Below are 55968 nucleotides of genomic sequence, written 5' to 3'. Positions count from 1 at the left end.
TGTCTCCGGTGCTCTGGTGGAATCCGAGCAGTCGGCTGATGACGACGGGGGGCAGCTCCGAGGCGATGTCCATCCGCGATGCGTGGCGCGCGAGTTGAGGTGGGACGCCAATCGCCTTCAGGCGCCGGCCGAGGGTGTGCGGGTCGATCGGCTGTGCAGGGCAGATGCTGTGGAACAGCCACTTGGGTTCCTCGATCGGGACAGTGGCCGTGCGACCGTCGCGGCGCTCGGCGAGCTGGCGGATCAGGTCGTCCAGGGGCGCGGGAATCTCCACGGGGACTCGCCCGAGCTTGAGAGCGAGCGTGTCGCCACGGTCGGCGATGTGCTCGGTGGTGAGGCGGCTGATGCGGCCGACGGGCTGGGCGAACAGGCACCTGGCACTGCGCGAGCCGCAACACCACCGGCCAGGAACTCCATGACGACGACTGGTTCGAGCTGACGCACGAGATCCTCGACGTCATCGGCATCGAGCCGGACGACGACCCGGCGGCCTGCCTGTGGGCGGCCCTGCGTCACACGAGCGACGGACTCGACATCGTCGCCACCGTCATCCGCCAGGACAGCCGCTGGGCCCGGTTGCACAACGACGCGTACTTCGCGCACTTCGCCTGCGCGGACTTCGCCTACTACCAGGGCCTCGACGAGCCGCGGTGACCTCAGGCGTCTATCACCCATCTCCGGCCGGGCCAAATCGCGGATTCCGCGGATCCTCTCGCCCTGACGGCCCGGCCACCCGGGCCCCCGTTCGCCACCCCCTTCGAGGTAGACGTCGTGATCGCCCACCTGCAGCGCGCCAGCCACACCGCCAGCCTGCTTGAGTATCTGTACGGGCCGGGCGAGCGCGGCAACCACACCAACCCCCGCCTGATCGCGGGGGACGGCCACGGTGCCCCGATCGAGATGCTTGCCCAGCCCGACGCGCTGGCGTACCTGGCCCACGCCCTGGACGCACCCGTCGAGCGCCTCGCGGCCCGGGCGCCCGAGCGGCCGGTGTGGGTCTGCTCGGTCCGCTCCGATCCCCGGCACCCCGACCTGACGGACTCGCAGTGGGCCGAGGTGGCCCGCCGGGTGGTGGCGGCCACCGGCATCGCCCCGGAGAGCGATCCGGACGCCTGCCGGTGGATCGCCGTGCGCAACCAGGCCCGCCTGGTGCACGTCGTGGCCACCCTCGCCCGCGAGGACGGCGGCGTCCACCACGCCTACCGCGACGCCTTCCACCTCCAGACCGAGTGCCACCGCATCGCGACCGAACTCGGCCACCTGCCCCCGGCCCCACGCCCAACACCCCGCGCCCAGGAGACCCACGTGCCTGCCCCCTACGTCACCATCAGCACAGAGCCCAGCGGCAGCGTCTCGGCGAAGGGCGCCAGCGACGACCTGTCCGCCACGCTCCTCAAGCACGCCGGTTTCCAGCAGATCGAGGACTGGTACGGCCGACGCCACCGCCTGGCGACCACCACCCCGCAGGCTCAGCGCGTCGCCATCGCCTCCCACGCAGCCGAGATGCTCCGCGCCGCCCGGTACAGCGTCGACCTGGACCCCGACCTCGACACGAGCCGGTTGACCACCCCGGCCAACCCTCTCGGGCTCTACACCGCCGGAGCCGAAGTCCTGCGGCTGACCGACCAGATCAGGGCCGCCGAGAACGGTGCCGGCCTTGCGCAGGCGGTCGATCACCTCCTTCATCCCGAGCACGGCGTCCTGGAACGCCTCCGGGAAGCCCTGGAGACGGCAGGCGAACAGATCACCGACCTCGACGAATAGGCGTATGCGCTCGCCGACCGGTTCGGCTTCGCTGCGGAGTTCGTCAGCGCAGCGCAGTCCGAACTCATCGGAGCAGGACGCGAATTGCACCGTGTCGGCTACTCGCGGCAGGACAACGCCGAGGCGCAGACGCAGTTCCCCGCTCCGCCCGACGCCCGAAACGCGGCTCTCGCCACGTCGCCCGCATCGGACATGGCCAAGGCGTCTCCGGTACTCGGAACTCCGTCGCAGGAAGTCGGTACAGCCGTACCTCCGCCGCAGGTACCTGCCCTACAGGCCAGGGAACTGCTCAGCGACGTTCTCGGCGACGACGCGGTCGCGGATACCCAACCGTCCGCCGTCCAGAACCCGGAAGCGGACCGGCAGCAAGCCGCCCGCGCCTTCTCCCCGCACGCCGCCATCCAGCGGGCCGCGCCCTCCGCTGGCGCGACGTCCGAACCACCTGCCAGCGCCCCACCGCCCCGGTCGCCGCGCACCCGATGACCTCGACCACCGCCCCCTTCCCGGAGCAGGAGCTGCCCCGATGACCAGCAGAAGAGCGCCGCGCGCCCCGCCCCGCCTTGTCCGCTCTCCCTCCCTGGATCCGCCATGCCCGCCCCGCGTACCAGCCCGCCCTCGACCACCACCGGCTCCGACGCGCTTCTCTACCTCCTGTTCGGCGTCCTCGGCGCCGCCATCGCCTTCGGCTCCCTCGCCTGGCTGACCGGCAACCTCACCAACGCTCTCGTCGGCACCGGCCCCTGGGCGCCGTTCAAGGCCACCGACGCGCTGCTGCACCCCGACGCGCTGTGGCCACACCTGAGCTCCACTGCCCTGCTGGTCGGCGCGCGACTCGTCCCAGGCCTGCTCTCCACCTGCTTCACCGTCACCGGCCTGGTCCTGTGGCTGCGGCTGCGCGGCGGCGCGAAGAACGGCCTCGCCCGCAAGCAAGATCTCGCCCCACTGATGGACAAGGAGATCACCGCAAAGGCCAAGAGCCTGCGGCCGAGCCTGTCCGATCTCAAACAGAAAGAGGTCACTCCCGCCGACCGCGGGATCCTCCTCGGCACGCACTCCCCGGGCCGAGCCGAGGTCCGCGCCTCCTGGGAGGACGTGATCGTCGCGATCATGGCCCCCCGCTCCGGCAAGACGTCCGGGCTGGCGATCCCCGCGATCCTCGCCGCTCCCGGCCCGGTGCTGCTGACCTCGAACAAGGCGGCGAACGACGCCTTCACCGCGACAGTGGACGCCCGCGCCAAGGTCGGCACGATCTGGACGCTCGACCCGCAGCAGATCGCCCACCACCCGCGCGAGATGTGGTGGGACATCCTGGCCGACGCCCGCGACCTGGCCGGGGCGAAACGTCTGGCCGGGCACTTCGTGGCCGCCAGCGTGGACGAATCCAGCGGCTCCGACTTCTGGTCCACCGCCGCGAGCAACACGCTGGGCGCGCTGTTCCTGGCCGCCGCCAGCCACCGGCGCCCGATCACCGATGTTCTGGCCTGGCTCGCCTCCCCCGCTGACCGCACGCCGGTGGACCTGCTCACCGATGCCGGCCACGACGCGGTCGCCGCCCAGCTCCAGGGCACCGTCAGCGGAGCCACGGAAACCCGTGACGGCATCTACGAGACCGCGCGGCAGTACGCGAGCTGCCTGCTCGACCCGGACGTCGCCGCCTGGGTCACCCCCAACAAGCACCTTCCCGAGTTCAAGCCCTCCGTGTTCGCCACCTCCCGCGACACGTTGTACCTGCTCAGCAAGGACGGCGGCGGCTCGGCGTCCGCGATCATCGCCGCAGCGGCCGACGCGGTGATGCGCGCGGCCGTCGTCGTCGCCGAGCGCTCCGGCGGGCGGCTCGACCCGCCTGCCCTGTGCGTCCTCGACGAGGCCGCCAACGTGTGCAAGATCTCCGATCTCCCGGACCTGTACAGCCACCTGGGCTCACGGGGCGTGATCCCGATGACGATCCTGCAGTCCTACCGACAGGGCCAGCGGTGCTGGGGCGAGGCCGGCATGGACGCCCTCTGGTCCGCCGCCACCATCAAGATCATCGGAAGTGGCATCGACGACGCCGACTTCGCCGACCGTCTCAGCAGGCAGGTCGGTGACCACGACGTGCAGACCACATCCGTGTCGACCAGCGACGGCGGCAAGTCCACCTCAGTGAGCATGCGCACCGAGCGGATCCTGCCCCCCGACGCAATCCGCGCGCTCCCCAAAGGGAAGGCGCTGCTGCTCGCCACCGGCATCCGGGTGGCGATGCTCGACCTACGGCCCTGGTACAAGGAGCCCGCCGCCAAGGCGGTCGGTCCAGCCTCGGCCCGCGCGACGAAGGCCATCACGGAGCGGGCCATCGCCAAGTCACTGGGCCGCAACGATTTCGGGCTGTCGGCATGAGCACCCCGACACTCAAGATGCTCTCGCTCGGCGCCGGGGTCGTGTCCTCTCGCACTCCATCCTGCCCTCTGGCGCGGTCCGAACGCCTCGCCCTGTCACCGGTCGTCCGGCGCGGCGGCCAGTGGTGGCTGGTCACCGGTTCCGGCTCGATCCTCGCCACCGATCCGACGTTCACCGGCGAGCTGGACCGCTTCGCCGCCGCGATGGCCGCCGCCGACCAGGCCGTCGCCGATCTCCGCTCGCAGCAGGACGTTCTGCCGGCTCCCCGCCGCGGGCGGCAGCGATGAACCCGCTGCTGAGTGCCGAGCAGGCGGTGCTCGGTTCGGTGCTGCTCGACCCCGGTCAGCTCGCGCACCTGGATTGGCTCGCGCCGGATCATTTCTACCGGCCGGTCCACCAGGCGCTGTTCGCCGCCTTGCGCAAGCTCCGGACCGAGGGCCACCCCGCTGTGGCGGCCAAGGAAGCGGTGCCGCTGTCCTGGGTGACCGACGCGGTCGACGAGGCCAGCAACAACGTCCGGGGGCTGACCGCGGCATACGCCCACATCCTGATTTCGGCCTGTCCGCGCCCCGAGCACGCCCCGGTGTACGGCCGGATGGTGCTGGAGGGAGCGATCCACCGCACCGTGACGGAGCACGCGATCCGTCTCCACCAGGCAGCCCGCGCTGACGCCCTCCAAGGCGAGGTGGAGGGAGCGCTGCACTATGCGGATGTCCTGGCCGGGGTGCTCGGGGACCTCGCGCGTCGCTGGGGGTCCGAACCGCGCCCGGTCGCCCCGGCCCCGCCGCTCTCCACTGCTCCCGTCGCGCCGCCGCCGGTACGGGCGGATCAGGTCCCCGAGGACGAGCAGTTCCTGCTGGCGGTCCTGGTCGAGCGGCCGAAGGCGATGGACGAGGTCGTCGGCTGGCTGCGACCGGGCGACTTCACCGGCCCCGCGCACGGCCAGATCTACCGCTGCCTGGGCGCACTGCACCACCGCGGCGAGCCCATCGACCGGATCACAGTGCTGTGGGAAGCCCAGCGGCGCGGTCTGCTCGCCGACGGCACGCTGACCAGCGAACGGCTCACCGCCATCTGCGACGGCGTCGGCCCCGGCAGCGCCGAGTGGCTCGGCGAACAGGTCATGCGCTCCTCCGTTACCCGCACGGCCGCTGCCTCCGCCCGTGCCATCCGCGCGCTGGCCGAGAACGAGTCCTTGGCCCCGGGTCGACTCATCAGCCATGCCCTGCACGCGCTCGGCCCGCTCAATGACGTGCGTACTCGCTGGCAAGCAGCGAATGGCCATCCCTCGCCTACGCCCCCAGCCCCCGCGCCGCCGACCGAGGAAGCGCCGACGGCGCGAGTCCATGCCGCCCTCGCCCGCAGCACTCCGCGACCGGCCGCACGGCCATCGGAACGGCCAGGCGCTGCGGTCAAGCCGTCAGCAGCACGATCCTCCTCGCGCACCCACGGCTGACTCGCCCTCACCACAGCCCCAGACCAACCGTCCCACCTCACCTCTGGAATGCCACGTGGACAAGACCGCCATCTCCGACGCCTTGGCCCTGCGCGCCATGGCCTCTACCTTCGACGCCCAGCGCGAGCGCGGCAAGCTGCCGGTGCCGCGAAGCCCCCACCGCTCACCTGATGTCGTCGCCGTCGCACGCCAGGTCTCCGAACTCGGAAAGCCGCTCACCGATCTGGGCGGCGAGGTCCTCTTCCGTGCCGCCGACCAGCGCCAGGCGTCCCACACCGCTCGAGTGATCATCAACTTCGCCGCCGCCATCGAGCCCGCGGGCGAAGCGGCTTCCGCCCTGGGAGTGGTGGCCCACCAACTCGCCTTCCTGAACCAGACCGAGAGTCTGCGCGACCAGCCCGACGCCAGCGCTGCCCGGGAGGCAGCCGCACTGGTGATAAAGGAAGCACTCGCCACTGACGACGCAGCCCTGCACGACGGGTCCAACTCCCTACACTCCGCATCGGCAATGATCTATTCCCCGTCCGATCGGCTCCAGACTGCCCCCAGCCGGTCCGCGACCACCGCGCCCGCTCTGGGGTCGCCGCCTCCCGGCGTCACCACGGCGGTGGCATCCTCCTCCGACCGATTCGCACGTGGCCGGTGACATGGAGACCACCACCGCGCGAATGCCGTTGATCGGCTCGCTCTGCTCGGGTTACGGCGGTCTGGACCTCGGGGTCCAGGGCGCGCTCGGCGGCACCGTGGCCTGGCACGCCGAGATCAACCCCGACGCCGCGCACATCCTGGCCCGGCACTGGCCCGGCGTGCCCAATCTGGGGGACATCACCGCCGTCAACTGGGCCGATGTGCCTCGGGTGTGTGTCCTGACGGCCGGTTTCCCTTGTCAAAGACGTCTCCGTCGCCGGCCGTCGGGCCGGACTCAACCCCCACACCCGCTCGGGGCTGTGGCTGCACGTCGCCCGTGCGGTCGAAGCCCTCCGCCCCTGCTTGGTGGTGATCGAGAATGTCCGAGGTCTCCTCACCTCGCCCGCCGGTTCCCCTGGCGACGTGGAATTCTGCCCGTGGTGTCTGGGAGACGACCCAACCCAGCCTTCTGTGCGGGCACTTGGTGCCGTACTCGGCTCCCTGGCCGATCTCCGGTACGACGCGAGGTGGCTCGTGCTTCGTGCCTCCGACGTCGGAGCCCCCCATCGTCGCGAGCGCACCTTTCTCACCGCCTGGCCCGCCGAGCACCCTGCTCAAGACCCCGACGAGCAACATCGGCAAGAACGGCGGCTCCCAGCACCCGTCGAAGAGGAAGAGCGGCGGCCACGGCCCGAACCTGGCCGACGAGGTGGAGTGGCTGCTGCCCACGCCGAAGGCATCGGACGGGATCAAGGGCTCGCCGAACCAGCGGCACGGCAACGGGGACATGACGCTGCCGAGTGCGGCAGCGTCGCTGCTGCCCACCCCGAGGGCGAGCGACCCCGGCACCCCGGGCCGCCGTCCGGGCAAGCCGTCGATGTGCTGCAGCACTCGGCGCACCGTTGCCTCGCTGGGTGCCCGGCAGGGCCGGTCCGGATCACGCAGCACGGCCCCGCAGCAGAACAGCAGCCGGTCATAGGCATCGGTAGCCCACTCGGCGATCGCGGCGAGGGACTTCGCTCCTGCCAGGACCGCGCAGGCGGCGACCGCCAGGACATACGGCAGCGGGTGACGGCAGCCCCGGCGGCGGCGCGGGTCGGGCACGCGGGACAGCCGGGCCAGAAGGTCAGGCAGTCCATCGGGGCAGGCCGGATCACAGCCCGCGAGTTGGCCCAGCCCGACGGGGATGGGTGATGATGGCGCAGCAGGGACGGTCTTCCGTTGTGGTGATCAGTGAACTCGACACTCCATGATCACCGGAAACCGTGCCTGCAGGCGTACCCGCCACCCGTAACGAGCCGCCCACCACCGCCGACTTCGGAGTCGGGCCCATCCCCCCGACTCCGGGACCAACCGCGAGAACAGCGGAGCCCTGCGCGTCCTCCACCGGGGTCACGGGTTCCACGGCGCGGAGTCCCAAGGGACCCGTCCACTGTCGACGACCCTGGCTTCCTTCCGTTCGTCACGACCTGCTCGGGGAGGACGAAGGACCACCGGATGACCAGAAGTCGGAGTGGACATTCGGGTCCGGAATCTGCTTTCCTGCATAATTCGGTCCAACTGTCTTTGAGGTGGGTGGTGACACCGATGACTTTTCCACACACGGCGTTGCCACTTCGAAGAATGCCTGCCCGTTGTCGCCAATCAAGAGACGGACGTTAAATTCATCTGGCGTCTGAAAATACATGGCCGGACTTTTAACGTTCCGGTTCACGCCGATCTGGTTGTATCCTTGCGATTTCCAGTAGCGCTCCACCACACCCAGGAAGCTTCCTCTCCGCGCCTCCGAAATTACAGTCATTACTGCCCGCCGCCTCGATACGTCACAACTACCCTGAGTTGACTCGCCATGGGTCCAATGAACTGTCGGCTTGATCGCGGCGAACGTGCCGTCAAGGATCTTGTCGGCACGCTCTGCAGCCTCTTGCATGTTCATTTTTTTCGAGTCACCTACAGACGTTCCGTCCGAAGAGCTGCATCCAGTCAACAGCAAAGCACCAAGTAGAATTCCAGGGTATACAGTTCTCACCGCGGCTGCTCCCGAACGATCTCGTCAGATTTGCCGACAACAATCCTTGCAATATTGTCCGCTGACATCTGATCTTTTGCAGGGTTGAAGTAGTTGGAGTGGGCTTTCATCTTCCCTTGATCCTCGAAAACCGTAGGCCCGTCACTCACCTCGAACCGCGTAGCACCGAAAGCCTTGCTGGCAGGATCCTTGCCGAACCAGAGATCGTCGCCGTTCGGATCACTCGCGCTCGCACCAGCTGCAGCACCGACTTCCGGCGCGCCTGCGAAAGCCCCCAGCACACCCCCGACGACCCCGCCAGCGACCTGCCCCTTGGAAGGAAGTCCAGTGACGATATCGTGTTCGGCTGCGCCCACGAACACGTGGCCCTTACCCACATTCAGCTGGTCCGCAGAATTTGCCCCTGTGCCCGGGCTTCCCACGAGAATGATGTCATCGGCTCCTGGGATGCCGCCCTTCTCCTGGGCCGCAAGGCCGACGGTGAGTGATCCGTACGAATGGCCGATGGCTGTGATGTGAGGATCGCCGTTTTCGTGTGTCGCCGAAATCCCAGCCATGAATTGGTTGTAAGCGGGTGCTCCCGCCTCAGCATCGTCTCTGAACATGACGCTCCTGCTGCTCAGGAAGTCGCCCGCACTGAGCTGGGGTGCGTCATAACCAAGCCAGACGATCGACGAAGTAGAGCTGTGCGGGGAAACTTCCCTGGCTGTCAGGGCCGTGTCCTGGGCGCGCTTCATTGTCCCGCCGGCGAAATCTCCGTCAAGCCTCGCGGTGAGCCCTGGAACATAGGCAGACACATTCTTCGCTGTGTCCGGATTACCGTAGGCAACAATTGCCCTGCCGTTACCTTCATCGCCGATGCCAAGGAGATACATAGGTGGGTCGCTGCCCGCGAGAAGCTTCTCTTGGATGCCTTTCAAGCCGTCCAGTTTCGTCTGGGATGCGTCGTCGTGCTGACCTTCCAGCTTCGCGATCAGCGTCTGGATATTCTCGCGATTCGCCTCGTCACGCACCACCGCGGGTATGCCATCTAGGTTACCGATGACCTCAGGAAAAGCCCTCTTGTACTCATCCCGCTCCTCATCGCTGAGGCTGTTCCACCACCTGGTGATGTCGGCCGGCGACTTGTCCATCGGGATGTGGTCCAGAAGGTATTGAGTTGCCGCCGAGCTGACGGCGTCAACGTCGGACGCCACGTCGGCCCACGTCTTGGTGTCGACGGTCAGACCCGGTGCGGCCTTCAGCTTGTCCAGCGCCTTGCTGTAGCGGTCGTCGATCTCCGTGGCCTCCTGAATGGCATGGGCAATCCGGTTGGCCACGTCCTGTGCCTTCGCACGGTTCGGGTTGGGGCTGCGCAGGCCGGTCATGTCCGGGCCGGGTCCGCGGCTGTAGATGCCGTTGAACCCGGTGACCGTTCCGCCGGCGATCTCCTCTCCGGTCAGTCCGTTCTGGCCGCCTGCGGGATACGTGACCCGCCCATCCGAGCCGACGGTGTATCCCAGAGAGTTCGCGTCATCCAGCGCTTCGAGCAGGCGTCGCCTGGGGGCTGTGATTTCGGATGAGAAGCCGGTGAGTGCTCCGCTGATCAGACCACATTCGGCTTCTGTGTAGTGAAAATTCTGCGACAGCTCGTTGAGCTTTTTGAGTGCTGCGGTCGCGGCCTCTCCCTCGTTGGCCTCCCGCATGTTCTTGGTGATGTGCTTGTCGACGCGATCTCTGGCCGCTCCAGCCGCGTCGCTCATCGAGCGATACCCGTCCGCCGCGTCTGCGTATTCCGACGGGTTGATGGCCTTGAGTGTCTTGAGGTCCATGTTCTACGTCACCGGCCCTTACCCGGGCCGCCGGCGGCGGACGCCTCCTCGGAATGCACCTTCAGCTTGTCGATCTCCGCCTTGATGGCCTCGTCTGTCCTCAGCTGGTCGTGGCCCGTCTTCTCCAGCACGCCCGCGAGCCCGCCGCACAGGTCGCTGATGTCCTTCACGCGGCGCTCCCAGGAGTCGTACACACTCTTGTGCGCCACCGCGGTCAGGCATCCCGTCGTCTTACCGAGGCCGGTCTGGCCGTGTTCAAGCTTTGTCATCGCCTTTCCGATGCTGTCCCGCACGTCCGCGACACCTTCGCTTGTGTGGGACCAGGCGGCCTTGTCGGACCTCAACTTGCCGGAGGCGCCGCTGCCGCCCGAACCGCCACCTCCCGGGCCATCTGGCAGGTGGTTGAGCTGCATCCGTGTCCCGTGACGCTCGGCCGCTGCGGCCTTGAGCTGCTCCCACTCCTCCCACGCCATGCGTGGTCCCCTCCCCAGGTGTCGCTCTGCCAGATGAGTTGTTGTGAACGTGCGACCGCAACACTTCGGTGATCGATAAGAACGCTAATGGCTGTCCGTCACGCACCCATCCGTATCGGTCACCAAGGCGTCTGAGTATCCGTACTCAGACAGAACCTGGACCTCGATCCGGTGGAGGCACGCTGCCCGGCCCACCGGTGGGTGCAGGCGGGTACGGTGTGGAGCCCGCTACCGAGCCCGGGTAGTGGCCTCGAGGCGCCGCATGCGCGGACGGCGAGACGGGGGAAACGCGGCGCTTGCGAGCGACGGTGACCACTGCGCCCGCTGCTCCAAGAATTACGACAGCGCCGACGCCCAGCACGATCCCGAAGGTACTGCTGTCCTCGGACGCTGACCCCGTTGCTGACGTGTTGCCATCCTTTGCCCCAGCATCGGAGCCTGCGGGTCCTGAGGCTCCCGGTGAAGCCGACTTGGAGACCGCCGTTTTGAAGTCCGGGAGCGGATACACGTCGGCGGGGCCTGGGTCACCGGGGTCTTGGAGGGCGATTCGCGGACGGACGATGCCGTAGCCGATGGAGTCGTTGCGCTTGGCGCCGTCCCTGGGGGCGCCGATGGTATTGAGCATCACGCGGAGGACCTGGTTGTTGGTCCAGTCAGGGTGCTTGGACCAGATCAGGGCGGCGCTGGCGGAGGCGATAGCGGTGGCATCGCTGGTGCCGTCGGTCTTGCAGAAGCCCGTAGCGCTGGTGCAGGCGGCGACCATGTCAGTACCTGGAGCGGACATGTCCACCTGAGGACCGTACTCGGACCACGAGGTACGCCGGAGATCCTTACCCACCGCGGCCACGCCGACGACACCGGGCGTCGCTGCGGGGTACTCGACCGGATTTCCCTTATCACCGCTGTTGCCGACGCCCGCGAAGACCAACGCTCCCTTCCCCAACGCGTACTTGACTGCGGCGGTTACGTCGGGCGAGCCCCCCTCGGCTGCCATCGAGATGTTGATGACCTTTGCACCCGCGTCCGCCGCGTAGCGGATCGCCTTCGGGAGCACCTGGTTGAACTGCTCGATGGACGCGGCCTCGTTGGCCACTGTTGTGGACTTCGGCATGCGTACCGGGAGGATCTTGGTCCCCGGGGCGAGCCCGAAGGCGCCGTTTCCGCCGTCAGCGGCTCCGGTCCCGGCGATGAGACCAGCCATGCCCGTTCCGTGACCGTCGTAGTCGGTGTGCTCGTCTCCTGGCTGGCCCTCTGCGAAGTCCATTCCCCGCAGGACGCGCCCCTTCAGGTCAGCGTTGGCCGCGTTCACTCCTGTGTCGATCACGGCGACCGTGATGCCCTTGCCGGTGCTCGTGCGCCACATCTGCTCCGCCTTCATGGCGTCGAGGAACCACTGCTGCGCACGCATCCCCTCGGCACACGCCGGCTGGCCAGCGGCGCCTACCAGCAGCAGGCCCAGCACGGCTGATGCTGCGGCCTTACAGCGCCCCAGTCGGGTCCTCTTGAAGAGCATGGCTTTCCTTCGCTGTTCGCGGGCGGTCACTCGGAGGTCGGACGAGCGGAACGGCGGTCGTCCTTCCGAGTCCGCTGCTCCTTGGCCTGGCGGCCGCCAGGGGTGGCTGCGGTGCTGCGCAGTCGGTCTGAAGATCCTGAAGACGTCTCGCGCGGAGCCGCACTGGCGCGGCTGTTGCCTGACCGCTTGGAAGTGGGCGCACCACCAGAGATGCCCCCTCGCACTGGAGCTCCCGAGTTCAGGGACCCATTTGCGTTTCCCAGCGCTGGCGGGCGACCCGTGCGAGACGACTCCTGCGTGCTGCCACCGACGACTCCTCTGTTGGGAGACACGGTGCGACCACCGGGGGTCCCAGCAGCGCGACCGACTGGCTGGGGCGCAGGGCCACCGCTGCCTGTCGTAGGACGCCCCACCGGACCGCGGGCAGTCGCAGTCGGGCCCTCCGTACCCACCACCGTTCCCCGGGGGATGGCCCCTGTCGACCGGCCCGTAGGAGGCACGGTCGGACGGCCCCCGACAATGCCGTTGCCGCCGCCGCTCGGCACTCGTCCGGGATTCGGCGTCGGGACTTCCTCGCCTGGCGCCAAGGGCGTCCGTCCGGGAATCGCCCCCCGCCCCGGACCTGCCGGGCCGGCTGGCACTCCTCCTCGCTGCAGCGGACCAGTGACGTCTCTACCCGGCGTCACCGAGCCGGTTACCGGCCTGACCGGCCCCACCGGCCCCGCAGGTGTTCTGGTGCCGCCCCCGAACGCAGGAGGGATGATCGCAGGCTGCGCTGGAGCCGGGGCGTCGGCCCGACCGACGTCAGGGAGACCACCAGCCGGGCCCACCGGCGTGCGCGGCGCATGAGGCAGCGTGCCCACGGAGTCGATGCCCATCCTGGAAGGTGGCTCGGCCTCGCTCAGCCGAGGATGCTGCCACAAGCTCGCGTGATCGGGCGAAGTCGCCGACCGCGATACGGAGCCGGAGCTCGAGTGCGTTGCCGGTCCCTGATCGGCTACATGCGAGGGCACGCCAGTCACCGCGGGAACATGACCGCCGCCGCTTCTCGCCGGGCCGACGACGCTGCTGTCCCGGCCCACGGTGAGGGATCCCGACGGCGGCACGATCGCTTTCGGCGGCGGCGGAAACTTGGGCCGCTCCAGCCCGTTCATCTGCGTGGCCGACCACTCGTAGGTCTGCCCCAGCTTCCGCATCTGCGCCGCCGCCTCCAGGCGGACCTTCTCCTTGTGCGCCGCCAGCGCAGCCAGCTCGCTCTTGGCCTTGGCGCTGACCGCCGCCGCGTCCGGGTCGTTGTGCGCCGCATTCGCCGCGTCCAGGTTCGCCTGCGCGCCCTTGGTGTCGCGCGGAATGGATGCCTGCGCCTGTGCGATCGCCCCGGAAGCCTCCCTCAGCCACTTCCCAGCGCCTTCGCTGAAGTCCCCAAGTCGGAGAGTGGAGTTGGCCAGGTCAGCAGACCAGGTGCGAAACGCGTGTGCGCCCTCACCCTTCCATTCCACCCACTGCGGACGGACCTTGAGCTCCTCGGCGATCTTGCGGATCTCCTCGGCGGCCGCGGTGAGTCGGTCCGCGGCGGCCTGCACCGTGCCGGCGTCGGCCTGGTCAAGCCACGCCAGCATCTGCTCGTGACTCATGTCCTCGAAGGACGTACCGCCGCCGGATCCCTTGCCAGGCATCAGAACTCCCCCGTCCCCGTCCGCTCCACCAGATCCATCAGATCGAACCGCCCGCGTCGCCACCCGCCGGCGCCGACGGCTGCCCCGTCTGCGTCCCGTTCCCGTCGCCGTGGCCCTTGTTCGACCCCTCAGGGTCGTAACTGCCGCCGTAGTACTTCGTCGTCTCTGTGCTGATCGCCGCCATACGGTCGCGGACGTCCAGGTCGACGTTCTGGTAGCCCTTGTGCGAGGCCATGACCGCGATGCCCATGCCTTCCATGGAGTCCGACAGCAGCTTCGACAGCGTCTCCAGCTCGCTGATCACCGCTTCGTACGCGCTGAACAGCCCGGCCGCCTCCGACCACGCACCGGCTCCGCCCCCGAACTGATGGCGGGCGAGCTGCTCCTGCCCGATCTTGCCCGCACCTGCCTGCGAGCCCTTCAGGTCATGGATCAGGGCGTCGACGCGAGTCTGGAAGGTGGTGAAGGACGACAGTTCCGTGGCCACATCGGCGACGGCCTCACGTGCCACGTCGAACAGACCGGAAACCCACGACGACGTGCCCGACGCCGACCCGCCATCGCTCGGCAACACAACGTCCTCCCCGCACCGTCGAAACAACTGAACACCCGAAGCCGTACAAGCAACTCTAGCTACCACCAGTGACAGTCCACGGCCGCCCCGTAGCGGGGAGCGACCGAGAACAGGCCACCCACGTAGCGCCGCTCCGCCCGCAGCCAGGAGGCCGACGACTCGTCAGGCATGCCACCACCCAACACCCAGGAATGATGAAGCGCCTGAGCACTTGTACTCAGACGCGGGCGCTAGGCCGGGTGTGTCAACTTAACGGCTGATCTTGGTTGTTGAGGTGTCAGTTGTTGCTGGGGGTGAGACGGCCCTCGAAGGCGATCTGGAAGGCGTTCAGGGGTGCCTTCCAGCGCATGGTCCACCGCTTGCGGCCCGTGCCCGTTGGGTCCAGGCTCATGAGCGCCATGTAGATGCACTTCAACGCGGCGGCCTCGTTGGGGAAGTGTCCGCGGGCGCGGACGGCTCTGCGGATGCGGGCGTTGACGCTCTCGATGGCGTTCGTGCTGCAGATGACCTTGCGGATCTCGACGTCGAAGGAGAGGAAGGGAACGAACTCGGCCCAGGCGTCGGACCACAGCTTCACGATCGCCGGATACTTCCGGCCCCAGGACTCCTGGAACTCCAGGAACCGCTCGGTGGCCGCATCCTCGCTGGGTGCGGAGTAGACGGGCTTGAGGGCCTTGGCGACCTTGTCCCAGTCCTGGCGGGCCGCGTAGCGGAACGAGTTCCGCAGCAGGTGAACCACGCACGTTTGGACGATCGTGCGAGGCCAGACGGTCTCCACGGCCTCGGGCAGGCCCTTGAGCCCGATGCCCCTATGGTTCGTCAAGCCGCCAGGCGGCCGGGAACCGGCAGTGGGGCAGACGCGATGGCTCGGTGGATCTCGCGGGCGATGTACCTCTTCAGGCACCGGATGACCTCCCGCTTCGTCTTGCCCTCCGCTGTGCGCCGCTGGAGATAGGTTCGGGATCGTTCCTCCCAGCGCAGCCGGGAGAGCACGATGCGGTAGAGGGCTGCGTTGGCCTGCCGGTTCCCGCCGCGGTTTAGACGGCGGCGTTGGCTCTTGCCCGAGGAGCGTTCGACTGGGCTGACTCCGCACAGAGCAGCGAAGGATGCCTCGTCGCGGAGGCGGTCGTGGTTGTCACCTGCCGCTATGAGCAAGATGGCGGCGCTGTCCGGGCCGACCCCGGTGAGTTCCAGCAGCTGCGGGTTGTGCACCTGGATGATGGCAGTGATCTTCCGGGTGAGCGTGGTGGCCTCAGCGGAGAGTTGTTTGATGCGGTGGGCCAGCAGGTGCAGGGCCTGGTGCACCGCGCCGACCTGTGGATCCAGGGCGGCGCACGCCTTGAATAGTGTCGGGTTCGAGAGCCCGGCGAGGGACTCGCGCAGCTGTGGCGGCGCGCTGACCAGGAGGGCCTTGAGCTGGTTGATGGCCTGGGTGCGGTTGCGGACCGCTGAGTCCTTGACAACCTTCAGCACGCGGAGCTCTTCAACCGGACCGTCCTTGCTCTTCGGGCTGCCGGTGGCTCGGCCTCCCAGCACGGCCCGGGCGGCCGCCTCGGCGTCGACTGCGTCGGTCTTGCCCGAACGGCGCCGGGCTGCCCGGTCTGGCCGGTTGACCTCGATGACCTCAATACCCTCGGCGGCCAGGTGTCGGGCCAGCCCGGCGCCGTAGGAGCCAGTCCCCTCCACGCCGGCCTGCCGGATGAAGCCCAACGACCTGGCCCAGCACAACAGTTCGCGGTATCCGGCCACCGTGGCAGGGAATGCCTGCGTACCCAGCAGAGCGCCAAGAACGCTCACGACGGCCGCGACGTGCATGTCTTTGTGGGTATCGACGCCGAGCACCACCGTGGCGGATTCGGCGGGTGGCTGCGTCATGCCGCCGCTGTGCGGCATGCTGAGGATGGTCATGTGTCTCCTCGACCAGTGCGGGACGGATGGCCGTCGCCGGACCGGTCGGGCGGTCAGGACTGTGAGGGTGCCTGTCGCGAAGGCCCCTATCGGGACACGCCCACCGGGCCGGCGGCAGCAAGCCCCGCACGAGACCATGACCGACAGATCGGAGCTCAGGACACCTTGGTCAGTCGCAGACCGGGTCAGGCCACGGTCCCGTGCGGAACACACTCATCCTCACAGTCGCAGACCAGCATCAGCACGTCGTCCAGGCCGCGGTTCTTCAGCTCGGTGAACACGTGCAGCCAGTATTTGGCGCCCCCGCCGCCGTCGCCGGCCCAGATGCCGAGGATGTCGCGGGTGCCGTCCACGGTCACCGCCATCACCACGTAGATGGGACGGTTCGCGACCTTCCCGTCCCTGATCTTGACGTTGATGGCGTCCACGAACAGGACCGGGTAGACGCGGTCGAGGGGCCGGTTCTGCCATTCGGCCATGCCGTCCATCACCTTGTCGGTGATGGTGGAGATGGTCTGTTTGGACACCTCGGCGCCGTAGACCTCGGCGAGATGGGCCGATATCTCGCCGTGGGTGAGGCCCTTCGCGGACAGGGAGAGCACCATCTCGTCGACGCCGGTCAGGCGGCGCTGCCGCTTCTTGATGATTTGCGGCTCGAAGGTGCCGGCGGTATCGCGAGGCACCTTGACCTCGACCGGGCCGACGTCGGTCAGCACGGTCTTGGCCCGGGTGCCGTTGCGGCTGTTGCCGTTGTTCTTCCCGGCCGGGTCGTGCTTCTCATAGCCGACGTGATCAGTGATCTCGCCTTCCAGAGCCGACTCGAGGACCCGCTTGGTCAGCTGCTGCAACAGCCCACCTTCGCCGGTCAGTTGCAGGCCCTCATTCCGGGCCCGGTCGACGAGCATCGCGACGAGCTGCTCGTCCGACACCGCACTCGGCGGTGCCTGAACCACCTGCGCAGCCTGCTCGTTCTCCACGGCGGTCTCCGTCATCAGACGCATCTCCTTGATCATCAGATCCGCCGTCTATTGGACACTCCCGGCCTTCGCCTCGCAGCTATGCGGCGGGGCGAAGTGCTGCCAGGGGGCTGGTGCGGGTGCGGGCTCGGGGCGTGTGGGTGAGCCAGGCGGGATGAGGTTGAGTGCGGCACCGGTGATCTGGTGCTGGAGGCTGGTCTTCGCCAGTCCGCGGCAGCGGGATCCGCGCAGGCCGCAGGCGTTCACTGCTTGAGAGATGGTCCCCTCAACACCCGCGCAGATCTTGTAGCGGGCTTTCCACTCGTCGGTCTGCTGGAGCTTGCGGGCGTTGTGGAGGGCTTCGTATTCCTCGCGGGGTTTGATGTTGATCTCCCGGCGTTCGGCCTGGGGAGAGTTGACACACGCCCGCAGGGCGGGGCAGGCGCGGCAGTCGGTGGGTGAGAAGCGGACGCGGATGGTGGGCAGGCCGCCTTCAGTGCGGCGCTGGTGCCACTGGGTGCTGGTGACCCCGTTCGGGCAGGTCACCTGCTGGTTGGCCCAGTCGATGATGAAGGTGTCCTGGCTGTAGTCGGTGCGGGCGTGCGGAACGGTCACCGACTTCATCGGGCCGTGCAGTGCGACACCGTGATCACGGTGTGGCAGCGGTCAGGGCATCGGCGCCGGTGTAGCCGGTGTCCACCCAGTGCTCGCCGGGCAGCAGTTCCCGCCTGGCCGGGCCGGCGTGCACGACCGCGGCCATCCGCTGGTCGGCGACAGCGCCGGTGGTGGTGGTCACGTTGGTGACCAGGTGCACCGTGTCCGGCTCACACGTCTCGGTCAGACGGACCTTGTCACCGTCCCGGAACACCTCCCGCTTGCCTCCGTCACCAGCCTCGATGTCATACGGGGTGACCAGGCGCGTCGCGCCCGGCGGCCGGTCTTTTGGGCCACGGCGGGTCACCTCGCCGTCGACCAGGTGGAAGTGCTGGACCCACACCTGCCGCAGGACCTCCGCCTCCGGCAGCGTCCGCAGACCTGGTGGCGCGTCATCCGCCCAGACCATCCGCAGCAGCCGCATCCCGTCGTTGCCGATCCGCTGATACGTCCGCTCGCGTTCGGAGCGGGCTTTGGGGAAACGGGAGTCCTCCGCCCGGGTGGCGTAGTGCTTGAACCAGTCGGGCGGAGCGTGTTCGTTCAGCCAGCCGGGCTCAGTGCGGGCCACCGCGTTCAACGCCGCACGGAGGGTCTCGGCGACCAGCTCCAGCTGGTTCAGCTCACGCACCGCGGCCAGCACATGCGTGGAATCGGTCCGCGCACTGCCCCGGCCCGTGACCAGCCCCCGCTGCCGGGCGGCCTCCAGCACTCCGTCCAAGACCTCCCGGCCGCCGTCGGCGCCGACCAGCCGGTCCCGGAACTCCGAGAGAACCGAATAGTCGAACCCCGCGTCGGTCAGATCCGGCCCGAGCGCGTACTTCCCGTCGATACGGGCCCTGACCGTCTCAGCGGCCTGCCGGTCGGTGAGCCCCTCCACGAACTGCAGGACCAGCACGAGCGCTAAGCGGCCCGGTGACCAGGCAGGCTTCCCACGGACCGGGAACAGAGCGGCAAAGTCCTCGTCCCGGAAAAGCACTCCCAGCTCGTCCCGGACCCTGATCGCCGGACTGCCCTTCGGGAAGGCGGCCTGCGCCACTCGCACCGTCTCCACCGGGACCTCACCCGGCCCACCCGGCTGCATGGACATCGACACCCTCCCCATACGACAACGTCGGCTCCCAAGACCACAACCGGGTCTTGGGAGCCGACGTCACGCGAGGGCCCGAATCAACCAACAGCACCCGAACACGGTGCCGGGCCCCTTTGTTTCACACGCCGTGTGCGCGCCGGGCACGCATATGCCCCTCGCACACGCTCCCCACGCGCCCACCAGGAGAGTTGACTCCTCATGCGCATGCAAGGGATGCGGAACCACCCGTTCGACTACAGAAAGGAGCGGACCCGTGACCGCCGATCCGGAGCATCCCGTGGTCCAGGGAGAACTCGCAGAATTACGCCGCCGCCTCGATGTGGCCTACGCCCGGGTCGAGGGAGGGCTGGCGCTGCTGAGCCATCGCACCGAGGAGACCACCAAGGAGCTGGACGAGCTGAACTCCCGGATGGTCTCGCTGGAACACGCACGCTGGCCGCTGCCCTCCCTCGCCGTGCTCACCGCGCTGGGCGCACTCGTGGTGACGGTCTGGCAGACACTGGGCCGCTAGGCACCGGGCCCGCTAGCCCTCGGCGAGCCTCGCGTGGTGCAGCAGGAGTAACGCGGCCGCCATGTTGGCGGCCGGGACCTCCCCGCGGGCGATCATGTCGGGGACGAGTTTGAGGGGAACCCATTCCCGGCGGTCCGACTCGAAGTCGTCCACGGGATGCCCGACGTACTCGCCCCGGTCGGACCAGTAGATGTGGTGCCGGGCGTCGGTGAGGCCGTTGGACGGTTCCACGCTCATCAGGTGGTGCAGGGGCCCCGGCCGCCAGCCGGTCTCCTCCTCCAGTTCCCTGGCGGCCGCGTCGGCTATGTCCTCGCCGTCCTCGACGACGCCCGCGGCCAGTTCCCACCCCCAGCTGTCGGTGATGAAGCGGTGCCGCCACAGCAGCAGCACCTCGTTGGCGTCGTTGACCACGGTGGCCACGGCCACGGGCCGCAGCCGGATCAGGAAGTGGTCGAGGTGCCGGCCGTCCGGCAGCTCGACATCTGCGAGATTGACCCTGAACCAGCGGTTTGCGTACACGGTTTGTTCGTTCAGTTTCGTCCACTGCACGGTTCTGCCACCTTCCGCCGAGTAAGTGGCAATATCGCAGCAGGGACCGTGTACCCGCAGTGGGCCTACAGCGGTACGCGCAGTGCTCCGTCGATGAGTTCGGCGGCTTCGGCCGTGCCGGCCGAGCCACAGCGCACCAGGTGTTCCCGGACCGCGCGGAGTCTGTCGCGCAACCGCTGCGACTCCATGCCGCGTGCCTGCTCCGCCATCTGCACGGCGGTGGCCACCGCTTTGTCGGCGTTGCCCTGGCGCAGCTCGATGGTGCTGAGCATGGCGAGCCGGTGCACGCGGCCCCGGTCGTGGGCCGGGTTGTCGACGGCCGCCGCCGCGTGCTCCCCGGCGGCTGCCAGCTCTCCGAGGCTGAGCAGCGCCTCGGCCACCTGCACATTGACCAGGCCCGGCTGGACGTAGCCGGTCTCGTCGGGCTCGTAACCGCGCCGGATCCGTTCGGCGGCCGCCTCCGCGCGCCGGATGCAGGACAGCGCGCCGGCGGAGTCGCCGAGGTGGGCGTACGCCTTGGCCTGCATCGCATACAGGTCCGAGGCGAGCGCCGGGGTGATGTGCTTGCCGGCGGCCCGCAGCGCGGCCTCCGCGAAGGCGACGGCCTGCCGGTACTCCCGCATGAACAGCGACTGGTTGACCAGCAGCGCTATGACGTACGCCCCGAGTCCCCGGTCGCCGCTGGCCTTTGCCAGCCTGAGCGCCTGGTGGAAGTAGCGCTGGGCCAGTCCGTGGGCGTCGGAGTCGTAGGCGCAGATGCCCGCGATCGCCACCAACCCGCCGGTGGCCCGGTGCAGTTGGCGCCCGGTGGCGTCGGTGTAGCTGCCGCGCAGCAGCGGCGCCGCCTCGGCGTTGAGGAAGCCGACGATGCGGCTGCGGGTGGCGATGCCGCCCGCCTTGCGGTACATCTGCTCGTAGTGCGTCCGCGCGGCCCGCAGCATCTCGATGTCGGCCGGGGTGACCCGGTGCCGGCCGCCGCGGGAGACGTCGACGTCCTCGGGCGGGTTCTCCCACTCCCACACCGGCATCACGGCCGGGGTCCCGGTGACGGCGGGGGCGCCGAGCACATGCGGCCGCTGCTGTTCGTCGGAGCGCCACAGGGCGGTGGCCCGCTCCACGAAGCCGTTCAGCGAGCCGGCGTGCGGGGTGCTGGGCTCGCCGGGCACGCCCAGGCCGATGTCGTCGAGGGTGACGGGGCGGTGCAGGCGGGCGGCGAGCACCTCGCAGATCAGGTCGGGGACCTGGCCGCGCGGCCGCTGGCCCTTCAACCACCGTGCCACAGCGGTGTGTTCGTAGCGGAGCGCGAGTCCCCGTTTCCGGCCCGCCTGGTTGACATGGGCGGCAAGGCCGGCGTGCGAGATCCCCGCCTCGTCCAGGATCGCGTCGAGCAGAGTGTTGGGCTGCATGGGATGCCCCCCGAATGGCCTGGTGCGGTTCAGCGTAGTGGGTCCGCCTTCGCACGGGGTGTGAACGGAGTGCTCGCATCCGCAGGGTGCACGCGGTGTCGCTCAACGTGTCCTTCCGCTTGACTGGGCTTCCGGCCAAGCCGCCGGCTCCCCCTCGAAAAGCGGTGGCTTGGCCGGGTGAAGGGCGACATGGGGGCCGCTAACGGTGTGTTGTGGGCTGGGGGTTGTCCTGGGCCGGTCGCGCCCGCGCGGCGGAGCCGCATCCGTCACCGTCCCGCGGGGTGCGCCGTGCCCTGTCACGGTCGTTCCGCAGGACCAGGAGTGCCAGATCGTCCGTGGGACGGCCGGCCGTGTGGTGCAGAAGCGCCGTGAAAAGGGCGCGCAGGACCGTCTGGGCGGAGACCGGGCGGTCCCGTACGACGTCTCCGAGGGCCTTCGGCAGCGGAAAGAACCGGCCCTGGCCGTCCCGCGCGTCCTCCACGCCGTCCGTGAAGAGGACCAGGAACTCGCCCGGAACCAGCCGGCCGCAGGCCCGGGCCGCCAGGTCGGCCGGCAGCGGGAAGGCGCCCAGCGGCGGAAGCGGTTCGACGCGCGACAGCGGCTCGACGCGGCTGCCGCTGAGCAGGTAGGGCCAGGGGTGGCCGCAGTTGAGGGCGCGTACCGCGCCCTCGCCGTCGATCTCCAGGAGCAGCACGGTGACGAACTCCTCGCCGACCGGGTGGTCGGGGTCGGAGGAACCGTGCGCGGGGTGCTCGGCGCGGGCGCGCTCGCACAGATGGCGGGCTAGGGCGCGCTCCAGGCGGCGCAGGACACCGCCGAGTTCGGGCTCGTCGTGGGCGGCCTCGCGGAAGCTCCCGAGGACGGCGGCGACGGTGCCGAGCGCGGCCAGACCGTGGCCGCGCACGTCGCCCATCACCACCCGCACCCCGTGCTCGGTGGCGATCGCCTCGTAGAGGTCCCCGCCGACGCACGCGCCCCGTTCCGCGGACAGTTGGGCCGCGGCGACGTGCAGCCCGTCGAGGCGGGGCGGCAGGGGCCGCAGAACGACGCTCTGCGCGGCCCGCGCCACCCGGCGGGCCTGCCGCAGTTCCCGCAGCGGCGCGCGACGGGCGTGGACGATCAGTCCGGCGCCGACGGCGAAGAAGACGGCACTGGTGACGATGCGAGCGCCGAGCCCTTGCTGCTGGGCGAGGGGACAGCCGAACCGGTAGCCGACCGCCACGGCTCCCCAGACCATGGGCAGTACGGCTCCCCGCGCGGTGGGCGCCCGTGCGTTGATGCGGATCATGCCACTGGTCCCCCATGGAGAGTCCCTGACCGGGCAGACGGACCGACCCCGAAAGGCCGGTCCGATTCTGTCGAGGGCACGGGCCGAGGAGACCGGATCACCCGAAGTTCCCACCCGATCGAGTGAGTCAGGGCCGGTCAATCTGCATTTATGCAGGTCGTCGAAGGGATGACCCCTGCCCGGGCCCATAGCGCACGGCCCGCCCCACGAGCTCGGCGATGGTCGCCCCGCCGACGTCGGTGCCGTCAGGGCGCGGGAGGCGGGCCCCATGGTGCCGTCGCCGAGGTGGGCCCTGTCGCTGAAACCGGGCGCGGCCGACCACGGACAACCCGCAGCCGGCCGCGCACAGGACCTGTACGGCGATCAGCCCCGCAGCACAGCCCCGGTCCGCTCGCCCGCCAGGGCGACCGCCGCGTCCCGAGCCGCCGACGCCTCGTCCACGGTCAGCGTCCGGTCGGCCGCGCGGAAGCGGAGCGCGTACGCCAGGGACTTCTTGCCCTCGCCCAGCTGCTCGGCGTTCTCGTAGACGTCGAACAGCCGGATGGACTCGAGGAGTTCACCCGCACCTTCGCGCAGCGCCGTCTCGACCTCCCCGGAGGGGATCGGCTTGTCGACCACGAGGGCGACGTCCTGCGTGGCGACCGGGAACGTGGAGATCCGCGGCGCCTGCGGGGTACCGTCGCCCACGGTCTCGAGCGCGTCCAGGTTCAGCTCCATCGCGCAGGTGCGCTCGGGCAGCCCCAGGGCCTTCAGCACCCGCGGGTGCAGCTCGCCCGCGTGGCCGACGACCCGCTCCGCACCGCCCGCGCCGATCACCAGCTCGGCACAGCGGCCGGGGTGCCAGGGGCCGTACTGGCCCTTGCGGACGGTCAGTTCGGCACCGGCCTCACGGGCGACGACGCGCGCCGCCTCGACCGCGTCGGCCCAGTCCGCCGGCCGCCCCTTGCCCCACCAGCCGGCCTGCTCACGGGCGCCGGAGAGGACGACGGCGACGTGCCGCGGCTGCTCGGGCAGCGCGGCGTTCAGCGCGGCGATCTCCTCGTCGGTGGGACGCCGGTCGACGGACAGATGCGTGGCCGCCCGCTGCTCCTCGCGGGGGTGGAACACCAGCCCGGTCTCGAACAGCGCCAGGTCGTGCGAGCCCCGGCCGTCGTTGCGCCGCAGTGCGCCGAGCAGGCCCGGCAGCAGCGTCGTACGCAGCGCCGGCTCCTCGTCGCTGAGCGGGTTGACCAGCTTGACGACGCGGCGGGCCGGGTCGCCGGTCTCCAGGCCGAACTGGTCGAAGACCTGCTCACCGACGAACGGGTAGTTCGGCGCCTCGACACAGCCCGCGCCGGCCAGCGCGCGGCCGACCCGGCGGTGCAGCCGCTGGCGGTGGGTGAGGCCGCGGCCCGAGGGGGGCTTGGGCAGCGTGGAGGGCAGGTTCTCGTAGCCCTCCAGGCGGATGACCTCCTCGGCCAGGTCGTTCGGGTCGACCAGGTCGGGCCGCCAGGACGGGACGGTGACGGTCAGCTCGTCCTGCCCGCCCGTCTCCCGACCACCGTCCCGCGACGACGCGTTCCACGCGCCCGCGTTTCCCACGACGTCGCAGCCGACCTCCTGGAGACGGCGGACAACCGTCTCACGGCCGTAGACCACGCCCGCCACCTTGTCCGGGTGGTCCGCCGGGACGGTGATGGTGTGCGGCGCCGAGGGCGCGACGATCTCGGTCACGCCGGCCTCCGCCGTACCGCCCGCCAGCAGCACCAGCAGGTCCACCGTGCGCTGCGCGGCGGCCGCGGCGGCCCGCGGGTCGACACCGCGCTCGAAGCGGCGGGACGCCTCGGTGAGCAGCTTCTGGCGTCGGGAGGTGCGGGCGATCGCGACGGCGTCGAAGTGGGCCGCCTCGATCACCACGTCGGTCGTGCCGTTCGCGCCGTTCTCGGTGACCTCGTGGTCGGCGATCTCCGTGTTGGCGCCGCCCATCACACCGGCGAGACCGATCGGGCCCCGATCGTCGGTGATGACCAGGTCCTCGGAGTGCAGGGTGCGCTCGACACCGTCGAGGGTGACGAGCTTCTCGCCCTCCCGGGCGCGGCGCACGCCGATGGTGCCCTGGACCAGGGAGCGGTCGTAGGCGTGCAGGGGCTGACCCAGCTCCATCATCACGTAGTTCGTGACGTCGACGGCGAGCGAGATCGGGCGCATGCCGACCTTCTGCAGGCGGCGCTGCAGCCAGATCGGGGAGCGCGCCTCGGGGCGCAGGCCGGTGACGGAGCGCGCGGTGAAGCGGTCGCAGCCGAAGGGGTCGGTGACCTGGACCGGGTAGCCGTAGGCGTTCGGGGCCGGCACGTCGATCAGGGCGGGGTCGCGCAGCGGCAGGCCGTAGGCGATGGCGGTCTCGCGGGCGACGCCGCGGATGGACAGGCAGTCGCCGCGGTTGGCGGTGACGGCGATGTCCAGGACCTCGTCGACCAGCTCCAGCAGCTCGATGGCGTCCTTGCCGACCTCGATCTCCGGCGGCAGCACGATGATGCCGTGGCTGCCGTCGTCGCCCATGCCCAGCTCGTCGCTGGAGCAGATCATGCCGTGGGACGTCCTGCCGTAGGTCTTGCGGGCGGAGATGGAGAAGCCGCCCGGCAGCGTGGCGCCGGGGAGGACGACCACGACCTTGTCGCCGACGGAGAAGTTGCGGGCACCGCAGACGATCTCCTGGGGCTCGCCGGTGCCGTTGGCCCGGCCGACGTCCACGGTGCAGAAGCGGATCGGCTTCTTGAAGCCCTCCAGCTCCTCGATGGTCAGCACCTGGCCTACGACCAGCGGGCCCTTGAGGTCGGCGCCGAGCTGTTCGACGGTCTCGACCTCCAGGCCGGCCGAAATGAGCTTGGCCTGGACGTCGCGGCCGGTCTCGGTGGCCGGCAGGTCGACGTACTCCCGCAGCCAAGAAAGCGGGACCCGCATCAGATCTCCATCCCGAACGGCCGGGTGAACCGGACGTCACCCTCGACCATGTCTCGCATGTCCTCGACGTTGTGGCGGAACATCAGCATCCGCTCGATGCCGAACCCGAAGGCGAAGCCGCTGTACTTCTCCGGGTCGACGCCGCAGGCGGTGAGCACCCGCGGGTTGACCATGCCGCAGCCGCCCAGCTCGATCCAGCCCTCGGACGAGCAGGTGCGGCAGGGGCGGTCGGGATTGCCGACGGACTCGCCCTTGCAGACGTAGCAGAGCATGTCCATCTCGGCGCTGGGCTCGGTGAAGGGGAAGAAGTTCGGCCGCAGCCGGGTCTTCATGCCCTCGCCGAACAACGACTGCACCATGTGGTCCAGGGTCCCCTTGAGGTCGGCCATGGTCAGGCCCTCGTCCACGGCGAGCAGCTCGACCTGTCGGAAGACCGGGGTGTGCGTGGCGTCCAGCTCGTCGGTGCGGTACACGACACCGGGGCAGATCACGTACACCGGCAGCTCGCGGTCGAGCAGCGAGCGGATCTGCACGGGCGAGGTGTGGGTGCGCAGCACCACGCCGGACTCGGCGCCGCCGTCCGGGCCCTGGACGAAGAAGGTGTCGGCCTCGCCGCGGGCCGGGTGGTCCGGGCCGATGTTCAGGGCGTCGAAGTTGAACCACTCGGCTTCGACCTGCGGGCCCTCGGCGACCTCGTAGCCCATGGCCACGAAGATGTCCTCGATGCGCTCCGAGAGCGTGGTGAGGGGATGACGGGCGCCGGCCGGCACGCGGTCGTACGGCAGCGTGACGTCGACGTCCTCCTCCACCAGCACGCGGGCGTCGCGCTCGGCCTCCAGCTCGGCCTGGCGGGCGGCGAGGGCCTTGGTGACGGCGCCGCGGGCCATCCCGACCCGCTTGCCCGCGTCGGCCTTGGCGTGCGGGGGCAGGGCGCCGATCTCGCGGTTGGCGAGGGCCAGCGGGGAGGCGGGGCCGGTGTGGGCGACCTTGGCCTCGTGGAGCGCGTCGAGGGAGTCCGCGGCGGCGAAGGCGGCGAGCGCCTCGTCCCGCATGCGCTCGATCTCTTCCGGTTTCAACGCCTCGACCTCGACAGGGTCGTACGACTTATTGGGTGCCGACATCTCTTCCCGTGCTTCCGATTGTCCCCCAGCTGACGCTGGGAGGTGCCCCCTGGCGGATGGTCCCCGTCACCGACTCGCGAGGGCCGCGCGAAGGACACAAAGGTGCCAAAGGCCGAGTCTAACGGGGTGGAGGCAGACGAATGCGCCCGTGGGTCGTCAGGCGAGATACGCCGGCGCCGCCACGGGCAACGTAAATCGGAACTCGGCGCCTCCGCTGGGTGCGCGGCCGACCGTGATGGTGCCGCCGTGAGCCTCGACGATGCCCTTGACGATGTACAGTCCGAGACCCGTGCCACCGCGCTTGCTGCCCCGCCAGAAGCGGGTGAAGACGCGGTTCATGGATTCCTCCGGGATGCCGGGACCCTCGTCGCTCACCGAGACCGACGTGCCTGTCTGCTCGCCCTCGCGCGGGGACGCGCAGGGCATGACGTCAATGGTGACGGTTCCCTCGCCGTGCCGCACCGCATTTTCGATGAGGTTGCTGAGCACCTGGTCGATCTTGTCGGGGTCGGCCCACAGGGCGGGCAGCGGCTGCTCGATGCGCAGCAGGAAGCGGTCGGCGGGCTGGCCGGCGGCGACGTAGGCCTGGATGTGCCGGGAGACGGCGGCCCCGATGTCGACGGGCTGCCGGCGCACCTCCAGCCGCCCGGAGTCGATCCGCGAGATGTCCAGCAGCTCGGCGATGAGCCGGGTGACGCGGTCGGCGTCGGCGTCGACGGTCTCCAGCATCAGCCGCTTCTGGTCGTCGGTGAAGCGTTCCCACTTGGCGAGCAGCGTGGCCGTGAAGCCCTTCACCGAGGTGAGCGGCGAACGCAGTTCGTGGGCGACCGTCGCGATCAGCTCGGCGTGGCTGCGCTCGGTACGGCGGCGGGCCTCGGTGTCCCGCAGCGAGACGACGACCCGGTGGACCGGCCCGAGGGGTCGCTCGCGCACGTACCGCACGGAGACGAGCACTTCCCTGCCTCCCGGCAGGAGCAGGTTGCGCTCGGGCTGCCGGGTGCGGATCGCGAGGCCGCCGTAGGGGTCGGTGAGCTGCCACCAGCGGCGGCCCTCCAGATCCTCCAACGGCAGCGCCTTTTCCAGGGGCTGTCCCAGGGCGTCGGCGGGGCGTACGGCGGCGATCCGTGCGGCGGCGGCGTTGAAGCAGACGACGCGGCCCTGCTCGTCGGCGACGACGAGGCCGTCGGGCAGCTGGTCGGGGTCGACGCCGGGGTGCTCGTCGCGCCGGGGCGCGGGAGTGCACCGCGCGTCCGGTCCCTCCGGCGCGGTGTTCGTGCCGGCCACACTCATCCCCGTACCCCACCTCTCAGACGGCGCAGGGCCCCGAGCTGGTCACCCTACTAGCTCTGGGTGACGGAGCGGCACCCTCCGCAGGCGCGCTGCGCGCGGGCCGACGCGTAGAGACATACGGCGGCGGCGGTGGCGAGGTTCAGGCTCTCGGCCTTCCCGTGGATCGGGACCCGCACGACGGCGTCGGCCAGCGCGCGGGTCTCCTCCGGCAGGCCCCAGGCCTCGTTGCCGAACACCCAGGCGGTGGGCCCGCCCATGGTCCCCTTGTCCAGCTCCTCGTCGAGGTCGCGGTCCCCCGCGCCGTCGGCGGCGAGGATTCGCACACCGGCGTCCCTGAGCCCCTCGACGGCCCGCTCGACGGGCACTCCCACGGCGACGGGCAGATGGAAGTGCGAGCCCACGGAGGCGCGTACGGCCTTGGGGTTGTACAGGTCGACGGAGGCGTCGGTGAGGATCACGGCCTCGGCCCCGGCGGCGTCGGCACACCGCAGCACGGTCCCGGCGTTCCCGGGGTCGCGTACGTGTGCCAGCACGGCGACCAGCTTCGGCCGCGCGGCGAGGATCTCCTCGAAGGGCACGTCCAGGAACCGGCACACGCCGACGAGCCCCTGCGGGGTCACGGTCGTGGAGACGTCGGCGATCACCTCCTCGGAGGCCAGGTGCACCCGCGCGCCCGCCTGCCGCGCGGCCCCGACGATGTCGGCGTACCGCTCCGCGGCCTCGACGGTGGCGAACAGCTCGACGAGGGTGGCAGCGCCGTCCGCCCGATGCCCCGCCGCCTCTCTGACGGCCTGCGGCCCCTCCGCGAGGAACAGCCGGTCCTTGCCCCGGAAGTTCCGCTTGGCAAGCCGTCGGGCGGCACTCACGCGCGCGGAACGGGGGGAGATCAGCTCGGGGCTGACGGGCATCCTCTTGTTCACCTTCAGGAGAGTCTTCTCTTTGCGGTACTGGGGCTGCGCCACCCGGAGGGCGGCGGGGCCGTGTCGGCACGCGGCTCCGCCACGCGGGCGCGGGCGACCGGGACGCACCCGCAGCCAGAGGACCACCCGGAGACCCCCAACAGCAGGACCCGCAAGCCGTAAGAGCCTGCGGGTCCAGTGAACGTCGGCCTAAGGCCGGCGCGGCGTCACGCCGCCTTGGGCGCGTTGACGTCCGCCGGCAGCGCCTTCTGCGCGACCTCGACGAGGGCGGCGAAGGCGCCCGCGTCGTTGACGGCCAGCTCGGCGAGGATCTTGCGGTCGACCTCGACGTTCGCGGCCTTCAGACCCTGGATGAAGCGGTTGTAGGTGATGCCGTTGGCGCGGGCAGCGGCGTTGATGCGCTGGATCCACAGCTGACGGAAGTCGCCCTTGCGCTTCTTGCGGTCGTTGTAGTTGTAGACCAGCGAGTGGGTGACCTGCTCCTTGGCCTTGCGGTACAGGCGCGAACGCTGACCGCGGTAGCCGGAGGCCTGCTCGAGGATCGCCCGGCGCTTCTTGTGGGCGTTGACTGCCCGCTTGACGCGTGCCACTTGTTAACTCCTTGTAGCGGGGTCGTGGTGGTCCTCACACGACCCGGAATCGATTCGGTCCCGGTCCAGACGTACGGCGCTCAGGCGGCGCCGCAGGTCACTTGCCGAGAAGCTTCTTGATCTTCGCGGCGTCGCCCGGGGCCATCTCGGCGTTGCCGGTGAGGCGACGCGTGACGCGGGACGACTTGTGCTCGAGCAGGTGGCGCTTGCCGGCGCGCTCGCGGAGCACCTTGCCGGAGCCGGTGATCTTGAAGCGCTTGCTGGCACCGCTGTGCGACTTGTTCTTCGGCATAGCGCCGTTATCTCCTCGTCGGTGGCGCTCCGGTGCCCGGTCGCGAAAACCGGGCACGCTGGAGCGTCGCTCTTCTGTCGGTTACATCCTCGGGGACGTGGTGTCCCCCGGGATCACGCCTCGGCGGGCTCCTCGGCGGACGCCTCGGCCTCGGCGGGGTTCTGCGAACGACCGGGGTGGGCCTTCGCCTCCGCCTTGCGGGCTTCCTGTGCCTGCCGGGCCTCGGCCATGGCCTCGGTCTTCTTCTTGTGCGGACCGAGGACCATGATCATGTTGCGGCCGTCCTGCTTCGGGTTCGACTCGACGAAACCGAGGTCCTGGACGTCCTCCGCGAGGCGCTGCAGCAGTCGGTAGCCCAGCTCGGGACGGGACTGCTCGCGACCACGGAACATGATCGTGATCTTGACCTTGTCGCCCTGCTTGAGGAACCGGACGACGTGACCCTTCTTGGTGTCATAGTCGTGCGGGTCGATCTTCGGCCGGAGCTTCATCTCCTTGATGACCGTGTGCGCCTGGTTCTTGCGCGCCTCACGGGCCTTCATGGCCGACTCGTACTTGAACTTCCCGTAGTCCATGAGCTTGCACACGGGCGGACGGGCGTTCGCCGCCACCTCGACCAGGTCGAGGTCGTACTCCTGCGCAAGCTCCAGTGCCTTCGCGAGCGGCACGATGCCGACCTGCTCGCCACTGGGACCGACAAGTCGCACCTCGGGAACGCGAATCCGGTCGTTGATGCGGGGCTCGGCGCTGATGGATCCTCCTCGGTAGCACCACACGGTTGTCTGGCGGACAGCCGCGTATGTCTTTTCGTTAGACCTAACCGCGCCGAAGCAGCAAAAATGCCCCGGACGATCACAGGCGGGGCTCCAACGCACTACCGGAGCACCGCCGCGATGCCGCGGGGCGCGATTTCGGGCGACTCCATCGTCCGTACGGAACGATGGTGGCCGCCTGACCGGGTGACCCGCCGCCCCGGAGGACGGTCAGGTGGGAGATCGGAGCCTCCACTTGTGGGCCGGGAGCTCTGTTGCACGCAGGGCATGCCCGGCCGGTCGTGAACCAGATTAGCAGGATCGCTTGACAAGGGCGAACCGGGACCGCCGCACAAGGCTCGGGAGCACCGGTGATCCGGCACCGCCTATCGTGTGGGGCATGAGTGAGACCCCTCCTGAGCATCCCGAGAACCCCGACTTCGACGCGATGACCCGGGACATCGCCGAGGTCCCCGCCGTCGAGGTGATCGTGACGGTCGCCGTCAACCTGATGAGCGCCGCCGCGGTGAAGCTCGGACTGAGCGAGGAGGGCGAGAAGTACAAGGACCTCGACGAGGCCCGCAAGCTGATCACCGCGCTCGCCGGTCTGCTGGACGCGAGCGCGACGGAGATCAGTTCCTTCCACGCGGCCCCGCTGCGGGACGGCCTGAAGTCGCTGCAGCTGGCGTTCCGCGAGGCGTCGGTCGTGCCGGACGAGCCGGGCCAGGGGCCGGGCGAGAAGTACACCGGCCCCGTCTACGGCTGACCTATCCCTTCACATACAGGGGCTCGCCCGAGGGCGTGGTCCCGGCCGGCAGCAGAGCCAGGTCGAGACCGCGCACCAGGCGGCCCCTCAGTGTCTCGTCGGCGGCGAGCCGCTCGGCGACGGCGCGGGCGACCTCGGCGGGCGCAGCGGCCGGGTCGAGAACCAGGGCGAGGGTGCCGTCGGCCTGCCCCGGCCCGAGGTGGGCGCGCAGCACGGCGGGCTCGGCCGCCACCGCCGTACGGACGGCCCCGAGCACGGCCGGGTCGGTGAGCGGGTCGGTGCTGGTGCGGCCCTCGGCCAGGGCGAGCAGCGCCGGGCCGGTCAGCTCGAACGGCACGGGTCCGGCGAGGTCCAGCACGATCGTGTCGGCCTTCTCGTGCGCGGCGGCCTGGAGCGCCTGGTGCAGGGGTACGGCGACCGGGCGGGCCTCGGGGTCCCAGCGGACGAGGGAGTCGGTGGAGGTGAAGGCGGGCAGCGCGGTGCGGTCACCGGCCTTCAGGGTGGGTACGGCCATCTCACTGGTCTTCTCGCGGCGCAGCCCGTTCTCGTCCTGCTCCACCTCGCCGAGCACGGCGACGACGGGCACCAGCAACCGGGTGCCCTCGAGTGCCTCCAGGACGGGGCCCACCGCCGTGCGGTCCTCGGCCCAGGCCGCGAGCGCGGCGCTCAGCCGGGGGTCGGCGGAGCCGTCGTCGTCGGAGAAGCCGGGGTCGGGAATGTTCTTGTTCGCCACGGTCACCGACCCTATCGCCACGGTCACCGACCTCATCGGCACGGTCCGCGCCCGTGGCCACGGGACTCTTCACGGGAGTCTCAGCGTTCCCTGATCCCTGTCTCCGGCCGGACCGACGGAGCCCACGTTCCGCGCGCCGAGCATCACGGCCATGCAGTCCCCGAGAGCCCGCCGTGGCCGCCGTGCGCACCCGTCCCGGCGCCGCCCGTTCTTGTCCCTCGCGCTCGCCCTGGTCGCCGTGGCGGGGTGACGGCCGGGGCACGGCACGTGAAGGCGCGGGCACACCCGGGACAGCGGCCGTATCGTCGGCGGCGACGCCCTCGGCCTCCCCCTCGGCCGGGGCAGGTGAGGAGGCCTCCGTGGAGCAGCCCGTGACGGAGCCGGTGGACCGGGACGCACTGCTGCGCAGGGCGATGACGGCGGTGAACGTGCCGGCGGGCGCCCAGGTGTCGGCGGCGGTGCTGGCGGTGGACTCCGGGGAGAGGGCCGTGTACGGGGCCGCGGCCTTCGACACGGCGAGCATAGTGAAGGTCGACATCCTGGCCGCACTGCTGCTCCGGGCGCAGGACGCGGGCCGGCGGCTGACGGCGGCCGAGCAGGCCCATGCCACGAAGATGATCGAGAGCAGCGACAACGCGTCGGCGACGGTGCTGTGGCACGCGATCGGGCGGGCCGGCGGTCTGGACGCGGCGAACGAGCGCCTCGGGCTGGCCTCGACCTCGGGCGGCGAGGGCGAGCTGTGGGGGCTGACGCAGACCACGGCCGCGGACCAACTCGTCCTCCTCGGGCAGGTGTTCGGCGAGGACTCCGAGCTGAGCGCCGCCTCCCGGAGCTATGTGCAGGGGCTGATGCAGTCGGTCGAGGCGGACCAGCGGTGGGGGGTGTCGGCCGCCGCCGAGGGCACCTCCTGGGCGCTGAAGAACGGCTGGCTTCCGCGCAGTACGACGGGCCGATGGGACGTGAACAGCATCGGGCGGGTCACGGTGGACGGCACCGGCTATCTGGTGGCGGTGCTGTCGCAGGGCACCGAGAGCCAGGCGCAGGGCATCGCGCTGGTGGAGGCGGCGGCGAAGGCCACGGTGTCGGCGTTCACCAGCACCTGACGAGCGTGAACCGCCGCCCAGCCGACGGGGACCGTGCCCTGCCGGGCCGCCCTCAGAGCGTCCGTCGGCGCCCCCGCCACAGCACCACGCCCGCCACCAGCAGCACTCCGCCGGTGCCGCCGGCCAGGGGGCCCGCCCAGTCGGCGGTCGAGGAGGTCGCCCTGGGGGCGTCCGGCCCGTCGCCGAAGTACTTCTTCCCGTACGCCGCCGCGCGCAGGGTCTGCGGCTTGAGTCGGTCGGCCGCGCGCAGGGCCGCCACCGGGTCGATCATGCCGAAGCCGCGGGAGTCGTCCCGGCCGCCGGCCGGTGCGTCCCGTGCGGTGTCCTCAAGGAGCTTCTTGATCTGGGCCGGGCTCAGCTCGGGGTGGGCCGCCTTGACCAGGGCCGCCACGCCGGAGACGAAGGCGGAGGCGGCCGAAGTGCCCCAGCCCTCGTAGTACTTGTGGTCCGGGTCGGCGATGACCACGTCGACGCCGGGCGCGCTGACCGCCGCGTACCAGCGGCGCGTCGAGAAGGAGGCGCGGGTGCCGTAGCGGTCCACGGCGGTCGCGGCGATGACGCCGGGATAGGCGGCCGGGTAGGAGATGTGGTCGCCCTTGTCGCCGCCGTTGCCCGCGGAGGCGACGACGACCACGCCCTTCCTCAGGGCGTACTGCACGGCCTCGTCCTCGCTCGGTTCGGGGTGCGCGGAGTTCGAGTCGTCGCCGAGGGAGAGGTTGATGACGTCGGCGCCGTGGTCGGCGGCCCAGCGGATGCCGTCGGCGAGGGCGTTGCCGCGGGTGGTGCGGGCCCTGGCACGGGCGGGGTCGCCGTCCTCCAGGATCACGCGCACGGGCAGGATCTTCGCCTCGGGGGCGACGCCCATGACGCCGGCGCCGTCGCCGGGGCCGTGGCCGTGCCCCGCGATGATGCCGGCCATGGCGGTACCGTGCCGGGCCCAGTCGCGGTCGCCCTGCCCGGCCCCGAAGCCGATCATGTCCTTGGCGGGCAGGACGTTGCCGGCGAGGTCCGGGTGGTCGGCCTCGACGCCGGTGTCCAGGACGGCGACGGTGACACCCCGGCCCTTGGTGACGCGCCAGGCCTGGTCCAGGTGCAGCGCGGAAAGGCTCCACTGCTGGGCGCGGATTCCGTCGGCGTGGGCCGCGCCGGCGGGCAGCAGGGTGAGGGCGCCGGTGAGCAGCAGGCTCAGGGCCGCGCCGGCGGGGGCCGTGCGGCGGCCGCGGATCGACTGCCTCGTTCGCTTCATGAGCGTTTCTCCGTGGCTGTGCCGAGGTCGTGGCGCAGCCGCCGTTCGACGCGGTCGGCCAGGCCCTGGGCCTCGTTGCCGAGACCGGCCTGGGCCGCTGCGGTGGTGGCGCCCGCGGTGACGGCGTCGGCGGCGGGCTGCGGCGTGTCGACGTCGCGCCCGTCGGCCCAGCCGGAGACGGCGTAGACGACGACGGGGGCGTCGGTGAGGACGGAGATCGTCCAGGAGGCCCGCTGCCGGTCGCCGAAGCCGGCCGCGGCGGTGCCCTCGGCCGCGTACGGCCGCGGCATCAGGTCGGCGCGCCGGTCCAGGCGCTCCGTGCGGAAGCGGTGCGCGAGCGCGGACATGGCGGCGGGGTCGGCCTTGGTGAACAGCAGGCCGACGGTGGTGACATAGCTCTGCGTGGCGTCGGTGTAGGTGGCGCGCAGGAGCCGCCGGCAGCCGACCGGCGCGAGCACCTTCTGCAGCAGCGGGTCGAAGGCATGGGCGCAGCCGCTGTCCGGAGCCACGGCGATCCTGGTCCAGGTGCGGTCGGCGCCGCCCGGTCCGGCGCCGGGGCCCTGGACGGTGTCCGGGAACAGCTGGTCGACGGGCACGCTGTGCCACAGCGCCCCGGCGCTGGCGAAGCGGTCGCCGGCTGCGGCGTCCCCGCCGTCGTCGGTGAGCCAACTCCCGGTCACGGCACCGCCGATGAGACCGAGACCGAGCACGAGACAGGCGGCAGCGGCGGCGGTCCGCGGCGCCACCCGGTGCCCCGTCCGCTCGGTGAAGGCCTCCGGCTCCCCGAAGGACACCACGGGCCGTGCCGTCGCTGCGGCACCCCAGGCCAGGGCCGGATCCGGCCCGGCCGCGCCGGGCGGCGGGCCGACGGGCCGGGCAGGCGTCATGGGACTCCAGGCCCGCGCCTCGGCGGCCGCGGAACCGGAGACGGCACGGCGCCCACCGCCCGCCTCGCCGCCCGGATGCCCGGGAACGGGCATCGCACCGGGACGCCGCGTCGCCGGAGCGTCGCTGACCGGACGAAGCCGGGCCGTCGTCTCCGACGCGGTGGCCGGGCGGGGTGAGGCCGTCGGCCCGGTCTCGTCGGCGGAGCGTGGCGGGACCGCAGGCCGGGAAGTATCGGCAGGGCGAGAGGCGGCCGAGGTCGGGGACGCGGTGACGGGGCGGGGTTGGGCCGAGGGCCCCGAGGCGGGGGCCGACCCCGTCGGGGCCGTGGTCCTCGACGCGGTGATCGGCCGGAGCCGGGCCGTCGTCTCCGAGGGGGTGTCCACCGGGGCCGCCTGCCGCCGGGGCTCCCCTCCGGGGTGGTGCCGCTCGCGTCCCGTGCTCGGCGGAGCGTCGGGGAACCGGGCCGAGGCCGGCGGCGGAGGAGGGCTCACGGGCGCATCGGCCGCCAGCACGACGGGCCGCGGCGCACCCGGCCGAGGCCCCTGCCCGGCACGGGAATCGGCGCCTGTGGTGGACGTCCGCCCCCCACGCGCGGTGGCCTGCTCGTCCGACGCACCGTCGCCCACGGGCCGTCCGGCGGCGGGCGCGCCCTCGCCGACCGCCGGGTCGCTGCCCGCGGACGCCGTGGCGGAGGGCGCAGCCGGTCCCGCGGACCTCGCGGCGGAGGACGGTCCCTGCCCGCCGGAGGTCGAGTCCCCCGTTTCGCCGGACGCGTCCCCGTGCTGCGCCGTACCGCCCCTCGGCGGGCGGCCGGCGCGGGGCGTGAAGACCGACGGCTCGTCGTCGGGGTCGCCCGGGGGAGCGGACGGGCGTGGGGGTATGGGAGCGTGGCGCGCCTCCGTGGTCATGCACCCCCCGTTTCCTCGTCCCCGGGCCGTCCTCACGTGCGCGGGCCGCTGTGCTGCCCGGTCGTGCCGGTGCGGAAGCTCCGTCCCGGGCACGCATACCCGTACGGCCGGACCGGCATCCCGGTTCAGGCGAAGCGGCCGGGCGCGTTCCGCGTACGTGCGCGTCACTCTACGGGTTGCCGGGACCAGAATCAGAACCGGTCCGGGGCGCCGGGGCATCTGCCCGGAACGTCCCCCTACCCTGCGGTAATCCAGTCTGGCAGGCTTCCGTCATGACTGCGCGCGCCGCCGACCGGGCCCGTTACGACCGGGCCACCGCCCATCTGGACGCCCCTCTCGCGATCGTGGACCTGGACGCCTTCGACGCCAACGCGACCGATCTCGTCCGCCGGGCCGCGGGCAAGCCGGTCCGGGTCGCCAGCAAGTCGGTTCGCTGCCGTGCCCTGCTGGAGCGGGTGCTGGCCAGGGACGGTTTCCAGGGCGTCATGTCGTTCACCCTGGCGGAGTCGCTGTGGCTCGCGCGTTCCGGGTTCGACGACATCCTGCTGGCCTATCCGTCCGCCGACCGCGCCGCCTACGCGGAACTGGCCGCCGACCCCAAGCTCGCCGGTGCCGTCACCGTGATGGTCGACGACGCCGCGCAGCTCGACCTCATCGACGCCTCGCGGGAGGGTGGGCGGGAAGTCGTCAGGGTCTGCCTCGAGTTGGACACCTCGCTGAAGCTGCTCGGCGGCCGGGTCAGGGTCGGCGCGCGGCGCAGCCCCCTGCACTCCCCCGCCCAACTCGCCGAGCTGGCACGTTCGGTGGGCCGGCGGCCGGGTTTCCGGCTGGTGGGGATCATGGCGTACGAAGGGCACATCGCGGGCGTCGGGGACGCGGTGGCAGGGCGGCCGCTGCGGTCCCGGGCGGTCCGGCTGATGCAGGCCGCGGCCCGTCGCGAACTGGCCGAGCGGCGGGCCGCGGTGGTGCGCGCGGTGCGGGCGGTCGTCCCGGACCTGGAGTTCGTCAACGGCGGCGGCACGGGCAGTGTGCAGCACACCGCCGCCGAGGACGCCGTGACCGAGATCGCGGCCGGTTCGGGCCTGTACGTGCCGCGCCTCTTCGACAACTACACGTCGTTCACCGGCCGTCCGGCGGCCCTGTTCGCCCTGCCCGTCGTACGGCGGCCGGGCGTCGGCGTGGTCACCGTGCTCGGCGGCGGCTACCCGGCCTCCGGCGCCGCCGGTCCCGACCGGCTGCCGGTGCCGTATCTGCCGCAGGGCCTGACGTACGACCCCCAGGAGGGCCCCGGTGAGGTGCAGACCCCGCTGCTCGGCTCGCCCGCCGACGATCTGCTGATCGGCGACAAGGTGTGGTTCCGGCACGCCAAGGCGGGCGAGCTGTGCGAGCGGTTCGACACCCTGCACCTGGTCGAGGGGGACGCGGTCACGGCGGCCGCGCCGACCTACCGGGGTGAGGGGCTCACCTTCCTGTGACCGGCCGGCCTACAGGGGGGTGACGTACGCGCCCGCGATGCCGCCGTCGACCAGGAAGTCGGTGGCGTTGACGAAGGAGGAGTCGTCGCTGGCCAGGAAGGCGACGGCGGCGGCGATCTCCTCCGCCTCGGCGAACCGCCCGACCGGGATGTGCACGAGACGCCGTGCGGCCCGCTCCGGGTCCTTCGCGAACAGCTCTTGCAGCAACGGGGTGTTGACCGGTCCGGGGCACAGGGCGTTCACCCTGATCCCCTCCCGCGCGAACTGCACGCCGAGCTCGCGGGACATGGCGAGGACGCCGCCCTTGGAGGCCGTGTAGGAGATCTGCGAGGTGGCCGCGCCCATCCGCGCCACGAAGGACGCGGTGTTGATGACGGACCCCTTGCCCTGGCGCCGCATGTAGGGGATGGCGGCCTTGCAGCACAGGTAGACGGAGGTGAGGTTGACCTCCTGGACCCGCTTCCAGGCCTCCAGTCCGGTCTCCAGGATGGAGTCGTCGTCGGGCGGGGAGATGCCCGCGTTGTTGAAGGCGACGTCGACGCTGCCGTAGGTGTCGTACGCCATCCTGAACAACGCCTCGACCTGCTCGGGGTCGGTGACGTCCGTCCTGACGAAGAGTCCGCCGACCTCGTCGGCGACGGCCTTGCCGCGGACCTCGTCCACGTCCGCGCAGACCACGTGCGCGCCCTCGGAGGCGAGCCGACGGGCAGTGGCGAGGCCGATGCCGCTGCCGGCTCCGGTCACGACGGCGGTGCGGCCGACCAGGCGGCGGCAGATGATGTCTTCGGTCACTGTGCGGGGCCCTCCGTGCTGATGAAGACGTTCTTGGTCTCGGTGAAGGCGGTCAGGGCGTCGGGGCCCAGTTCGCGGCCGAGGCCGGACTGCTTGCAGCCGCCGAACGGGGTCCAGTAGCGGACGCTGGAGTGCGAGTTGACGGACAGGTTGCCGGCGCGGACGGCCCGGGAGACGCGCAGGGCGCGGCCGAGGTCCCTCGTCCACAGGGAGCCGGAGAGGCCGTAGGGGGTGTCGTTGGCGAGGCGGATCGCGTCGGCCTCGTCGGTGAAGGGCAGCAGGACGGCGACCGGCCCGAAGATCTCCTCGTGGGCGGCCCGGCTGTCGTCGCGCTGCTCCGTCAGGACGGTCGGCGGGAACCAGAAGCCGGGGCCGCCGGGGGCGCTGCCTCGCAGGGCGGGGGCGTCGTCGGGGACGTACGACCGTACCCGGTCCAGCTGCTGACGGGAGATCAGCGGTCCCATCTGTGTCTTCACGTCGGCCGGGTCGCCCACCACGACGGCCGCCAGCGCGTCGGCCAGGAACGCGCGGGCCTCCTCCAGCACCTGCTCCTGGACGAGGATGCGGGTGCGGGCGCAGCAGTCCTGGCCGGAGTTGTCCAGGAAGGAGAACGGGTCGAGGGCGGAGGCGAGATCTGCGTCGGCGAAGACGATGTTGGGGCTCTTGCCGCCGAGTTCGAGGGTGACCGGCTTGACCAGCCGGGCGCAGCGCTCCATGACCTCGCGGCCGGTGCGGGTGGAGCCGGTGAACACGATCTTGGCGACGTCCGGGTGGTCGACCAGGGCGCGTCCGGCGGTGTGGCCGTGCCCGGGCAGCACCTGGAAGACGTGCTCCGGCAGCCCCGCGTCCAGGGCGAGTTCGGCGAGCCGGAGCGCGGTGAGCGGGGTGGTCTCGGCCGGCTTGAGGACGACCGCGTTGCCGGCCGCGAGCGCCGGGAAGGAGCCCCATGCGGCGATCGGCATCGGGAAGTTCCACGGGGCGATCACGCCGACGACGCCGAGGGGTTCCTGGAAGGTGACGTTCCAGCCGCCGGGCACCGGGATCTGCTTGCCGAGGAGACGTTCGGCGCCACCGGCCGCGTACAGCAGCAGATCGCGGGCGTTGCCGGCCTCCCAGCGCGCGTTGCCGACGGTGTGGCCGGCCTCGCGGACCTCGAGCTGGGCGAGTTCCTCGAGGTGCGCGTCGACGGTGTCGGCGAAGCGCCGCAGCAGCCGGGCCCGGTCGGCGGGGGCGAGGGCGGCCCACCCGGTCCGGGCGCGTGTCGCTCGTACGACGGCGGCGGCCACGTCCTCCTCGCTCGCGGCCGGGACGGTGGCGACGACCTCCTCCGTGGCGGGGTTGAGGACGACGAGCTGGTGCGGGTCAGTCACGGGACGACCTTTCACAGGCGTTCGAAGGAGCGGCGCAGCTCCCAGTCGGTGACGGCGGCGTCGAACGCCTCCAGCTCGACACGCGCCATGTTGCGGTAGTGGGCCACGACCTCGTCGCCGAAGGCGGCCTTGGCGACGGGGCTGTTCTCCCACAGCTCGGCGGCCTCCCGCAGGGTGGTCGGGACGTGCGCGTAGTCCGCGGTGTAGGCGTTGCCGGGGCAGGGGTCGGGCAGTTCGAGCTTCTGTTCGATGCCGTACAGGCCGGCCGCGACCAGTCCGGCGACGGCGAGGTGCGGGTTCACGTCGCCGCCGGGGAGGCGGTTCTCGAAGCGCAGGGAGCGGCCGTGGCCGACGACGCGCAGGGCGCAGGTGCGGTTGTCGTGGCCCCAGGCGACGGCGGTGGGGGCGAAGGAGCCGGGCTGGAACCGCTTGTAGGAGTTGACGTTCGGGGCGTACAGGAGCGAGAAGTCGCGCAGGGCGGCGAGTTGCCCGGCGAGGAACTGCCGCATGACCTCGGACATCCCGTCGCCGTCGGCCATCGCGTTGGTGCCGTCGGCGTCGGCGAGCGAGAGGTGGATGTGGCAGGAGTTGCCCTCGCGCTCGTTGTACTTGGCCATGAAGGTGATCGAGACGCCCTCCTGGGCGGCGATCTCCTTGGCGCCGGTCTTGTACAGGGCGTGCTGGTCGCAGGTACGCAGGGCCTCGTCGTAGCGGAAGGCGATCTCGTGCTGGCCGGGGTTGCACTCGCCCTTGGCGGACTCGACGGTGAGGCCGGCGCCGGCCATGTCGTTGCGCAGGCGCCGCAGCAGGGGCTCGATGCGGCCGGTGCCGAGGACGGAGTAGTCGACGTTGTACCGGTTGGCCGGGGTGAGGCCCCGGTAGCCGGCGTCCCAGGCCGCCTCGTAGCTGTCCTTGAAGACGATGAACTCCAGCTCGGTGCCGACCTGGGCGGTGTAGCCGAGTCCGGCGAGCCGTTCCAGCTGGCGGCGCAGGATCTGGCGCGGGGCCGCGACGACCGGTGAACCGTCGCTCCAGGCGAGGTCCGCGACGAGCAGGGCGGTGCCGGGGTGCCAGGGGATGCGGCGCAGGGTGGTGAGGTCGGGGTGCATGGCGAAGTCGCCGTAGCCCCGGTCCCAGGAGGACATCGCGTAGCCGTCGACGGTGTTCATCTCGGTGTCGACGGCGAGGAGGTAGTTGCAGCCCTCGGTGCCGTGGTGCAGGACCTCGTCGAGGAAGAAGCGGGCGGCGAACCGCTTGCCCTGGAGGCGCCCTTGCATGTCGGGGAAGGCCAGGACGACGGTGTCGATCTCACCGCTCGCGACGAGGGCGTGCAGTTCCTCGACGCCGAGCGGGGGTGTGCGGTCTGCCACGGGTGAGCCTCCTTCGGCGCCTTCGCGCTTTCTCGGCCGAGCCGGAAGCCATAAGGTATTGCTCGGAACCATTGCCTGGGAAGGGGGTAGGGCGGATGTCGTGGCAGAGTCACCCCCAGGGGGTGGGCGACCGGCTCGCTCCGGTGCTGCGGCCGGTGCGGGCGGGCAACGGCTTCGAGGAGGCGCTGGAGCAGATCCTCCAGGTCGTGCGGCTCGGCCTGGTGCCGGGCGGGGAGCGGCTGCCGGCCGAGCGGGAGCTGGCGGAGCGGCTCGGGATCAGCCGGGTGACGTTGCGCGAGGTGCTGAAGGTGCTCCAGGACCAGGGGCTGGTGGAGGCGCGTCGCGGGCGCTACGGCGGAACGTTCGTGCTGCCGCGCGCGGACGCCGGTGGAGAGGACGAACTGCGCCGGCGCGTGGCCGCGGTCGACATCGAGGACGTGCTGCGGTTCCGCGAGGTGCTGGAGGTGGGCGCGGCCGGGCTGTGCGCCGCGCACGGCCTCACGGACGTCCGGGCGGACCGGCTGCGCGAGGCACTGGCCCGCACGCACGACGCCCCGCTGACCGACTACCGCCGCCTGGACACCCTGCTCCATCTGACCCTCGCCGAGCTGTCCGGCTCCCCCTCCCTGACCGCGCAGTACGCGGCGGTCCGGGCGCAGGTGAACGACCTTCTCGACTGCATCCCGTTGCTGGTGCGCAACCTGGAGCACTCCCAGCGCCAGCACACCGCACTGGTGGAGGCGGTGCTGGACGGGGACGCCGACGGCGCGCGGGAGATGATGCGCGAGCACTGCGCGGGCACAGCGGCCCTGCTGCGGGGCTTCCTCACCTGAACCTGTAAAGGTGAACAGCGAAACCTTTGACGTCTGGGGAGGGTGGCATGACCGTACGACCGCTGATCGGCGTCAGCACCTATCTGGAGGCCGGCGCGCGGTGGGGTGTGTGGGAGCTGGAGGCGGCGCTGCTGCCGGCCGGCTATCCACGGCTGGTGCAACGGGCGGGCGGGCTCGCCGCGATGCTGCCGCCGGACGCGCCCGAGCGTGCCGCGGAGACGGTGGCCCGGCTGGACGGCCTGGTGATCGCCGGCGGCCCGGACGTGGACCCGGCCCGGTACGGTGCCCGGCGCTCCCCGCGCACGGGGCCGCCGGCCCTCGAACGGGACGCCTGGGAGCTCGCGTTGATCGACGCCGCGCTGGCGGCGGCGGTGCCGCTGCTGGGCATCTGCCGGGGCATGCAGCTGCTGAACGTGGCGCTCGGCGGGACGCTGGTCCAGCACCTTGAGGGGCACGCGGAGACGGTCGGCGTGTTCGGCGGCCACCCGGTGAAGCCGGTCCCGGGGAGCCTGTACGCCGGGATCGTCCCGATGGAGACGACCGTGCCCACCTACCACCACCAGGCCGTGGACCGCCTCGGCGCGGGTCTGGTGCCGTCGGCCTACGCGGCGGACGGCACGGTCGAGGCGATCGAGCTGCCGGCCGGCCCTGGCTGGGTGCTGGGTGTGCAGTGGCACCCCGAGATGGGCGAGGACCCGCGGGTGATGCGCGCGCTGGTCGTTGCCGCTTCCTGAGTCACAGCCGCTTCCTGAGCCAGGCCAGCGCGGCATCACCCTGGGCGCGCTGGAAGGGGCGCAGGGTGGGCAGGCCGGGCGGCGACGGATTCAGGGAGCTGCGCAGGAAGTAGCCCGTGAGGGCGGCCAGTGCGGCGGTCACGGCGACCGGGTCGGCGTCCCGGCCCAGCGGATGCGCTTTGAACACCTCCTCCGGATCGGGGCCGCCCTGCGCCCGCACGCACGGCAGCATGACGAGCAGGTCGAACCAGGGTGCGGCGCGCACGGCGTGCGGCCAGTCCACGAAGACGACGTCTCCGTCGTCCGTGAGCAACAGGTTGTCCGCGCGCAGGTCGCCGTGGGCCAGGGTGTCCCCCGCGGCGCCCTCGGCCCAGCCGGCTTCCAGCGCCGCGAGGTCGGGCAGCCGGTCGGCGGTCCAGGCATCGAGCCGGCCGCGCACGTCCCCGGCCTCGCCGCCGAGCAGCCGGCGCCAGCCGGAGAAGGCGTCGGCCAGGTCCTCGGCGACGGGCGGGATGTCGACGGTGCACGGTGTGCCGCTACGGCCGCTACGGCCGAGCAGGGCCACGGCGTCGAGCACCCGCCGCAACTCCTGCGTCCGCCAGGGCACGTGCGGCTGTCGCCCCGCCACCTCCTCGAAGACCAGCGCGACCCAGGTGCCGTCGTCGTACGTCCCGAGCAGCCGGGGCGCGGGCACGCCGGCCGGGAGCGCGGCGGCGTTCCGTGCCTCCCGGCGGTGCAGGGCGGGGCTGTGCGGGTTGGCCTCGGCGCTCACCGCCTTGACGAAACCGGTGCCGCCCGTCGCGGTGCGCACGCGCGCGGCGACGCCGGGCGAGAAACCGCCGCGCTGTGTCCTCGACCGTACGACCGGCGCGCCGAGCACCTCGCCCACGGCGTCACGGACGGCGACGGGCAGGTCTTCCCAGGGGGCGCGGACGCCTGTGGCGGGCGGTGCGGTGACGGTCATGCGGCTCAGGGTGCCGGGCCGGGGGCGGGCTCGCCAGGGGTTTTCGACGCAGGGCGGGTCGGTGCGGGCAGCACTGTCAGGATCGCTGCGGGAGCCGGTGCGAAGGACGGTGCGGAGGGCAGCACTGTCACGCTCGCTGCAGGAGCCGGCGCCGGCAAAGGCCGCTGCGGGGCAGCGGCCCCGCACTCACTGCGGGAAGCCGGTGCCAGGAAGGACGGTGCGGAGGGCAGCACTGTCACGCTCGCTGCAGGAGCCGGCGCCGGCAAAGGCCGCTGCGGGGCAGCGGCCCCGCACTCACTGCACGGAACCGAGTGCGGGTGCGCCGTGGCGGGTCATGCAGTTCCCCGCAGGCGCATGCCGGTCCCCCCTTGGCCGGGCCGCAGCGCCCCGCACCCTGCGAGACAGGCACCCGTCACCCCCGTGTCAGCGACAACAGCTCCCGCGCCGGGCCGGTGGGCCGATGCCCGATCGGCCAGACAGCGCGCAGGTCCCGGCGGAGCGACACGCCCTCCACCGGGATGCTGACCAGGCGCCGCATGGCCAACTCCTCCCCCACCGCCAGCTCACTGAGCACCGAGGGGCCGGCGCCGCTGACCGCCGACGCCTTGACCGCCGTCGTGGAGGACAGCTCGATCAGCGGGCGGGCGAGGCCGCCGAGCGCCGCGTCGAGTACCTGGCGTGTGCCGGAGCCGCGTTCCCGGAGGATCAGGGGGGTGGCGGCCAGTTCGTCAGCGGTCAGGGCGCGCCGACGGCGGGCCCAGGGATGGGCCGGCGCGGTGACGACGATCAGACGGTCGCGGCCGATGACGGCGGAGTCGAGCCCCGTGGGCACGGACAGTCCCTCCACGAAGCCGAGGTCCGCCTCCCCCTCGAGCAGCAGTTCCGCCACCTTCGCCGAGTTGCCCGCGAGCAGCGACACCGCGGTGTCGGGGCGCTCGGCGTGCAGGGCGAGGAGCCAGCCGGGCAGCAGGTACTCGGCGATGGTCATGCTCGCCGCGACCCGCAGACGCGAGTCCCGGCGGTCCCGCAGGGCCCGCGCGCCCACGTCGAAGGCGGCCGCCGCCTCGACCACGCGGCGGGCCCAGTCCGTCACCAGCGCGCCGGCGTCGGTGAGCCGCGAGCCTCGGGGCGAGCGGTCGACGAGGGCCACACCCAGCTGCCGTTCCATGGACCGGATCCGGCTGCTGGCGGCGGGCTGGGTGATCCCGACCTCGCGCGCCGCCGCCCCGAGACTGCCCAGCCTCGCCACCGCGAGCAGCAGTTCCAGTGCGGCCAGGTCGGGCACCCGGTGGGCCAGTGATGCCGCACGATCCGGCTCCGAGTGATCCGGCGCCGTGCGATCCGATGCGTGCTCCCGCCGCCCCTCCATTTCGCTCATAAGACCAGCTTATGTCCTCATAGGAGGGAACTCCCTGGTCAGGCGCGATCGGCGGCAGGACCGTGGGGTCATGGTCACCGCAGCCCAACCCTTGTCCGCCGTCCCCCTCCCACCCGTCACCCGGGTCCGTCACCTGGGCCCCAACTGGTACGCCGCCGTCATGGGCACCGCCGTCCTCGGCTCGGCCGGCGTAGCGCTGCCCGCGCACGCGGCGGTTCTGCGCGCTGTCTTCACGGCGTGCTGGACCCTCTCCCTGATCATGCTGGCGGCCCTGCTGGCGGGCCGGTCCCTGCACTGGGCCCACCACCGCGACCAGGCCCGCGCCCACCTCCTCGACCCCGCCATGGCCCCGTTCTACGGCTGTCTGTCGATGGCCCTGCTGGCGGTCGGCGGCGGCGCCCTGACCGCCGGGCGACCCGTGACCGGCACCCGCACGGCCGTCGTGCTGGACACCGTCCTGTTCACCGCGGGTACGGCGGTCGGGCTCGCGGCCGCGGTGGCCGTGCCCTACCTGATGGCCGTACGGCATCGGGCCGAGCCCGCGCAGGCGACCCCCGCGTGGCTGTTGCCGCTGGTCGCGCCGATGGTGTCGGCCGCGCTCGGCCCGCTGCTGGTGCCGCACCTCCCGGCAGGCCAGGCGCGCGCGACCCTGCTGCTGGCCTGTCTCGCCCTGTTCGGGCTGAGCCTGTTCGCGACGCTGCTGATGCTGCCGCTGATCTTCGGCCGGCTGCTCTCGGGCCCGCTGCCGCTCGCGCTGACCCCGACGCTGTTCCTGGTCCTGGGACCGCTCGGGCAGTCCACCACCGCGGTCGGAAAGATCGCGGACGCGGCTCCCGGGGTCGTACCGGCGTCGTACGGGCGGGGCCTCGCCTTGTTCGCCGTCCTGTACGGGGTGCCGGTCATGGGGTTCGCGCTGCTGTGGCTGGCACTGGCGGGTGCGCACGTGGTGCGGGCCCGCCGGAACGGCATGGGATTCGCGATGACCTGGTGGGCGTTCACCTTCCCGGTGGGCACGTGCGTCACCGGCGCCATGGCACTCGCCCGGCACACCGGTCTCGCGGTCTACGACGGGCTGGCCGTCGGACTGTACGCGCTGCTCGCCGGCGGCTGGCTGGCGGCCGCCTCGGGCACCGTACGGGGTCTGCTCAGCGGCGATCTGCTCGCAGCGCCTCGGACAGTACCCGTGGCGCCTCGGTCAGGGACGGGCCGTACCACGTCAGATGCCGCCCGCTGACCAGGGCACAGGGCAGGCCCGGGAAGGCCTCGGGGCCGTCGTCGACGGTGAAGCGGTAGGGCTCGTCGGGCAGGACCACGAGGTCCGGCGCCAGCGCCCGCAGGTCGTCCAGCGGCACACGGGGGTAGCGGTCGGGATGGCCCGCGTACAGGTGGTCGACACCGAGTCGGGCCAGCACGTCACCGGCGAAGGTGTCCCGGCCGAGGACCATCCAGGGCCGGCGCCAGACCGGTACGAGCGCCGTCCTGCGCCCGTCCGGTTCGGGCGGCGCGTCCCAGGCCGCCTCCGCCAACTCCAGCCAGCCGGGCCGCCCGTGCACGCCGCACGCCTCGAGCACACGGCGCAGCTCGGCGAACGCCTGCGGCACCCTGCGCACCTCGGTCACCAGCACGGGAAGGCCCGCGGCGCGCAGGGCTTCGAGGTCCGGGGCGCGGTTCTCCTCCTCGTTGGCGATCACCAGGTCGGGGGCGAGGTCGAGGATGCGGTCGACCGCGGGGTTCTTGGTGCCGCCGATCCTTGTGACGTCGAGGTCCGCCGGATGCGTGCACCAGTCGGTGGCGCCCACCAGGACCCCGGGCATCGTGCGGGCCACCGCCTCCGTCAGGGACGGGACCAGGGAGACGACCCGCACTACCGGGACCTGTCCTGCACCGCCTCGATGTGTTCGGCGACCGCCACCACGACCACCCGGGTGTCCGGCACCGTCGCCCGCCACCGGTGCCTGACCCCGCCCGTCAGGTACAGGGTGTCGCCGCGGCCGAGGCGGTAGGCACGGCCCTCCGCCTCGATCTCCACCGCGCCGTCGGCCACGTACATCAGCTCGTCGTTGCGGTGCTGGAACTCCCGGCCCGCGTCGTGGTCGCCGGTGAACTCGGAGGCGTGCAGCTGGTGATGGCCGCGCACCAGGGAGCGGGTCCGCGGCGCGAAGTCGTCCTCGGCGGCCGGGTCGGCGCGCACGACATCGACGCTCGCCGCCGGGTCGGCGGCGGCGAGGAGTTCGACGGCCGTGGTGCGCAGAGCGTCGGCAAGCCGCTCCAGGGAGGTGCGGCTGGGGCGGGCCCGGTCGTTCTCCACCTGGCTGAGGAAGGGCACCGACAGGCCGCTGCGCTCGGCCACGACGGCCAGGGTCAGCTCCAGGGCACGACGACGCCGCCGGACGGCCGCGCCCACCCGCACGGGCTGCTGCTCTTTGTGGTCGCCCATCGCTCCGGCTCCCTCCCTCGCTCGTCGTGCCGCTCTCCGGGTGCCCGCTGTGGAGCGCACCCCTTCTGATGACTTCTCTGCACCCTACGCATGTTCGGCAAACCGTTTCACGCGGCTGTCACAAACCCGGCATGGTGTCCAGTCCCCCACCCTCGCGGTTCGCGCCAGTGTGCCAGGGGCCGGACGCGACCGTAACTCCCCGCCGTCGGGCGGCGAACACGCCGTCCGGCCGGGCCGCGGGCCCGCGCGCCGACCGACGGGTGTCACACACAGTGATTGGCCGGATTCCTCCCGTGCCGGGAAAGCCGTGAGGGGCGGGCCGCGCCGGACGCGCGTGGCGGCCGGCGGTGCCCGCCCCTCGGGCTGCGGTCCGGGCCAGTCGTCGGGTCACCCGGCCGCCACGCGCTCGGCTCACCCGGCCACCCGGCTGCTGGCGCCCTCCCGGCGACCGGGGCCCACTTGTCGTACGGCGGCGCACGGGGACCTCCTGGGGCGTTCACCGTTCCGGCACGTCCAGCGGGCAGCGATGCGATCCTGGCGGCATGACCACCAGATCTGGAAAGTTCCTTTTGCTGGACACCCCCTCGCTGTACTTCCGCGCCTATTTCGGCGTTCCCGACTCCGTGAAGGCACCGGACGGCACGCCGGTGAACGCCGTGCGCGGGCTGCTGGACTTCATCGACCGGCTGGTGAAGGACCACCGGCCGGAGCACCTGGTGGCCTGCATGGACGCCGACTGGCGGCCGCAGTGGCGGGTGGACCTCATCCCCACGTACAAGGCGCACCGGGTCGCCGAGGAGCACGAGGACGCGCCGGACGTGGAGGAGGTGCCGGACACCCTGTCCCCGCAGGTGCCGGTCATCGAGGAGGTGCTGGACGCGCTCGGGATCGCCCGGGTGGGCGTCGCCGGGTACGAGGCGGACGACGTGATCGGCACGTTCACCGCGCGCGCCACGGGCCCGGTGGACATCGTCACCGGCGACCGCGATCTGTACCAGCTGGTGGACGACGCGCGCGGTGTCCGGGTGCTGTATCCGCTGAAGGGGGTCGGCACGCTGCAGCTGACCGACGAGGCGGTGCTGCGCGAGAAGTACGGCGTCGACGGGCGGGGGTACGCGGATCTGGCGCTGCTGCGCGGCGATCCGAGCGACGGTCTGCCGGGCGTGGCCGGGATCGGCGAGAAGACGGCCGCCAAGCTGCTCGCCGTGTTCGGGGACCTGGCCGGGATCATGGCGGCGGTCGACGACCCGCGGGCGAATCTCACGCCGTCGCAGCGCAGGCGGCTCGACGAGGCCCGGCCGTATGTCGCGGTCGCGCCGAAGGTGGTGCGGGTGGCCGACGACGTGCCGCTGCCGGACGTGCACACCGTGCTGCCGCACACGCCGCGCGACCCGGTCGCCCTGGACCGGCTGGCCGAACGGTGGGGGCTCGGGGGTTCGTTGCAGCGGCTGATTGCCACACTCACCGAGCCGCGCGCGTGATCTCGACCGGAATATTCCGGCAAAGGGCGCTCCGGTGGCACTCGAGGAAGAGGTGTTACCCCTGAGGGGATGTTAACTTAGGTAAACCTAACCATCTTGCTGGAGGTCGTGATGGCAGAGCGTCCCGTGCGAAAGCCGCGCAAGACCCGCACCGCCCATGTGGTCCGCACCGAGCGGCTGACCCCGCACATGCAGCGGGTGGTGCTGGGCGGAGAAGGCCTGGCCGACTTCGCGGCGGACACCTGCACCGACCACTACGTGAAACTGCTCTTCGGCCCTGCGGGCGTGACCTACCCCGAGCCGTTCGACCTGGAGCGGATCCGGGCGGAGTTCCCGCGCGAGCAGTGGCCGGTGACCCGGACCTACACCGTGCGCGCCTGGGATCCCCGGCACCGCGAGCTGACCCTGGACTTCGTCGTCCACGGCGACGAGGGTCTGGCCGGGCCGTGGGCCATGCGGGTGCGGCCGGGCGAGGCCGTGCGTTTCATGGGTCCCGGGGGTGCCTACGCGCCCGACCCGGCCGCCGACTGGCATCTGCTCGCCGGTGACGAGAGCGCGCTGCCGGCGATCGCCCGGTCCCTGGAGGCGCTGCCCGCCGGCGCCCGTGTCCACGCCTTCGTTGAGGTGTCCGGGCCCGAGGAGGAGCAGAAGATCGACTCCGGCGTGGAGGTCGTCTGGCTGCACCGGGGTGACCGGCCGGTGGGCGAGGCGCTGCTCGAGGCCGTACGAGGGCTTCGGTTCCCCGAGGGCCGGGTGCGAGCGTTCGTACACGGCGAGGCGGGGTTCGTGAGGGAGCTGCGCCGGTTGCTGCGGGTGGAGCTGAACATCCCGCGCGAGGACCTGTCGATCTCCGGCTACTGGCGTCTGGGCCACGACGAGGACGGCTGGCAGGCCTCCAAGCGGGAGTGGAACGCCCGTATCGAGGCCGAGCAGGAGAGCAGCGCGGCGGCGGCGTGAAGCCCGGCCCGGTCAGGTCTCGTTGAGCAGTCCGAACGGGACGTGCACGCTGGGCGTGGTGCGGGACGTGCTGCGCAGGTGGGTCACCTGGTCGTCGAAGAAGATGTGGGGTCTGAGCACCTTCAGCACCGCGTCCTTCTCGATGCCGCCGAGGAAGAACGCGCCGTCGACGGTCACGCCCCACTGCTTCAGGCTTCGCACCGCCCTCTCGTGCGCCGGCGCCGCCCGCGCGGTCACGATGGAGACGTGGATACGGCTCGGGTGGTCCGGGTCGGTCCTGCGCCGTTCCTCCTCCCGGCGCTGTATCCGGTTCACGCCGGCGAGGAAGTCGCGCAGCGGTCCGGGGTCGTGCGGGGTGGCCGCGTTACGGCTCTCGTGCGCCCGGAACTCCTCGAGACCGCCGGACTGGTACACCCGCTCGGCGGCGTCGGCGGCGAGGACGCCGTCGAAGTCGAACGCGATCCGCAGTTCCCGGTCGGCGGGGTCGTCCGCGTACGACGACCCGAGCACGTGCCCGGCCGGCAGGCCGGCGGCGACCGCCGCGCGCACGTCGTCGCCGTTCGCGGACAGGAACAGGGACATGTTCAACGCGGTCATGAACGCGTGCGGTGACCTTCCCTGCATGAACACGGCGCGGGTGACGGGCAGTTCATGGGCCTGGATGGACCGCATGACCCGCAGGCCCGTGTCCGGGTCGTTGCGGGAGAGGATGATGACCTCGACGAGCGGGTCGTCCGGCTCGCCGAGGTCGTTCAGGGACAGCAGTCTGCGGATGAACGCGAACGCCACACCGGGCCGGAGCGTATCGTCGACGTGCTCCTCCTGGTGGGCCCGGTAGGCCTCTTCGCCCTGCTCGCGGAAGACGGCGTCCGACTCGCTCAGGTCGAACAGGGCGCTGGAGGCGACACCGACGACGAGCCGGTTCGCGAGGTCGTAGGGCGGCATGTCCTACATCATCACACCGACCGTTGGTAGGAGCGCAGGGCGCGGATGGACAGCCACACCGCCACGGTCGCCAGGCCCAGCAGTGCGCCGCCGCGGCCGAGGACGACGTACCGGTCGGGGTGTGCGGACATCGCCGAACGGCCTGCGGTCATCGCCCAGTTGAGCGGGTTGAAGTCGGCGATGTGCCGCATCCAGCCGGGCATCTGGGAGGGCGCCATGAAGGCGCTGGACAGGAAGGTCAGCGGCAGCAGCAGAAAGGTGTTGATGCCGATGATCGACTCCCGTTCACCCACGAGCATGCCGAGCGCGTTGGACAGCGCCCCGAAAACCGTGCCGAGCAGGACTGCGGCCAGTACGAGGACCGCGATGCCGCCGGCGCCGCCGGGGTAGTCGGCGCCACCGAGCAGTCCGAGCAGCACGATCACCACCGACTGGAAGGCGGTGACCAGGCCGTTGTTGACGACATTGCCGTTCATCAGCGCGGCCCGGCTGACCGGGGTGGTCAGGAAGCGGTCCAGAGTGCCGCGCTGGATCTCCTCCAGGGTGGCCATCCCCGCCCACATGTTGGAGCTGAGCGCGCTCATCACCACGACGCCGGGCACCAGGTAGTCCAGGTACGAGGTGGTGCCGAAGCCGCCCAGCTGGACGATCTTCTTGAACAGGCTGCCGAACAGGAACAGCCAGATCACCGGCTGGACCAGAGTGATGACCGCGTAGGCGGGCTGCCGTGAGAACACCCGCAGCTGACGCTGGGTCATGTACCAGGTCTGGGTGAGGGCGGCGCTCATCGCACACCTCCGGCGAGCACGCTCGGGGTCTCCGCCCCGGCCTCGGCGTACCGGCGGCCCGCGTGACGGAGGTAGACGTCGTCCAGCGAGGGCCGGGCGACGGTGGCCGAGGTCACGGTGACCCCGGCCCGGTCCAGCGCGGCGAGCAGCGCGGGCACACGGGCCGCCCCGTCGTCGGCGCGGACGCTGATCCGACGGCCCTCGCACAGCGCCTCGTGCACGCCGGGCAGGGCGGTCAGGGTGCCGGTGAGCAGCGTGTGGCCGGCCGCGCCGACCGGTTCGGCGAGCTCCAGGTGGACGGCGTCACCGCGCAGTTCGCCCTTGAGGGCGTCCGGGGTGCCCTCGACCACGATCCTGCCGCGGTCGACGATCGCCACGCGCTCGGCGAGCCGGTCGGCCTCCTCCAGGTAGTGGGTGGTGAGCAGGATCGTCAGGCCCTCCTCGCCGGCCAGCCGGCCGATCTCCTCCCACATGGCGGTGCGCGCCTCCGGGTCGAGGCCGGTGGTCGGCTCGTCCAGGAAGAGCACCTCGGGCCGGTGCACCAGCCCGAGGGCGACGTCGAGGCGGCGGCGCATGCCGCCCGAGTAGCCCTTGACCTGCCGGCGGGCGGCGTCGGCCAGCGCGAAGCGCTCCAGCAGCTCGCCCACCCGGCGGTTCAGCGCGGCTCCGGAGAGCCCGTGGAGGCGGCCCTGGAGCTGGAGGTTCTCCCGGCCGGTGGCGACCGGGTCGGCGCCGGACCGTTGGGCGACCACGCCGATCGCGCGGCGCACCCGGTCGGGGTGGCGCAGCACGTCGTGCCCGGCGACGGTGGCGGTGCCGGAGTCGGGGCGGGCCAGAGTGGTGAGGATCTTGACGGTGGTGGACTTGCCGGCGCCGTTGGGGCCGAGGAGTCCGAAGACGGTGCCCGGTGCCACGGTGATGTCCATGCCGCTGAGCGCGGTGATGCCACCGGGATAGGTCTTGGTCAGCTGGCGCGCCTCCACTGCGGGCGCACGGGTGTTCATGACGACTGCTCTCCTACGTGTGCGAAGGACGGAAGATCCACGTGAAGAGCGCCGGGCTATCCTGGGTGTGCCGCACCTCGATCGCCCGGAGCCGCCGCACGGCGGATCCATTTCGGGGTTCGTGACCCCGGCGGAGCTGCTGCAACAGCCCCGCCGGGGTCGTGTTTCTGTCTCAGGGGGTCGCGGCGATGTCCGGTGGCAGCTCCTCCGTCTCGTGGTAGCGCCGCCAGTCGTCGACCCCGGGCAGCGTGCCCTCCTTGATCTCGGCCAGGAAGCCGCGGACCCACTGGGCCTGCGCCTCGGTCATGTGCAGCTGGTACTCGGTCTCGACGAGGAAGAGCCTCGGCAGCGTCTCGTACAGCTTCTGCAGCGCTCCCCTGCCGCTCGCCACCTGTATCTCCAGCGCGGTGAGCCGCTCCTCGAGGAGTCGCACCACCTCGTCCGGGTGCAGCGCGCCCACGAGCGAGAGGGCGGTCTCGAAGATCGGGAACTCCTTGACCGGGACGGCGATGAGGTCCGACAGCCACTCGGTCAGCTCATCGCGCCCGGCGTCGGTCAGCCCGTACACCGTGCGCTCGGGGCGGTTGCCCGCCCGCTCGACGTCGGTCACCTCGACGAGGCCGTGCTTCTCCAGGTTCTGCACGACCGTGTAGAGCGAGCCGTACTTGATCTTCGTGCTGGCGTCCTTGCCCTGGCGGCGCAGGGTCTGGGCGATCTCGTACGGGTGCATGGGCTTCTGCCGGAGGGTCGCCAGCACCGCGAGCGCCAGCGGGTTGCCGAGCTTTCGGCGCTTCATGGCCACGGCGACCCCCTCGCTTCCGAATATCCGCAGGCGAACATATCGTGTTTCAGTCGCGTCGGTCAATGCACGCGATGTATCGCGTATGGACGGTTCACCCCGACGCCGGTCAGTCGCCCCGCACGCGCGCGTGAAGATGCATGTCGTGCCAGCCGTCCGCGTGGAGCAGCGCACTGCGCCTGGTGCCCTCGGCGGCGAAGCCCGCCTTCACGGCGACCCGGCAGGAGGCCTGGTTGGCTGCGGCGTGCGACAGTTCGAGCCGGTGCAGGCCGATCTCCTCCAGCGCCCAGTGGGCCAGCGTGGCGGTGGCCCGGGCCGCGACACCGCGCCCACGCGCGCGTGCCACGGTCCAGTACGCGACCTCGGCGCAGCCGTCACCCAGCAGGATCCGGCGCAGCGCGACCCGGCCGAGCAGCTCGCCGGTGTCCGCGTCCACGACGGCCCACTGAGCCTGGCGCTCGTCCCTCCAGCCGCTCTGCCACTGGTTGATCCATCCGGCGACCTCCTCCACGGAGTCGGCGGATCTGATGTGCCACTGGTGCATCAGCGGGTCCTGGAAGGCGGCGTACACGGCAGGCGCGTCCGTCGCCCGCCAGGGGCGCAGCAGCAGGCCGTCGCCGGTGGGCAGGCCGGGCTGGGGAATGCGGGCGAGGGTTCCGGCCGGAACGACCGGGCTGTTGAGATACGGCATGATCCACATCATGCCGACCGCGTGCCCCACGGCCCACCGGCCGGGGGCTCGTACCCTTGACCCCGATGAGACGCCGTACGCCGCCCCCGCCCGCCCCGCTCCCCCAGCGCGACGGGGTTGACCCCGTTCGGGTGCGGCTGCCGTACGGCGGGACGTGGGCCACCGTGCGGGAGCATCTGGTGCAGCGGCTGACCGGAGCACCGCCCGGCCTGGTCGAGGCGATGTTCGACGCGGGCTCGGTCGTCGACGCCGACGGGCGGGCGGTCACGCCGGACGCGCCGTACGAGGCGGGCATGTTCGTGTGGTTCCACCGCGAGCTGCCGGCCGAGGTGCCGGTGCCGTACCCGGTGGAGGTCGTCCACCGGGACGAGCACATCGTCGTCGCGGACAAGCCGCACTTCCTCGCCACGACCCCGCGCGGCAGCCACGTGGCCGAGACCGCGCTGGCCCGGCTGCGCAGCGAGCTGGGCCTGCCGACGCTGACCGCCGCGCACCGCCTGGACCGGCTGACGGCGGGGCTGGTGCTGTTCACGGTCCGGCCCGAGGAGCGCGGTGCGTACCAGACGCTGTTCCGGGACCGGCTGGTGCGCAAGGAGTACGAGGCCGTCGCGCCGTACGACCCCGCGCTGGAACTGCCCCGGACCGTGCGCAGCCGGATCGTGAAGGAGCGCGGGGTGCACGCGGCCCGGGATGTGGCGGGCGAGCCGAACGCCGAGACGTACGTCGAACTGGCCGCGCGCCGCAGCGGTCTTGCCCGGTACCGGCTCGTTCCGGCGACCGGGCAGACCCATCAGCTGCGGGTGCATCTGAACGCGCTCGGCGTGCCCATCCTCGGCGATCCGCTGTATCCGGAGGTGACCGCCCCGGTGCCGCCCGGCGACTTCCGGCGCCCGCTGCAGCTGCTCGCCCGCAGGCTGGAGTTCACCGATCCGGTCACCGGCGCGGAGCACACGTTCGTCAGCGGACGTGTGCTCCGGGCCTGGGAGTCGTACGACGCCTGGGCGGACCGGGGCCGGACACGCCCCGAAGACGCCTGAGACGGCATCGGCCCGCGGCTGCCGCGGCGACGCGAGCCCCGAAGCCGGACAGAGGCGGGGGGCTCGGGGGCGGCCGGCCTCGGACGACCGACGGCGCTGTCCGGCGCCTTGCAGGCCCTCCGCGCTTCACAGACCCCCGGCGGATCGCCGCGCGGAGCACCCGTCACTCGCCCCGCCACCAGTCGAGCAGTCGCCGCCAGATGCCGGGCCGGCGCGGCGCCGCCTGCTGCGCCGTGGCGGCGGGCTCGGGCGCGGCAGGACGGGCGGGCCCGGCGGCAGCCGTCCGGCCGGGGCCCTGGGCACCGGCCTGCCAGGTGCGCTGCGGCGGGACGGGCACGGGCTTCGGCAGCATGTCGACGTCCTGCTGCGGCTTCGGCTCGAAGCGCACCGGCAGCGAGACCAGGTGCCGGGACGCGACGGACGAACGCCAGCGCAACTCCTCCACCGGGCAGTCCAGTTGGATGTCGGAAAGGCGCATCAGCAGGGCGTCGACGCCGACGTCGGCGATGGCCCGGCCGATGTCCTGGCCGGGACATTCGTGCGGGCCGCCGCCGAAGGCGAGGTGGGAGCGGTTGCCCTGCATGCTCGCGGACAGGTCGGGACGGATGCGCGGGTCGAGGTTGCCCGGCGCGGGCGCGAACAGCAGCCCGTCGCCCTTGCGGATGCGCTGCCCGCCCAGCTCGGTGTCCTGCTTGGCGTAGTA

The 55968-nt window shown here is 71.5% G+C and carries 49 protein-coding genes and 6 pseudogenes (2 of these 55 only partly in view); 18 read left to right on the top strand and 37 right to left on the bottom strand.

The window, feature by feature from the left end; translation table 11 throughout:
• A protein-coding gene (locus tag AC5WRT_RS16655) for a hypothetical protein (protein ID WP_496097276.1) crosses the window boundary here: on the bottom strand, positions 1 to 274 show its 5' portion. Its footprint begins 62 nt before the window's first position; 274 of the gene's 336 nt are visible here — the first part of the coding sequence; the start codon lies at positions 272 to 274; the stop codon falls past the left edge of the window.
• 497 nt (positions 275 to 771) lie between these two features.
• On the opposite strand from AC5WRT_RS16655, the gene AC5WRT_RS16650 reads away from it, so the two are divergent.
• The 8 genes and pseudogenes from AC5WRT_RS16650 (at position 772) to AC5WRT_RS16615 (ending at position 7202) form a co-directional block, all read left to right on the top strand.
• Positions 772 to 1764 carry a hypothetical protein gene (locus AC5WRT_RS16650; RefSeq protein ID WP_496097277.1) on the top strand — a complete coding sequence of 331 codons (993 nt, stop codon included), beginning with the start codon at positions 772 to 774 and terminating at the stop codon, positions 1762 to 1764.
• A gap of 588 nt (positions 1765 to 2352) precedes the next feature.
• Positions 2353 to 4140, top strand: coding sequence for a type IV secretory system conjugative DNA transfer family protein (locus tag AC5WRT_RS16645; RefSeq protein WP_496097278.1), 1788 nt, complete (start codon positions 2353 to 2355; stop codon positions 4138 to 4140).
• Positions 4137 to 4427 carry a hypothetical protein gene (locus AC5WRT_RS16640; RefSeq protein ID WP_496097279.1) on the top strand — a complete coding sequence of 97 codons (291 nt, stop codon included), beginning with the start codon at positions 4137 to 4139 and terminating at the stop codon, positions 4425 to 4427. Before AC5WRT_RS16645 ends, AC5WRT_RS16640 begins: the two co-directional genes overlap by 4 nt.
• Positions 4424 to 5596 carry a DnaB-like helicase N-terminal domain-containing protein gene (locus AC5WRT_RS16635; RefSeq protein WP_496097280.1) on the top strand — a complete coding sequence of 391 codons (1173 nt, stop codon included), beginning with the start codon at positions 4424 to 4426 and terminating at the stop codon, positions 5594 to 5596. Before AC5WRT_RS16640 ends, AC5WRT_RS16635 begins: the two co-directional genes overlap by 4 nt.
• A gap of 55 nt (positions 5597 to 5651) precedes the next feature.
• The gene (locus tag AC5WRT_RS16630; RefSeq protein ID WP_496097281.1) at positions 5652 to 6242 is read left to right on the top strand and encodes a hypothetical protein; all 591 of its coding nucleotides are present in this window, start codon (positions 5652 to 5654) and stop codon (positions 6240 to 6242) included.
• A 1-nt stretch (position 6243) separates the two neighbouring features.
• A pseudogene (locus AC5WRT_RS16625) lies at positions 6244 to 6426 on the top strand (hypothetical protein); the annotation flags it as partial.
• 115 nt (positions 6427 to 6541) lie between these two features.
• A pseudogene (locus AC5WRT_RS16620) lies at positions 6542 to 6820 on the top strand (DNA cytosine methyltransferase); the annotation flags it as partial.
• Positions 6765 to 7202, top strand: a complete 438-nt coding sequence (locus AC5WRT_RS16615) for a hypothetical protein (RefSeq protein WP_496097290.1) — start codon at positions 6765 to 6767, stop codon at positions 7200 to 7202. The pseudogene AC5WRT_RS16620 and the gene AC5WRT_RS16615, both read left to right, overlap by 56 nt.
• Here the strand turns inward: AC5WRT_RS16615 and AC5WRT_RS16610 are convergent.
• The 10 genes and pseudogenes from AC5WRT_RS16610 to AC5WRT_RS16565 all read right to left on the bottom strand — a co-directional run.
• Positions 7157 to 7327: pseudogene (locus tag AC5WRT_RS16610) on the bottom strand (transposase family protein); the annotation flags it as partial. The gene AC5WRT_RS16615 and the pseudogene AC5WRT_RS16610 sit on opposite strands and share 46 nt — an antisense overlap.
• A gap of 358 nt (positions 7328 to 7685) precedes the next feature.
• Positions 7686 to 8159, bottom strand: a complete 474-nt coding sequence (locus AC5WRT_RS16605) for a hypothetical protein (RefSeq protein WP_496097282.1) — start codon at positions 8157 to 8159, stop codon at positions 7686 to 7688.
• A gap of 89 nt (positions 8160 to 8248) precedes the next feature.
• Positions 8249 to 10063 (bottom strand): alpha/beta hydrolase, encoded by a 1815-nt coding sequence (locus AC5WRT_RS16600; protein WP_496097283.1) that lies wholly within the window; start codon positions 10061 to 10063, stop codon positions 8249 to 8251.
• Between the two features lie 8 nt (positions 10064 to 10071).
• A complete protein-coding gene (locus AC5WRT_RS16595; RefSeq protein WP_496097284.1) occupies positions 10072 to 10536 on the bottom strand; it encodes a hypothetical protein in 465 nt (154 codons plus the stop codon).
• 145 nt (positions 10537 to 10681) lie between these two features.
• A complete protein-coding gene (gene mycP / locus AC5WRT_RS16590; protein ID WP_496097285.1) occupies positions 10682 to 12049 on the bottom strand; it encodes a type VII secretion-associated serine protease mycosin in 1368 nt (455 codons plus the stop codon).
• 1713 nt (positions 12050 to 13762) lie between these two features.
• The gene (locus AC5WRT_RS16585) at positions 13763 to 14236 is read right to left on the bottom strand and encodes a DUF2563 family protein (protein ID WP_496097286.1); all 474 of its coding nucleotides are present in this window, start codon (positions 14234 to 14236) and stop codon (positions 13763 to 13765) included.
• Between the two features lie 340 nt (positions 14237 to 14576).
• Positions 14577 to 15101, bottom strand: a pseudogene (locus tag AC5WRT_RS16580) (IS256 family transposase); the annotation flags it as partial.
• 17 nt (positions 15102 to 15118) lie between these two features.
• Positions 15119 to 16207 carry an IS110 family RNA-guided transposase gene (locus AC5WRT_RS16575; protein WP_496098918.1) on the bottom strand — a complete coding sequence of 363 codons (1089 nt, stop codon included), beginning with the start codon at positions 16205 to 16207 and terminating at the stop codon, positions 15119 to 15121.
• A gap of 224 nt (positions 16208 to 16431) precedes the next feature.
• Positions 16432 to 17112: pseudogene (locus AC5WRT_RS16570) on the bottom strand (IS256 family transposase); the annotation flags it as partial.
• A gap of 151 nt (positions 17113 to 17263) precedes the next feature.
• Positions 17264 to 18904, bottom strand: a pseudogene (locus AC5WRT_RS16565) (transposase).
• 256 nt (positions 18905 to 19160) lie between these two features.
• Here AC5WRT_RS16565 and AC5WRT_RS16560 point away from each other — a divergent pair.
• The gene (locus AC5WRT_RS16560; RefSeq protein WP_496094770.1) at positions 19161 to 19418 is read left to right on the top strand and encodes a hypothetical protein; all 258 of its coding nucleotides are present in this window, start codon (positions 19161 to 19163) and stop codon (positions 19416 to 19418) included.
• A 12-nt stretch (positions 19419 to 19430) separates the two neighbouring features.
• Here AC5WRT_RS16560 and AC5WRT_RS16555 read toward each other — a convergent pair whose 3' ends face one another.
• From AC5WRT_RS16555 to infC, 10 genes are all read right to left on the bottom strand, one after another.
• The gene (locus AC5WRT_RS16555; RefSeq protein WP_496094769.1) at positions 19431 to 19967 is read right to left on the bottom strand and encodes an NUDIX hydrolase; all 537 of its coding nucleotides are present in this window, start codon (positions 19965 to 19967) and stop codon (positions 19431 to 19433) included.
• 65 nt (positions 19968 to 20032) lie between these two features.
• Positions 20033 to 21373 carry an NsdA family TPR-like regulatory protein gene (locus tag AC5WRT_RS16550; RefSeq protein WP_496094768.1) on the bottom strand — a complete coding sequence of 447 codons (1341 nt, stop codon included), beginning with the start codon at positions 21371 to 21373 and terminating at the stop codon, positions 20033 to 20035.
• Between the two features lie 199 nt (positions 21374 to 21572).
• Positions 21573 to 22661 carry a PP2C family protein-serine/threonine phosphatase gene (locus AC5WRT_RS16545; RefSeq protein WP_496094767.1) on the bottom strand — a complete coding sequence of 363 codons (1089 nt, stop codon included), beginning with the start codon at positions 22659 to 22661 and terminating at the stop codon, positions 21573 to 21575.
• 363 nt (positions 22662 to 23024) lie between these two features.
• A complete protein-coding gene (gene pheT / locus AC5WRT_RS16540) occupies positions 23025 to 25601 on the bottom strand; it encodes a phenylalanine--tRNA ligase subunit beta (protein ID WP_496094766.1) in 2577 nt (858 codons plus the stop codon).
• Positions 25601 to 26722: a phenylalanine--tRNA ligase subunit alpha gene (pheS, locus tag AC5WRT_RS16535; RefSeq protein WP_496094765.1), complete on the bottom strand. Its 1122-nt coding sequence runs from the start codon at positions 26720 to 26722 to the stop codon at positions 25601 to 25603. The genes pheT and pheS overlap by 1 nt, the downstream gene beginning before the upstream one ends.
• Before the next feature lie 156 nt (positions 26723 to 26878).
• The gene (locus AC5WRT_RS16530) at positions 26879 to 28012 is read right to left on the bottom strand and encodes a sensor histidine kinase (protein WP_496094764.1); all 1134 of its coding nucleotides are present in this window, start codon (positions 28010 to 28012) and stop codon (positions 26879 to 26881) included.
• Positions 28013 to 28062: 50 nt separating this feature from the next.
• Complete coding sequence (locus AC5WRT_RS16525; protein ID WP_496094763.1) at positions 28063 to 28920, bottom strand: TrmH family RNA methyltransferase; 858 nt, start codon at positions 28918 to 28920, stop codon at positions 28063 to 28065.
• A gap of 218 nt (positions 28921 to 29138) precedes the next feature.
• Positions 29139 to 29522 carry a 50S ribosomal protein L20 gene (rplT, locus tag AC5WRT_RS16520; protein WP_055492778.1) on the bottom strand — a complete coding sequence of 128 codons (384 nt, stop codon included), beginning with the start codon at positions 29520 to 29522 and terminating at the stop codon, positions 29139 to 29141.
• A 97-nt stretch (positions 29523 to 29619) separates the two neighbouring features.
• Positions 29620 to 29814, bottom strand: coding sequence for a 50S ribosomal protein L35 (rpmI, locus tag AC5WRT_RS16515; RefSeq protein WP_003977225.1), 195 nt, complete (start codon positions 29812 to 29814; stop codon positions 29620 to 29622).
• Positions 29815 to 29927: 113 nt separating this feature from the next.
• Positions 29928 to 30590: a translation initiation factor IF-3 gene (infC, locus tag AC5WRT_RS16510; RefSeq protein ID WP_225098250.1), complete on the bottom strand. Its 663-nt coding sequence runs from the start codon at positions 30588 to 30590 to the stop codon at positions 29928 to 29930.
• A gap of 376 nt (positions 30591 to 30966) precedes the next feature.
• Here infC and AC5WRT_RS16505 point away from each other — a divergent pair, with 376 nt between their 5' ends.
• Complete coding sequence (locus AC5WRT_RS16505; protein ID WP_496094762.1) at positions 30967 to 31332, top strand: DUF1844 domain-containing protein; 366 nt, start codon at positions 30967 to 30969, stop codon at positions 31330 to 31332.
• Between the two features lies 1 nt (position 31333).
• Here the strand turns inward: AC5WRT_RS16505 and AC5WRT_RS16500 are convergent, their stop codons facing one another.
• Positions 31334 to 32065 carry an SseB family protein gene (locus tag AC5WRT_RS16500; RefSeq protein ID WP_496094761.1) on the bottom strand — a complete coding sequence of 244 codons (732 nt, stop codon included), beginning with the start codon at positions 32063 to 32065 and terminating at the stop codon, positions 31334 to 31336.
• 359 nt (positions 32066 to 32424) lie between these two features.
• On the opposite strand from AC5WRT_RS16500, the gene AC5WRT_RS16495 reads away from it, so the two are divergent.
• Positions 32425 to 33168, top strand: coding sequence for a serine hydrolase (locus tag AC5WRT_RS16495; protein WP_496094760.1), 744 nt, complete (start codon positions 32425 to 32427; stop codon positions 33166 to 33168).
• Positions 33169 to 33220: 52 nt separating this feature from the next.
• Here the strand turns inward: AC5WRT_RS16495 and mycP (AC5WRT_RS16490) are convergent, their stop codons facing one another.
• Positions 33221 to 34414, bottom strand: coding sequence for a type VII secretion-associated serine protease mycosin (mycP, locus tag AC5WRT_RS16490; RefSeq protein WP_496094759.1), 1194 nt, complete (start codon positions 34412 to 34414; stop codon positions 33221 to 33223).
• A complete protein-coding gene (locus AC5WRT_RS16485) occupies positions 34411 to 35301 on the bottom strand; it encodes a hypothetical protein (RefSeq protein WP_496094758.1) in 891 nt (296 codons plus the stop codon). The genes mycP (AC5WRT_RS16490) and AC5WRT_RS16485 overlap by 4 nt, the downstream gene beginning before the upstream one ends.
• A gap of 1181 nt (positions 35302 to 36482) precedes the next feature.
• On the opposite strand from AC5WRT_RS16485, the gene AC5WRT_RS16480 reads away from it, so the two are divergent.
• Positions 36483 to 37685 carry an amino acid deaminase/aldolase gene (locus AC5WRT_RS16480; protein ID WP_496094757.1) on the top strand — a complete coding sequence of 401 codons (1203 nt, stop codon included), beginning with the start codon at positions 36483 to 36485 and terminating at the stop codon, positions 37683 to 37685.
• A 9-nt stretch (positions 37686 to 37694) separates the two neighbouring features.
• On the opposite strand, the gene AC5WRT_RS16475 is transcribed toward AC5WRT_RS16480, so the two are convergent.
• The 3 genes from AC5WRT_RS16475 to AC5WRT_RS16465 are packed head-to-tail and all read right to left on the bottom strand — an operon-like array spanning position 37695 to position 41217.
• The gene (locus tag AC5WRT_RS16475; RefSeq protein WP_496094756.1) at positions 37695 to 38477 is read right to left on the bottom strand and encodes a 3-oxoacyl-ACP reductase; all 783 of its coding nucleotides are present in this window, start codon (positions 38475 to 38477) and stop codon (positions 37695 to 37697) included.
• Positions 38474 to 39847 carry an aldehyde dehydrogenase family protein gene (locus tag AC5WRT_RS16470; protein ID WP_496094755.1) on the bottom strand — a complete coding sequence of 458 codons (1374 nt, stop codon included), beginning with the start codon at positions 39845 to 39847 and terminating at the stop codon, positions 38474 to 38476. Before AC5WRT_RS16470 ends, AC5WRT_RS16475 begins: the two co-directional genes overlap by 4 nt.
• Positions 39848 to 39858: 11 nt before the next feature.
• Positions 39859 to 41217, bottom strand: coding sequence for a glutamine synthetase family protein (locus AC5WRT_RS16465; RefSeq protein ID WP_496094754.1), 1359 nt, complete (start codon positions 41215 to 41217; stop codon positions 39859 to 39861).
• Positions 41218 to 41312: 95 nt separating this feature from the next.
• Between AC5WRT_RS16465 and AC5WRT_RS16460 the strand changes: the two genes are divergently transcribed.
• Together AC5WRT_RS16460 and AC5WRT_RS16455 are read left to right on the top strand one after the other, a co-directional pair.
• Positions 41313 to 42050 carry a FadR/GntR family transcriptional regulator gene (locus tag AC5WRT_RS16460; RefSeq protein ID WP_496094753.1) on the top strand — a complete coding sequence of 246 codons (738 nt, stop codon included), beginning with the start codon at positions 41313 to 41315 and terminating at the stop codon, positions 42048 to 42050.
• A 47-nt stretch (positions 42051 to 42097) separates the two neighbouring features.
• Positions 42098 to 42784 carry a gamma-glutamyl-gamma-aminobutyrate hydrolase family protein gene (locus AC5WRT_RS16455; protein ID WP_496094752.1) on the top strand — a complete coding sequence of 229 codons (687 nt, stop codon included), beginning with the start codon at positions 42098 to 42100 and terminating at the stop codon, positions 42782 to 42784.
• 1 nt (position 42785) lies between these two features.
• On the opposite strand, the gene AC5WRT_RS16450 is transcribed toward AC5WRT_RS16455, so the two are convergent.
• Positions 42786 to 43748, bottom strand: a complete 963-nt coding sequence (locus AC5WRT_RS16450; RefSeq protein ID WP_496094751.1) for a phosphotransferase — start codon at positions 43746 to 43748, stop codon at positions 42786 to 42788.
• 412 nt (positions 43749 to 44160) lie between these two features.
• A complete protein-coding gene (locus AC5WRT_RS16445) occupies positions 44161 to 45117 on the bottom strand; it encodes a LysR family transcriptional regulator (RefSeq protein WP_496094775.1) in 957 nt (318 codons plus the stop codon).
• 79 nt (positions 45118 to 45196) lie between these two features.
• On the opposite strand from AC5WRT_RS16445, the gene AC5WRT_RS16440 reads away from it, so the two are divergent.
• A complete protein-coding gene (locus AC5WRT_RS16440; RefSeq protein ID WP_496094750.1) occupies positions 45197 to 46360 on the top strand; it encodes a TDT family transporter in 1164 nt (387 codons plus the stop codon).
• On the opposite strand, the gene AC5WRT_RS16435 is transcribed toward AC5WRT_RS16440, so the two are convergent.
• Positions 46272 to 46991, bottom strand: coding sequence for a helical backbone metal receptor (locus AC5WRT_RS16435; protein ID WP_496094749.1), 720 nt, complete (start codon positions 46989 to 46991; stop codon positions 46272 to 46274). The two genes, AC5WRT_RS16440 and AC5WRT_RS16435, sit on opposite strands and share 89 nt — an antisense overlap.
• A complete protein-coding gene (locus AC5WRT_RS16430) occupies positions 46991 to 47563 on the bottom strand; it encodes a helix-turn-helix domain-containing protein (protein WP_330341056.1) in 573 nt (190 codons plus the stop codon). The genes AC5WRT_RS16435 and AC5WRT_RS16430 overlap by 1 nt, the downstream gene beginning before the upstream one ends.
• A 542-nt stretch (positions 47564 to 48105) precedes the next feature.
• Here AC5WRT_RS16430 and AC5WRT_RS16425 point away from each other — a divergent pair.
• Complete coding sequence (locus AC5WRT_RS16425) at positions 48106 to 49044, top strand: 5'-3' exonuclease (protein WP_496094748.1); 939 nt, start codon at positions 48106 to 48108, stop codon at positions 49042 to 49044.
• Positions 49045 to 49155: 111 nt separating this feature from the next.
• Positions 49156 to 50001, top strand: coding sequence for a siderophore-interacting protein (locus tag AC5WRT_RS16420; protein ID WP_496094747.1), 846 nt, complete (start codon positions 49156 to 49158; stop codon positions 49999 to 50001).
• 12 nt (positions 50002 to 50013) lie between these two features.
• Here the strand turns inward: AC5WRT_RS16420 and AC5WRT_RS16415 are convergent, their stop codons facing one another.
• From AC5WRT_RS16415 to AC5WRT_RS16395, 5 genes are all read right to left on the bottom strand, one after another.
• Positions 50014 to 50946, bottom strand: a complete 933-nt coding sequence (locus AC5WRT_RS16415; RefSeq protein WP_496094746.1) for a 5'-nucleotidase — start codon at positions 50944 to 50946, stop codon at positions 50014 to 50016.
• An 11-nt stretch (positions 50947 to 50957) separates the two neighbouring features.
• Complete coding sequence (locus AC5WRT_RS16410) at positions 50958 to 51734, bottom strand: ABC transporter permease (protein ID WP_496094745.1); 777 nt, start codon at positions 51732 to 51734, stop codon at positions 50958 to 50960.
• Positions 51731 to 52738: an ATP-binding cassette domain-containing protein gene (locus AC5WRT_RS16405; protein ID WP_496094744.1), complete on the bottom strand. Its 1008-nt coding sequence runs from the start codon at positions 52736 to 52738 to the stop codon at positions 51731 to 51733. The genes AC5WRT_RS16410 and AC5WRT_RS16405 overlap by 4 nt, the downstream gene beginning before the upstream one ends.
• A gap of 172 nt (positions 52739 to 52910) precedes the next feature.
• A complete protein-coding gene (locus AC5WRT_RS16400) occupies positions 52911 to 53534 on the bottom strand; it encodes a PadR family transcriptional regulator (protein ID WP_496094743.1) in 624 nt (207 codons plus the stop codon).
• Between the two features lie 112 nt (positions 53535 to 53646).
• A complete protein-coding gene (locus tag AC5WRT_RS16395; RefSeq protein WP_496094742.1) occupies positions 53647 to 54228 on the bottom strand; it encodes a GNAT family N-acetyltransferase in 582 nt (193 codons plus the stop codon).
• Between the two features lie 65 nt (positions 54229 to 54293).
• On the opposite strand from AC5WRT_RS16395, the gene AC5WRT_RS16390 reads away from it, so the two are divergent.
• On the top strand, positions 54294 to 55265 hold the full coding sequence (locus AC5WRT_RS16390; protein ID WP_496094741.1) for a pseudouridine synthase: 972 nt from the start codon (positions 54294 to 54296) through the stop codon (positions 55263 to 55265).
• Between the two features lie 163 nt (positions 55266 to 55428).
• Here AC5WRT_RS16390 and AC5WRT_RS16385 read toward each other — a convergent pair whose 3' ends face one another.
• A protein-coding gene (locus AC5WRT_RS16385) for a cytochrome P450 (protein WP_496094740.1) crosses the window boundary here: on the bottom strand, positions 55429 to 55968 show its 3' portion. 936 nt of this gene lie beyond the right edge of the window; 540 of the gene's 1476 nt are visible here — the last part of the coding sequence; its start codon lies beyond the right edge, outside the window; its stop codon occupies positions 55429 to 55431.

The sequence above is a fragment of the Streptomyces sp. NTD91 genome, assembly GCF_059510455.1.
The sequence above is the reverse complement of the archived record's forward strand: the minus strand, read 5'-3'. Positions and strand labels throughout refer to the sequence as shown.

What these genes read in the sequence shown, in the direction of transcription:
- AC5WRT_RS16645 (WP_496097278.1), top strand. Translation starts at nt 2,353, where the DNA reads ATGCCCGCCCCGCGTACCAGCCCGCCCTCGACCACCACCGGCTCCGAC.
- AC5WRT_RS16640 (WP_496097279.1), top strand. Translation starts at nt 4,137, where the DNA reads ATGAGCACCCCGACACTCAAGATGCTCTCGCTCGGCGCCGGGGTCGTG.
- AC5WRT_RS16635 (WP_496097280.1), top strand. Translation starts at nt 4,424, where the DNA reads ATGAACCCGCTGCTGAGTGCCGAGCAGGCGGTGCTCGGTTCGGTGCTG.
- AC5WRT_RS16605 (WP_496097282.1), bottom strand. Translation starts at nt 8,159, where the DNA reads ATGAACATGCAAGAGGCTGCAGAGCGTGCCGACAAGATCCTTGACGGC.
- AC5WRT_RS16600 (WP_496097283.1), bottom strand. Translation starts at nt 10,063, where the DNA reads ATGGACCTCAAGACACTCAAGGCCATCAACCCGTCGGAATACGCAGAC.
- AC5WRT_RS16595 (WP_496097284.1), bottom strand. Translation starts at nt 10,536, where the DNA reads ATGGCGTGGGAGGAGTGGGAGCAGCTCAAGGCCGCAGCGGCCGAGCGT.
- mycP (WP_496097285.1), bottom strand. Translation starts at nt 12,049, where the DNA reads ATGCTCTTCAAGAGGACCCGACTGGGGCGCTGTAAGGCCGCAGCATCA.
- AC5WRT_RS16575 (WP_496098918.1), bottom strand. Translation starts at nt 16,207, where the DNA reads ATGACCATCCTCAGCATGCCGCACAGCGGCGGCATGACGCAGCCACCC.
- AC5WRT_RS16550 (WP_496094768.1), bottom strand. Translation starts at nt 21,373, where the DNA reads ATGCAGCCCAACACTCTGCTCGACGCGATCCTGGACGAGGCGGGGATC.
- AC5WRT_RS16545 (WP_496094767.1), bottom strand. Translation starts at nt 22,661, where the DNA reads ATGATCCGCATCAACGCACGGGCGCCCACCGCGCGGGGAGCCGTACTG.
- pheT (WP_496094766.1), bottom strand. Translation starts at nt 25,601, where the DNA reads ATGCGGGTCCCGCTTTCTTGGCTGCGGGAGTACGTCGACCTGCCGGCC.
- pheS (WP_496094765.1), bottom strand. Translation starts at nt 26,722, where the DNA reads ATGTCGGCACCCAATAAGTCGTACGACCCTGTCGAGGTCGAGGCGTTG.
- AC5WRT_RS16530 (WP_496094764.1), bottom strand. Translation starts at nt 28,012, where the DNA reads ATGAGTGTGGCCGGCACGAACACCGCGCCGGAGGGACCGGACGCGCGG.
- AC5WRT_RS16525 (WP_496094763.1), bottom strand. Translation starts at nt 28,920, where the DNA reads ATGCCCGTCAGCCCCGAGCTGATCTCCCCCCGTTCCGCGCGCGTGAGT.
- rpmI (WP_003977225.1), bottom strand. Translation starts at nt 29,814, where the DNA reads ATGCCGAAGAACAAGTCGCACAGCGGTGCCAGCAAGCGCTTCAAGATC.
- AC5WRT_RS16505 (WP_496094762.1), top strand. Translation starts at nt 30,967, where the DNA reads ATGAGTGAGACCCCTCCTGAGCATCCCGAGAACCCCGACTTCGACGCG.
- mycP (WP_496094759.1), bottom strand. Translation starts at nt 34,414, where the DNA reads ATGAAGCGAACGAGGCAGTCGATCCGCGGCCGCCGCACGGCCCCCGCC.
- AC5WRT_RS16485 (WP_496094758.1), bottom strand. Translation starts at nt 35,301, where the DNA reads ATGACGCCTGCCCGGCCCGTCGGCCCGCCGCCCGGCGCGGCCGGGCCG.
- AC5WRT_RS16480 (WP_496094757.1), top strand. Translation starts at nt 36,483, where the DNA reads ATGACTGCGCGCGCCGCCGACCGGGCCCGTTACGACCGGGCCACCGCC.
- AC5WRT_RS16460 (WP_496094753.1), top strand. Translation starts at nt 41,313, where the DNA reads ATGTCGTGGCAGAGTCACCCCCAGGGGGTGGGCGACCGGCTCGCTCCG.
- AC5WRT_RS16455 (WP_496094752.1), top strand. Translation starts at nt 42,098, where the DNA reads ATGACCGTACGACCGCTGATCGGCGTCAGCACCTATCTGGAGGCCGGC.
- AC5WRT_RS16450 (WP_496094751.1), bottom strand. Translation starts at nt 43,748, where the DNA reads ATGACCGTCACCGCACCGCCCGCCACAGGCGTCCGCGCCCCCTGGGAA.
- AC5WRT_RS16445 (WP_496094775.1), bottom strand. Translation starts at nt 45,117, where the DNA reads ATGGAGGGGCGGCGGGAGCACGCATCGGATCGCACGGCGCCGGATCAC.
- AC5WRT_RS16440 (WP_496094750.1), top strand. Translation starts at nt 45,197, where the DNA reads ATGGTCACCGCAGCCCAACCCTTGTCCGCCGTCCCCCTCCCACCCGTC.
- AC5WRT_RS16430 (WP_330341056.1), bottom strand. Translation starts at nt 47,563, where the DNA reads ATGGGCGACCACAAAGAGCAGCAGCCCGTGCGGGTGGGCGCGGCCGTC.
- AC5WRT_RS16425 (WP_496094748.1), top strand. Translation starts at nt 48,106, where the DNA reads ATGACCACCAGATCTGGAAAGTTCCTTTTGCTGGACACCCCCTCGCTG.
- AC5WRT_RS16420 (WP_496094747.1), top strand. Translation starts at nt 49,156, where the DNA reads ATGGCAGAGCGTCCCGTGCGAAAGCCGCGCAAGACCCGCACCGCCCAT.
- AC5WRT_RS16415 (WP_496094746.1), bottom strand. Translation starts at nt 50,946, where the DNA reads ATGCCGCCCTACGACCTCGCGAACCGGCTCGTCGTCGGTGTCGCCTCC.
- AC5WRT_RS16410 (WP_496094745.1), bottom strand. Translation starts at nt 51,734, where the DNA reads ATGAGCGCCGCCCTCACCCAGACCTGGTACATGACCCAGCGTCAGCTG.
- AC5WRT_RS16405 (WP_496094744.1), bottom strand. Translation starts at nt 52,738, where the DNA reads ATGAACACCCGTGCGCCCGCAGTGGAGGCGCGCCAGCTGACCAAGACC.
- AC5WRT_RS16400 (WP_496094743.1), bottom strand. Translation starts at nt 53,534, where the DNA reads ATGAAGCGCCGAAAGCTCGGCAACCCGCTGGCGCTCGCGGTGCTGGCG.
- AC5WRT_RS16395 (WP_496094742.1), bottom strand. Translation starts at nt 54,228, where the DNA reads ATGCCGTATCTCAACAGCCCGGTCGTTCCGGCCGGAACCCTCGCCCGC.
- AC5WRT_RS16390 (WP_496094741.1), top strand. Translation starts at nt 54,294, where the DNA reads ATGAGACGCCGTACGCCGCCCCCGCCCGCCCCGCTCCCCCAGCGCGAC.